Source organism: Streptomyces physcomitrii (genome assembly GCF_012273655.1).
Taxonomy (GTDB): Bacteria; Actinomycetota; Actinomycetes; order Streptomycetales; family Streptomycetaceae; genus Streptomyces; species Streptomyces physcomitrii.
In genome coordinates this window covers 227,871-285,541 of the sequence record NZ_JAAWWP010000001.1, presented here as the reverse complement: position 1 = coordinate 285,541, position 57,671 = coordinate 227,871, and the positions used below count along the sequence as shown (strand labels likewise).

Sequence of the window (57,671 nt, the reverse complement as noted above, 5' to 3'; positions counted from 1 at the left end):
ACCACCCCTGACGTGCGGGCCCGCGCCCCGGTCCGGCGGGCCGCTCATGCGAAGGGCGCACTGCTCATTCTGGCGGGGTGCCGTTAGAGTCATGAACGCATCCGTCCGCTTCCGGCCCCGCCCGCGCCGTGCTCCCCGCCGCCCTCGGGCGCGCAGCTCTTCTTCTCGAATTTCAGAAAGGTGCGCTTGATGACCGAGCATCATCTGCCGTCCGAACTCGAGGTCTCCCCCGAGGCGCCCGACCGCAACCTCGCGCTCGAACTGGTCCGCGTCACCGAGGCGGCGGCCATGGCAGCGGGCCGCTGGGTCGGCCGCGGCGACAAGAACGGCGCCGACGGCGCGGCGGTACGGGCCATGCGCACCCTCGTCTCCACCGTGTCGATGAACGGTGTCGTCGTCATCGGCGAGGGCGAGAAGGACGAGGCGCCGATGCTCTACAACGGCGAGCAGATCGGCGACGGCACCGGTGCGGAGGTCGACATCGCCGTCGACCCGATCGACGGCACCACTCTCACCGCCAAGGGCATGTCCAACGCCATCGCGGTCCTGGCCGCGGCCGACCGCGGCACCATGTTCGACCCCTCGGCGGTCTTCTACATGGACAAGCTGGTCACCGGGCCCGAGGCCGCCGACTTCGTCGACATCAACGCCCCGGTCGCCGCGAACATCCGCCGGGTCGCCAAGGCGAAGAACTCCACCCCCGAGGACGTCACGGTCGTCATTCTGGACCGCCCCCGCCACGAGGGCATCGTCCGGGAGATCCGGGAGGCCGGGGCGCGGATCAAGTTCATCTCCGACGGCGATGTGGCCGGTTCGGTGATGGCGGTGCGCGAGGGCACCGGCGTGGACATGCTGATGGGCATCGGCGGCACCCCCGAGGGGATCATCTCGGCCTGCGCGATCAAGTGCCTCGGCGGCACCCTGCAGGGCAAGCTCTGGCCCAAGGACGAGGCCGAGAAGCAGCGCGCCCTGGACGCCGGGCACGACCTCGACCGGGTGCTGACCACCGACGACCTGGTCTGGGGCGACAACGTCTTCTTCGTCGCCACCGGCATCACCGACGGCGAACTGCTGCGCGGCGTGCGCTACCGCGCGGAGACCGCCACCACCCAGTCCCTGGTGATGCGTTCGCGCTCGGGCACCATCCGCCAGATCGACTCCACGCACCGCCTGAAGAAGCTCCGCGCCTACAGCGCCATCGACTTCGACCGGGCCAAGTAGACCGCCGCGCGCGGCAGTCGGACCGCGCGGACCGGAGAGCCGGAAGCCGCCACGGGGCGCCCCTCACCAGGAGGGGCGCCCCGCGGCGTACACGGCGGGGCGTACGGCAGTCGTCGGCAGGGGTGCCCGCGGACGGGACGCATGCACGGCGACGCGTACGTAAGGCGGTGCGCACGCACACCGAAGGCAGACGCACGCCGAGACAGACGTACGCAGGGACAGACGCACGCCGAGACATACGTACGCGAAGTGGCCCGGCGGGCGCCGGAGTTCAGCCCCCGGCGGGAGTTCAGCCCGCGGCGGCTATGCGGCCGGTGGCGCGGGCCTTCTGGAGTTCGAGGTCGCGACGGCGGCGGCGGGCGAGGACCACGCGCCGCTCGGCGGCCGTCAACCCGCCCCAGACGCCGTACGGTTCGGGCTGGACGAGCGCGTGCTCGCGGCACTCGATCATCACCGGGCAGCGTGCGCAGACCCGCTTCGCGGCCTCCTCGCGGGAGAGCCGGGCGGCCGTGGGCTCCTTGGACGGGGCGAAGAAGAGGCCGGCCTCGTCACGGCGGCAGACCGCGTCCGAGTGCCAGGGCGCGTCCTGGTCGCGCTCGCGCACTGGCACCCGCTGGGGCCGAACGGCAGCGACCTGCAGGGGCTGATGCGGCGGTTGCGGCACGGTCTACTCCTGACGACAGCTTCGCGGCGAGTGACGATGCAGCAAGGAATACCCGCCCTCGCACGCCGCTAAGCACGCGCACAGGAACCACCGGCGAGGACCGCGCCTTTACGGCCAGGGTCCTCTACTTCCTTCCGGCGGGCGGGAGTTGGGGACATCCGCGGTCACCGGACCGCAGCCTCCGGGCCCCGGCGGAGAGGAGCCCGGCAAGCGGCCCGCGGGCCCGGCGAGCGGGACCACCGCACCCCCGGAAAGCCCAGGTCAGTGGCCGAAGTGGGAGCCGTGCCCCTTGCCGCGCAGCTTGCGCTGGAGGTTGCTGATGAGCTTGCCGCGCTTGGCCTTGGCGTCGATGTTCCCGAGGACGGCGAGGCCCTCGACGTAGACGACGGGCGCTTCCGGTTCGACGGAATCCAGGGTGTCGACCTCGAAGTTGCCGAGCACACCGCCGCCGCTGCCGCGCAGCGAGACGTTCTCCGGGACCCGCACCTCGACGCTGCCGAAGACCGAGACCGCCTTGATCACCACCTGCGGGTACTCGAAGACCGCCTGGCTCAGGTCGATCTCCACGCTGCCGAAGACCGCGTAGGCGTGGGTCCTGCGGCCGACCCGCCAGCGCCCCTTGCGCACCGAGGAGCTGAACACCGCGACCAGGTTCTCGTCCGGCTCCGCCGGGATGGTGCCGGGGACGGGCCGCCCGGGCACCGCCAGCTGCGGGCCCGCGCGGTGCGCGCCCGGCAGATCGCGCACCAGCGGCTCCAACTCGCCCTGGGTCTTGGCCCGGTAGACGGAGTCGATCCGCTCGGAGTGCTCCTCGGCGGTGAGCCGGCCCTCGGCCAGCGCCTCTCCGAGGATGTCGGCGATACGGTCACGGTCGGCGTCCGAGGCGCGCAGCGGCGGCTCCCCGGGCTCGGCGAACGGCGCCCGCGAGGGCATCTCCACCGACTGCCCCGAGGTCTGCTCCGAGGGCTGCCCCGACGGCTGGGGGCGCTTTTCGAGGTCCACGGATCCACCCTACCGAACGCGATAGATCGCGACTAGGGCATCCGGTCCCGCCGTGCCGCGCCTTCCCGCCCGGCCCGGCAGGGTCCCGGCCGCCGCCGGATCGGCCCCCTCCCGCCGGGCCGCTGAGCCTTACCTCACAGGAGCGGCGGCCCCGGCAGGTTCTACGCTGGAGGGCGCTGCCCATGGAGGCCAGCGATGTCTGCCGAGTGAGGAAAAGCCGCATCATGCCGGAGTTCGCGTACACCGATCTGCTGCCGACCGGGGAGGACACCACCCCCTACCGTCTGGTGACCGCGCAGGGCGTGAGCACCTTCGAGGCGGACGGGCGCACCTTCCTCAAGGTCGAGCCCGAGGCGCTGCGCACGCTCGCCGAAGAGGCGATCCACGACATCCAGCACTACCTCCGCCCGGCCCACCTCGCCCAGCTGCGCCGCATCATCGACGACCCGGAGGCCTCCTCGAACGACAAGTTCGTGGCCCTGGACCTGCTGAAGAACGCGAACATCGCGGCCGCGGGCGTCCTGCCGATGTGCCAGGACACCGGCACCGCGATCGTGATGGGCAAGCGCGGCCAGCAGGTCCTCACCGAGGGCGGCGACGAGGCGGCACTCTCCCGCGGCATCTACGACGCGTACCAGAACCTCAATCTGCGGTACTCGCAGATGGCCCCGCTGACCATGTGGGAGGAGAAGAACACCGGCTCCAACCTCCCCGCGCAGATCGAGCTGTACGCGACCGACGGCGGCGCCTACAAGTTCCTCTTCATGGCCAAGGGCGGCGGCAGCGCCAACAAGTCCTTCCTCTACCAGGAGACCAAGGCGGTCCTCAACGAGGCCTCCATGATGAAGTTCCTGGAGGAGAAGATCCGCTCGCTGGGCACGGCCGCCTGCCCGCCGTACCACCTCGCCATCGTGGTCGGCGGCACCTCCGCCGAGTACGCGCTGAAGACCGCCAAGTACGCCTCCGCGCACTACCTCGACGAGATCCCGGCCGAGGGCTCCGCGCTCGGCCACGGCTTCCGGGACAAGGACCTGGAGGAGAAGGTCTTCGAGCTGACGCAGAAGATCGGCATCGGCGCGCAGTTCGGCGGCAAGTACTTCTGCCACGACGTCCGGGTGGTCCGCCTGCCCCGGCACGGCGCCTCCTGCCCGGTCGCGATCGCGGTCTCCTGCTCCGCCGACCGGCAGGCCGTCGCGAAGATCACCGCCGAGGGCGTCTTCCTGGAGCAGCTGGAGACCGACCCGGCGCGCTTCCTGCCCGACACCACCGACGAGCACCTCTCGGCCGACGAGGACGACGTGGTCCGTGTCGACCTCGGCCGCCCCATGGAGGAGATCCTCGCCGAGCTGACCAAGTACCCCGTCAAGACCCGCCTCTCGCTGACCGGCCCGCTGGTGGTGGCCCGCGACATCTCGCACGCCAAGATCAAGGAGCGCCTGGACGCGGGCGAGGAGATGCCCCAGTACCTCAAGGACCACCCGGTCTACTACGCGGGCCCGGCCAAGACTCCCGAGGGCTACGCCTCCGGCTCCTTCGGCCCGACCACGGCCGGGCGGATGGACTCCTACGTGGCGCAGTTCCAGGCCGCCGGCGGCTCCAAGATCATGCTCGCCAAGGGCAACCGCTCCCGACAGGTCACCGAGGCCTGCGACACCCACGGCGGCTTCTACCTCGGCTCCATCGGCGGCCCGGCGGCGCGCCTCGCCCAGGACTGCATCAAGAAGGTCGAGGTCGTCGAGTACGAGGAACTCGGCATGGAGGCCGTCTGGAAGATCGAGGTCGAGGACTTCCCCGCCTTCATCGTCGTCGACGACAAGGGCAACGACTTCTTCCAGGCCCCGGCCGAGTCACCGACGATCCTGAGCATTCCGGTACGGCAGGGGGCCTGAGGCGGGGCGGGGTTCCGTGGCGAGGGAGGGCGGGGGCGGCGGATCTCAGGAATCGTCCGGATCCCCGCCCGTCCGGTCCATGAAATCGGACGCCGCGAACATCCCCGAAAAGGCGTCGGCCTTCGCGGGATCACGCACATCGACGCGGTAGATTCCGTCGTCCCGCAAGGTCACCAGGGCGGAACCCTCTCCCGCGTGCCGTTCACAAAACTCTTCCACGCGTGCCCGCTGTTCCGCGGAGAGGCTGTTCAGCGGCACCGGCTCCGCCCCGTCGACCAGGTACTCGCAGATCTCGTCCCGGTAGTGCGAAGCGAGCCTGCACCAGGACTCGTCGGCGAAGGCGATCTGCATATCGCAGCGAGTGGCGCGGTAGCCGTCTCCCGCGAAGGCACTGAAATCCTTGCGCCGCACCGAAGACACCGCATCGCGGTCGACTTGCCAGAGCACCTCGTCGTGGATCTCGTCCGCATGCGGAAATCCCGTGATCAGCAATCGCCGGTCCGTCGCCGTGAGGTGCGTGCGGTAGTTCCGCGGCCGCCGGGAGATGTCCAACTGCCAAGGCAGGGTGCGCGCCACACTTCCGGCGTCGCCCCAGAGCACCGGAAAGTCCGCTGTCTCGTTGGGCGGGTCCTCCGGGCGCCCGGGGACGCTCACCCCTCCCGCTCCCCCTCCGGTCAGCGCGGCCATGACCAGAGTGCCGACCACCCGGCCGGCGCCCCGCAGTACGCGACGACCGTGTCGTTCGGCTCCCTTCTTCGGCGTGAACACCGGTCCGGGTGGCCAGCCGGGCAACTCGCCCTGGATGTCCCGCCGCTGCGCATCCCTGAACCAGCGCATCCCACAGACGGCCACCGCCGCCCCGCTCGCGAAGACCACGGGGACGCGGCCGAGCACGTACTCGTCGGCGGACTCGGGCTGCCAGACGGGCATGACGGGTGCTCCTGCGGAAGGTTGCGGGGTGTTGGGGGGGGAGGGAACGGACCTCCCCTGGTGTGCGGCATGGCTCGTGGTCAGCACGGCGATGCCTTCTTCGAACACAGTGGCGTCAACGCAATCACGCGCTCACAGAGAGTGGGAAGCCTCTTGGGAATCTATTGACCCGTCAGTAGGTACGCGTAAGGGGAATACCCGCCACCCCGTCCGCCGCTCCCCCACCAGGAGGTACACCACACATGACCACGACGCACGGCACCCCCGCGCCCGGCTCCGAGGGCGAGTACCGCATCGAGCACGACTCCATGGGAGAGGTCCGGGTTCCCGCGGAGGCGAAATGGCGGGCGCAGACGCAGCGGGCGGTGGAGAACTTCCCGGTCTCGGGGCAGCGGATCGAGCGGGCGCACATCGAGGCGCTGGCGCAGATCAAGGCGGCCGCAGCGAAGGTGAACGCCGAACTCGGGGTCCTGGACAAGGACATCGCCGAGGCGGTGCGGGAGGCCGCGCGGGAGGTCGCCGAGGGGCGGTGGGACGCGCACTTCCCGGTCGACGTCTTCCAGACGGGGTCCGGCACCTCCTCGAACATGAACACCAACGAGGTGCTCGCCACCCTGGCGACCGAGCGGCTGGGGCGGGAGGTCCACCCCAACGACCATGTGAACGCCTCGCAGTCCTCCAACGACGTCTTCCCGTCCTCGATCCACATCGCGGCGACGGCGGCGGTGACCCGCGATCTGATCCCGGCCCTGGACCACCTGGCCGCCGCGCTCGGCCGCAAGGCGGAGGAGTTCGCGGATGTCGTGAAGTCGGGGCGTACGCATCTGATGGACGCCACGCCGGTGACGCTGGGGCAGGAGTTCGCGGGGTACGCGGCGCAGGTGCGGTACGGGATCGAGAGGCTTGAGGCCTCGCTGCCGCGGCTGGCCGAACTCCCGCTCGGCGGCACCGCGGTGGGCACCGGGATCAACACCCCGCCCGGCTTCCCGGCGGCCGTGATCGCCGAGGTGGCGCGGGCCACCGGGCTGCCGCTGACCGAGGCGCGGGACCACTTCGAGGCGCAGGGCGCGCGGGACGCGATCGTCGAGATCAGCGGGCAGCTGCGAACCGTCGCGGTCGGGTTCACCAAGATCGCCAACGATCTGCGCTGGATGGCCTCGGGCCCGCGCACCGGCCTCGCCGAGATCGCGCTGCCCGATCTCCAGCCGGGCTCCTCGATCATGCCGGGCAAGGTGAACCCGGTGATCCCGGAGGCCACCTTGATGGTCGCCGCGCAGGTCACCGGGAACGACGCGACCGTCGCGGCGGCCGGCGCGGCCGGGAACTTCGAGCTGAACGTGATGCTCCCGGTGATCGCCAAGAACGTACTGGAGTCGATCCGGCTGCTCGCGAACGTGGCGCGGTTGCTCGCCGACCGCACCGTGGACGGGATCACCGCCGACCGGGAGCGGGCCCGGGAGTACGCCGAGTCCTCGCCCTCGGTGGTGACCCCGCTCAACAAGTACCTCGGCTACGAGGAGGCGGCGAAGATCGCCAAGAAGTCGCTCGCGGAGCGGAAGACCATCCGCGAGGTGGTCCTGGAGTCCGGTTATGTGGAGCGCGGCGATCTCACCGTCGAGCAGCTGGACGAGGCGCTCGACGTGCTGCGGATGACCCGGCCGTAGGGGTGTGTCCACAGTCCTGCGCGGTCCCCGTCCGTCCGGGCGGGGACCCGCGTGGGCACAGGTGTGCGGGCCGGGATCCGCGGTGGCCGGAACTCGCCCGTAACCGGCGGTAGCCCGGGCCCCGGTGACCCGCGCCGCAGCGGTGTATGCCGCAGGCATCTAAAATCCGCTCATGACAGACCCAGACACGGCGGACAGAGCCCGCGAGGGCGGCGGAGGCGGCGGCGGACACTGGCCGCCCGGCGCCCAGATCCTGTGGCGCTACCGCGAGAACGCGGGCGAGCGCTTCCACATCTGCCGCCCGGTGACGGTCGTCGAGGACACCCCGGAACTGCTCGCCGTCTGGCTCGCCCCGGGCACCGAGTGCGTGAAGCCGGTGCTCGCCGACGGCACCCCGGTCCACCTGGAGCCGCTGGCCACCCGGTACACCAAGCCGCGGGCCGTGCAGCGCGACCGGTGGTTCGGGACCGGCGTGCTGAAACTCGCACGGCCGGGCGATCCGTGGTCCGTTTGGCTGTTCTGGGAGCAGGGCTGGCGCTTCAAGAACTGGTACGTCAATCTGGAGCAGCCGCGCGAGCGCTGGGCCGGCGGCGTGGATTCCGAGGACCACTTCCTCGACATCTGCGTGTACGAGGACCGCAGTTGGTCCTGGCGCGACGAGGACGAGTTCGCCGAGGCGCAGCGGGCCGGGCTGATGGACGCCGGTCAGGCGGGCCGGGTCCGGGAGGCGGGGAGGCGTGCGGTGGCGCACATCGCCGAGTGGGGTGCCCCGTTCGCCGACGGATGGCAGGACTGGCGGCCGGATCCGACGTGGACGATCCCCTCTCTGCCGGACAACTGGGACCGGACGCCCGCGCATGTGTCCTGATGAGACCCTTGATGCGCCCCCATGGTTGACCCGTAGGATCGTTCCCCCGCAAGGTCGCGTGGCTGCAACTCCGCCAGTGGGTGCGGGACCTGACAATCAGTCATCGAGGGGCGGCAGGACGTGAGCGAGGCTTACGAGGGATACGGCGACGGTGCGGCACCCGACCGTACGGGTCAGGCCGAGGCCTTCGACGCCATCGGCGCGCGCTACGACGACGCCTTCCCGCACAAGGAGGGCCAGCTCGCCTCCGGCGGCTGGCTGGCGGCTCAACTCCCCCCGGGCTCCCGGGTGCTGGACGTGGGCTGCGGAACCGGCCTGCCCACGGCCCGCGCGCTCGTGGCGGCGGGCCACACGGTGACCGGCGTCGACCTCTCCGAGGGCATGCTGGAACTCGCCCGCAAGAACGTCCCCGAGGGGCGGTTCCTGCGGCGGGATCTCGCGGCGCTGCGGACCGAAGGGCCCGACGGTCTCGGGGAGTTCGACGGCATCGCCTGCTACTTCACGCTGCTGATGCTGCCGCGCCCGGAGATCCCGTACGCCCTGCGGCAGTTCCACCGACTGCTCAGACCCGGTGGCCTGTTCGCGCTGTCCATGGTGGAAGCCGACCTGGACGACGCGGAAATTCCGTTCCTGGGGCACCCGATCCGGGTATCGGGATTCCTGCGGGACGAACTGCGCCGGGTGGTGCGCGAGGCGGGCTTCGAGATCGCGGGCGAGGAGACATTCGCGTACGCCCCGGCCAGTACCGGCGCTCACCCGGAACACCAGTTGTTCCTCAACTGCCGACGCGCCTGAGACCACCGCGCGCACGGCGCGCAGCCCCGGACGGACGGATTCGACACGCGTGACGGAGCATCCCACCTCCCACGAGGCCCGGCAGCAGCAGGCTGCCCGGCCGGGCACCCCCGCAGATCCGCGCGGGGCGCTGCTGCGTACCCCGGCGCAGGCCAGGTCCGGCGACCCCGTGACCCCGGCAGGCACCGGCAGTGATGAGCATTCGCAATCGTCGACGGCCGAGCCAGATGCGCCCCGCCCGCGACCGACCCCGGAGGGCGTGGAGATGCAGGCGGGCGACGAGGGCGCCGGGCCGACGACCCAGGCGGCGGCCTCCGCGCGCCCGGCGGCCGTGGCCATGCGGCGGGACGGGGACCGGCTGAGGTTCGTGGGCGCGGCGACCCGGCGGATCGCCCGGGGCATCGACCTCGACGAGATCGTGATGGGCCTGTGCCGGGCGACGGTGCCGACCTTCTCCGACGCCATCCTGGTCTATCTGCGCGACCCGCTGCCGGTCGGCGACGAGCGCCCGGCCGGGCCCGTGGTGCTGCGGCTGCGCCGCACCGACCGGATCCCGCTCGACCAGGACACCGAGGGCACCCCGCTGCCGCCGCTGCAGAGCGGGCCCGATCTGACGGTCACCGCCGAGCTGTGCGAGGTGCAGCCGGGCGGCGCGCTCGCCGAGGTGCTGCGCGGGGTGCGCCCGGTCTTCGCGGACGCGGCCACCGCCCGTACCGCGCTGCCCGAGCTGCTCGGCGACACCCTCAGCCTGCCGGACGGCAAGCGGGCCATCCTGGCGCCGCTGCGGGGGCGGCGCCGGGTGATCGGGGCCGCCATCTTCCTGCGCCGCCCGGACCGTTCGGCCTTCGAGACGGACGATCTGCTGGTCGCGGCGCAGCTGGCCACGCACAGCGCGCTCGGCATCGACAAGGCGGTCCTCTACGGCCGCGAGGCCTATATCGCCGACGAGTTGCAGCGCACCATGCTCCCGGAGACGCTGCCGCGCGCGATGGGCGTCCGGCTCGCCTCCCGCTACCTCCCGGCCGCGGAGACCGCCCGGGTCGGCGGCGACTGGTACGACGCGATCCCGCTGCCCGGCAGCCGGGTCGCCCTCGTCGTCGGCGACGTCATGGGGCACTCGATGACCTCCGCCGCGATCATGGGCCAGCTGCGGACCACCGCGCAGACCCTCGCGGGCCTGGACCTGCCGCCGCAGGAGGTCCTGCACCACCTCGACGAGCAGGCCCAGCGGCTCGGCACCGACCGCATGGCGACCTGCATGTACGCGGTCTACGACCCGGTATCGCACCGCATCACCATCGCCAACGCCGGCCACCCGCCGCCCGTGCTGCTGCACCTCGGCGGCCGGGCGGAGGTGCTGCGGGTGCCGCCGGGCGCCCCGATCGGCGTGGGCGGCGTCGACTTCGAGGCGGTGGAGCTGGACGCGCCCGCGGGCGCCACCCTGCTGCTCTACACCGACGGCCTGGTGGAGTCCCGGCTGCGGGACGTCTGGACCGGCATAGAGCAGCTGCGCGAACGCCTCGCCGCCACCGCGCAGTTGACCGGCCCGGACCACCCGCCGCCCCTGGAGGCCCTCTGCGACGAGGTGCTCGACATGCTCGGCCCGGGCGACCGGGACGACGACATCGCGCTGCTCGCCGCCCGCTTCGACGGCATCGCGCCGAGCGATGTCGCCTACTGGTTCCTGGAGCCGGAGGACGCCACGCCCAGCCGGGCGCGGCGGCTGGCCCGCAGCGCCCTCGCCCGCTGGGACCTGGAGGAGCTGACGGACTCGGTCGAGCTGCTCGTCAGCGAGGTGGTCACCAACGCGGTGCGCTACGCCTCGCGCCCGATCACCCTGCGGCTGCTGCGCACCGACGTGCTGCGCTGCGAGGTCGGCGACGACGTCCCCCAGCTGCCGAGGCTCCGCCAGGCCCGCGCCACCGACGAGGGCGGGCGCGGCCTGTACCTGGTCAACAAGCTGGCCCGGCGCTGGGGCGCCACCCGGCTGAGCACCGGCAAGGTGGTGTGGTTCGAGGTGCCCTGGCGGGGGTGAGCCGCCGCGTACCGGCAGGTACGTACGGGCGCCGTGTACGCAGGGATGGAGATCGAAGAGGGAGCCCCGGTCCTGGGACCGGGGCTCCCTCTCGTGTGCGGCCTCCCGGCGCTCAGCGCACCGTCAGCACCAGCTTGCCGGTGGTCCGGTTGGTCTCGCCGAGGGCGTGGGCCTTGGCGCCCTCGGCCAGCGGGTAGGTGCCGGCGATCTCGGCGCGCAGCCGGCCGGAGGCCGCCAGGGCCGCGATCGCCTGCATACCGGTGTGGTCGGCCTCGACCAGGAGGGTCTCGGCGCGGACCCCGAGCGACTCGGCCTCGGCCACCAGCCCCTCCCGGTCCACCGGCAGGATCGAGACCAGCAGTCCGCCCGGCCGCAGGGTGCGCAGGCTGCGGGAGCGGTACTCGCCGCCGATGGTGTCCAGGACGACGTCGGCCTCCCGTACCGCCTCGGCGAAGTCGGTGGTGCGGTAGTCGATCAGCTCGTCGGCGCCGAGTCCGCGCAGGAAGTCGTGCTTGCCCGCGCTGGCGGTGCCGATGACGTAGGCGCCGCGGGCCTTGGCGATCTGCACGGCGAGGTGGCCGACGCCGCCGGCCGCGGCGTGGATCAGCACCCGCTGCCCCGCTTCGAGCCCGGCGGTGTCGACCAGGGCCTGCCAGGCGGTCAGCGAGGCGAGCGGCAGCGCGCCCGCCTGGACGTGGTCGATCTCCGCGGGCTTGCGGGCGAAGGCGCGGGCGGGCCCGGTCACGTACTCGGCGTGCGAGCCGACGCCGTACGGATAGGGCAGCATCCCGAAGACCTCGTCGCCGGGCTTGAAGAGGGTGACGCCGACGCCGACCGCCTCGACGGTGCCGGAGACGTCCCAGCCGAGGACGAACGGCGGCGCGGGCAGGAAGGCCGGGTGGGCGCGGTGCTTCCAGTCCGTGGGGTTCAGGCCCGCGGCGTGCACGGCCACCTGGAGCTGGGAGGGGCCGGGGGCGGGGCGGGGCAGTTCGGCCAGTTCGAGGACCTCGGGGCCGCCGAGGGTGCGCTGGCGCAGGGCGAGCATCCGGGGGCCGGAGGGGGCGTCGGCCGAAGCGGCGGCCGAGGCGGTGCCGGTCGGCCCGCCGGGGGTGTGCTGATCGCGGTGCTGGGTCATAGGCCCAGGGTGCCGCCGGGTTCCGGGGCCGCGCCATGGCATGAATGCCATCAACCGATGGGTTCGTGCCATGCTGGACGGCATGACCTCCTCCTCGCCCACCGCCGCCGGGCCGACCGCCGGGTCCTCCGCCGAGCCCGCGCCCCGGCCGCGCACCGGCCCCTCCCCCGTCGACTCCTACCTCTGCCTCTCCGGGCCCCGGCCCGGCGCGCACCGGGTGGCCGTCCTCGCCATGGAGGGCGTCTACCCCTTCGAGCTGGGCATCGCGCACCGCGTCTTCGGCAGCGCCGACGGCCGCTACGAGGTGCGGACCTGCACGGTCGACGGGAACCCGGTGCGCACCGACGCCGACTTCACGGTCACCGCGGAGCACGGACCCGAGGCGCTGGAGTGGGCGGACACCGTGGTCATCCCGCCGTACACCGTCTCGCTGGCCGCCGCGGAGCTGTCCCCGCCGACCGCGCGGGCGCTGGAGCGGATCCCGGCGGGCACCCGGATCGCCTCGATCTGCACCGGCGCCTTCCTGCTCGCGGCGGCCGGGATCCTCGACGGCCGCCGGGCCACCACCCACTGGGCGCTGACCGAGCGCTTCCGGCAGCTCTTCCCGGCGGTGGACCTCGACCCGGATGTGCTCTTCATCGACGACGGCACCGTACTGACCAGCGCGGGCGCCGCCTCCGGGGTGGACGTCTGCCTCCACCTGGTCCGCCGGGACCACGGCAATGAGGTGGCGAACCAGGTCGCCCGGCGCTGCGTGGTGCCGCCGTACCGGGACGGCGGGCAGGCCCAGTACATCGAGCGGCCGCTGCCGGAGCCGACCGCGGCGGGCACCGCGGCCACCCGGGACTGGGCGCTGGACCACCTCCACCTGCCGCTGACCCTGGAGGAGCTGGCCGCGCACGCCCGGATGAGCCTGCGGACCTTCGCCCGCCGGTTCCGCGAGGAGACCGGGGTCAGCCCGGGCCGCTGGCTGACCCAGCAGCGCGTACTGCGGGCCCGGCACCTCCTGGAGTCCAGCGATCTGCCGGTGGACCGGATCGCGCACGAGGTCGGCTTCGCCACCGCCGCCTCGCTGCGCCAGCATCTGCACGCGGCCATCGGGGTGGCCCCGCTCGCGTACCGGCGGACCTTCCAGGCGGCGGGCAGATAGCCGTCCTTCCGAGGGACCCCTTCACGAAGGGGTCGAATTCAGGACAATGTCCAAATGTTGCCGGGGTCACCTGCGAGGAGTTGACTGGCAGCCGAGACGAAGCGACCCGACCCCCCAGCACCCGACGGGAGCACGCTCGTGACCTCGGCATCCCAGCACAAGGTTCCCCTGACGACGACCAACGCAGGTATCCCCGCGGAGAGCGACGAGAACTCGCTGACCGTCGGCCCCGACGGACCGATCCTGCTGCAGGACCACTACCTCATCGAGAAGATGGCCCAGTTCAACCGCGAACGGGTCCCCGAGCGGGTCGTGCACGCCAAGGGCAGCGGTGCCTACGGGCACTTCACCGTCACCAACGACGTCAGCCAGTTCACCAAGGCCGACCTCTTCCAGCCCGGCCGCACCACGCAGATGCTCGCCCGCTTCTCCACGGTGGCCGGTGAGATGGGCTCCCCCGACACCTGGCGCGACCCCCGCGGCTTCGCGCTGAAGTTCTACACCGAGCACGGCAACTACGACCTGGTCGGCAACAACACCCCGGTCTTCTTCGTCCGGGACACGATCAAGTTCCAGGACTTCATCCGCTCCCAGAAGCGCCACCCGCGCACCGGTCTGCGCAGCCACGACATGCAGTGGGACTTCTGGACCCTCTCCCCCGAATCGGCCCACCAGGTCACCTGGCTGATGGGCGACCGCGGCATCCCGAAGACCTACCGCCACATGAACGGCTACGGCTCGCACACCTATATGTGGATCAACGGCGGCGGCGAGAAGTTCTGGGTGAAGTACCACTTCAAGACCGACCAGGGCATCGACTTCCTGACCCAGGACGAGGCCGACGAGCTGGCCGGTACGGACGCGGACAAGCACCGCCGCGACCTCTACGAGTCCATCGAGGCCGGGAACCCGCCGAGCTGGACGCTGAAGGTGCAGATCATGCCCTTCGCGGACGCGCCGGACTACCGGTTCAACCCCTTCGACCTCACCAAGGTCTGGCCGCACAGCGACTACCCGCTGATCGAGGTCGGCCGGATGGTCCTCGACGAGAATCCCGAGGACTACTTCGTCCACATCGAGCAGGCCGCCTTCGAGCCCTCGAACCTGGTGCCCGGCATCGGCCCCTCCCCCGACAAGATGCTGCTCGGCCGGCTCTTCTCCTACCCGGACACCCACCGGTACCGGATCGGCCCCAACTACGCGCAGCTGCCGCCCAACCGGCCGCACGTACCCGTGCACTCCTACGCCAAGGACGGGCCGATGCGGTACGAGCCCGCCCGGGTCGGCGCCGTCTACGCGCCGAACTCCTACGGCGGCCCGGCCGCGGACCCCTCCGCCTACCCGCCGCCGAGCTGGGAGACCGAGGGCGAGCTGGTCCGCGAGGCGTACACCAAGCACCGCGAGGACGACGACTGGGGCCAGCCCGGCACCATGGTCCGCGAGGTCCTGGACGACGCCGCGCGCGAACGCCTGGTCGCGAACGTGGCGGGCCATCTGGCGGACGGGGTCTCGCCGCCGGTGCTGCAGCGCGCCTTCGAGTACTGGCGCAATGTGGACAAGCGGCTCGGCGAGCGCATCGAGGCGAAGTTCAACGGGGCGGCCTGAGCCGTACGGCCTGAGACCCGCCGCCCGGTTCAGTCCCCGTCGTCGCACCGGTCGCCCGGCTCAGTCCCCGTCGTCTTCGTACCGGTCGCCCCGTCCCCGGCCGTCCGGCCCCTCCGGGATGCCCCAGGTGGGCTCCGACGGCGGGGTCGGGTCGACCGTGGGCGGGGCCGTCGGGCCCTCGGTGGGCGGGGTGTAGGTCGGCTCCCCCGAGGGCTCCTCGCTGGTCGGCGGCGCCTCGGTGGTCGGGTCCTCGGGCTGCTCGGTGGCGGGCTCGCTCGGGCCCTGGCTCCCCGAGGGGTCCGGCTCCTCGCTGGGCGGGGCGATCCCGGCGCCCATCTCGGTGTCCAGGTCGAAGGCGCTGGGCGCGCCCATCGCGTCGAAGGTGTACCCGGCCCAGATCTGCGCCGGGAAGCCGCCGCCGTTGACCCGGCCGCCGCCCGCGGCCCCGCTCAGCGTCACCTGGGCTCCGCGGCGGACCTTCTCCCCGGAGTCCGTCGTACGGTCCTTGGCCGCCTCGCCGAAGAGGCCGACCGAGGTCACCAGATCCGGGGTGTAACCGGTGAACCAGGCGGACTTGTTGTCGTCGGAGGTACCGGTCTTGCCCGCCACGTCCTGCACCGGGTTGCGCACCGCGGCGCCCGTGCCGTCGTCCACCACGCCCTGGAGCACCGAGGTCACCGAGTCGGCCACCCCGCGCTCGACGACCTGCTCGCCGACCGGGTCCGGGAAGTCGACGCTGTGGTCCAGGTGGTCGGCCTTCTTGATCAGCGAGGGGGTGACCTTCTTGCCGTGGTTGTCGAGGGTGGCGTACGCCCCGGCCATCTGGAGCGGGCTCGCGCCCATGGTGCCGAGGGTCTGCGAGGGCACCGCCTCCTCGTCCTCGGTGTCCATGCCGAGCTTGTCCGCGGTGGAGAGCACCTTCTCCATCCCGACGTCCACGCCCATCTGCGCGAAGACGGAGTTCACCGACTTGTTCATGGCGCGCTGCACGCTGACCGGACCGTAGGACTGGTCGTCCTCGTTCTCCGGGGCGAAGGGGATGTCGCTGCCGACGACCGGCCGCTTGCTGGTGCCGTCGTAGACGGTGTCGGCGGTGATCGGCTGCCCGTCCTGGGTGTCGGAGCCCTCGGCGAGCGCCGCGGTGAAGATCACCGGCTTGAAGGTGGAGGCGGGCTGGTAGTCCTCGCGGGTGGCGTTGTTGGTGTAGTGCTTCACATAGTCCTCGCCGCCGTACATGGCGAGCACCCGGCCGTTCTTCGGGTCGACGGAGACGGCCCCGGCCTGTACGTCGGCGTCCACGGCGCGGGACTTCGGCGAGAGCCGGGAGGTCAGCTCGGCCTTGACCGCCTTCTCCAGCTGGCGCTGCTTCTTCTCGTCGATGTTGAGGGTGATGTTCCAGCCGCCCGCGTCGACCAGCGCGGCGGCGGCGTCCTTCGGCACCCCGTCCGAGACCAGCTGCTCCTGGAGCTGGGCGTTGGCCGCCTTCACCAGATAGCCGCGCTGCCCCGCGAGCCCGGGCGCCCCCTTGGGCTCGTCCGGCACGTCGAACTTCTGCCGCGCCCGCGCCCCGGTGTCCAGCCAGTGCTCGTCGACCATGTTGTCCAGTACGTACGCCCAGCGCTCCTTGACGTGGGTCTTGCCGGCCTCGGAGGCGGCGGCCCAGTCGTAGGCGCTGGGGGCCTGGAGCAGGGCGGCGAGGTAGGCGCCCTGGGTGACGTTCAGCTCGCGGGCGTCGACGCCGTAGTAGGCCTGGGCGGCGGCCTGGATGCCGTAGGCGCCGCGGCCGAAGTAGCTGGTGTTGAGGTACCCGGCGAGGATCTCGTCCTTGGACTTGTTGCGGTCCACCTTGAGCGAGATGACCATCTCCTTCAGCTTGCGGCTGACGGTCTGCTCCTGGCTCAGGTAGTAGTTCTTCACGTACTGCTGGGTGATGGTCGAGCCGCCCTGCTTGCCCTCGCCGCGCAGGGTGTTGAGCAGCCCGCGGGTGGTGCCCTTCAGGTCGACGCCCTGGTCCCGGTAGAAGGACTTGTTCTCGGCGGCGACGAAGGCGTGCTGGACGTCCTTGGGGACCTCGGAGAGCTCGACGAGTTCGCGGTTGACGGCGCCCTCGCGGGCGAAGGTCTTGCCGTTGCTGTACTTGTAGACGTTGCTCTGCGCCTTGGCCGCGGGATTGCCCTCCGCGGGGACGTCCACCACGAGGTAGAGCACGGTGAAGGCGCCCATGCCGAGCAGGCAGAGGCCGAAGAAGGTGCCGAAGACCTTCCTCCAGGACAGGAAGCGGCCTATGCCGCCCGACCGCGCCTGCCCGGATTCCGCTCGTGCCATGGGTCGCCCCGTTTCCCTTCGTGACCGCTGCGCCGGCCCTCGTCTCCTCGTGCCCGGTTCCTACCCCGTTCCCCGGGCCGTCCGGTCCGGTCGGCTACGAAAGCTAACACCGCACCTCGGACATACGGCCCCCGAACGGACCATTCAGGGCGTGACAATCAGCACCACACCCAAAGGAACCGACGAGCGAAAGCGGCCGAAGGTTGCCGCCCGGAAATAAGTGATATCACTTAGCTAGATTTCTGCTAGGGTCGGCGCACGGCCCGGATCCGCCGCCCGACCAGGCGCGACGGCGACCGGGACCACCTCCGCGCCCTGCCGTACGCGGTGACGTACGCAACGGCGCACCCGCCATGACCGGACGGCCGGACGACGAGCCGTCCCGACGACGAGCCGTCGCGACATCGAGAGAAACGGGGACCCGCCATGCCCGCACCCGAGCCCACACCCGGCTCCACACCGGAGCCCCCGGCGCACACCGCCCGCACCGCCCCCGGGGCGTCCGGCGCCCCGGACGCCCCCGACGTACCGGAGATGCCGAGCCCGCAGGTCCGCGAGAGCGCCGCGCACAGCATCGCCGGGGGCCTCGCCCTGCTCCTCGGGCTGCTCGGCCTCGCGGCGGGGGTCGTGGCGATCGCGATCGGCGCGGTACTCACCGCCACCGGCGCCAAGGTCGCCCTGATCCTCCTCGGGATCGTGGTGATCCTCGCCGCCTTCTTCGCCATGGGCGGGCTGAACATGGTGGCGCCGGGCGAGGCCCGGGTCGTCCAGCTCTTCGGCCGCTACCAGGGCACCATCCGCAAGGACGGGCTGCGCTGGGTGAACCCGCTGACCTCGCGCGTCAAGATCTCCACCCGGGTCCGCAACCACGAGACCGCGGTCCTCAAGGTCAACGACGCCTACGGCAACCCGATCGAGCTGGCCGCCGTGGTCGTCTGGCGGGTGGAGGACACCGCCCAGGCCACCTTCGAGGTGGACGACTTCCTGGAGTTCGTCTCCACCCAGACCGAGGCCGCGGTGCGCCACATCGCCATCGAGTACCCCTACGACGCCCACGACGAGGAGTCGCTCTCGCTGCGCGGCAACGCCGAGGAGATCACCGAGAAGCTCGCCGTCGAACTCCACGCACGGGTGGAGGCCGCGGGTGTACAGATCATCGAGTCCCGCTTCACGCACCTCGCCTACGCCCCCGAGATCGCCTCCGCGATGCTCCAGCGCCAGCAGGCCGGGGCCGTGGTCGCCGCCCGCCGCCAGATCGTGGACGGTGCCGTCGGCATGGTCGAGGCCGCCCTCGCCCGCATCTCCGAGCACGACATCGTCGCCCTCGACGAGGAGCGCAAGGCCGCCATGGTCTCCAACCTGATGGTCGTCCTGTGCGGCGACCGCGCGGCCCAGCCGGTCCTCAACACGGGCACCCTGTACCAGTGAGCCCCGAGGCCGGCCAGGACCCGCCCAGGCGCCCGCCGCAGCAGCGCAAGCAGGTGCTGCTGCGGCTCGACCCGCAGGTCTACGAGGCCCTGGCCCGCTGGGCCGGCGAGGAACTGCGCAGCGCCAACGCCCAGATCGAGTTCCTCCTGCGCCGAGCCCTCGCCGACTCCGGCCGCCTGCCGGGCACCGCGGGGCCGATCCGGGGGCGGGGGCGGCCACGGAAGGCGGACGGCGGGAGCCCCGAGCGGGGCACCGGCACCGCGGACGGGCAGCCGGAGGCGGACGGCAGCAGCGACTGAGAGGGGCGGCGGATCAGCCGCCCCTCTCCCGCACCCTCCCGCGATCCCGCTCCCCGACCAGCTATGCACCCCATCTATACACACCATGTATACCCCGTGTGTATAGTCCTCCCCATGTCCATCGGTCACACCTTGCTCGGACTCCTGGAGTCCGGCCCCCGCCACGGCTACGACCTCAAGCGGGCCTTCGACGAGAAGTTCGGTCACGACAAGCCGCTGCACTACGGGCAGGTCTACTCGACCATGTCCCGGCTCCTGAAGAACGGCCTCGTCGAGGTCGACGGGGTGGAGTCGGGGGAGGGTCCCGAGCGCAAGCGGTACGCGATCACCGATGCCGGGGTCACCGACGTGCAGCAGTGGCTGGCCACGCCGGAGAAGCCCGAGCCGTATCTGCAGTCGACGCTCTACACCAAGGTCGTCCTCGCGCTGCTCACCCGGCGCGACGCCGCCGAGCTGCTCGACAGCCAGCGCGCGGCGCACCTGCGGATGATGCGCACCCTCACCGAGCGCAAGCGCGGCGGCGATCTCGCCGACCAACTCATCTGCGACCACGCCCTGTTCCACCTCGAAGCCGACCTGCGCTGGCTCGAACTGACCGCCGCCCGCCTGGAGAAGCTCGCCCTGGAGGTGCGCTGATGAACCGCCAAGTCCCGCCCGGAGAAGCCCCGTTGCTGCACGCCCAGGAACTCCGCAAGCAGTACGGGGCGACCACCGCCCTGGACGGCGCGGAGTTCTCGATCCGGCCCGGTGAGGTGGTCGCGGTCATGGGGCCCTCCGGCTCCGGCAAGTCGACCCTGCTGCACTGCCTCGCCGGGATCGTGACGCCGGACTCCGGCTCGCTCACGTACGACGGGCGCCAGATGGCGGCCATGTCGGACCGGGAGCGCAGCGCGCTGCGGCGTACCGAGTTCGGATTCGTGTTCCAGTTCGGGCAGTTGGTGCCGGAGCTGAGCTGTGTGGAGAACGTCGCGCTGCCGCTGCGGCTGGCGGGCACCGGGCGCCGGGCCGCCGAGCGGGAGGCGAACGGCTGGCTGGAACGCCTGGAGGTGGCGGAGCTGGCGGGCAAGCGGCCCGGCGAGATCTCCGGCGGCCAGGGCCAGCGGGTCGCGGTCGCCCGGTCCCTGGTGACCAGGCCGCGGGTGCTCTTCGCGGACGAGCCGACCGGCGCCCTGGACTCCCTCAACGGCGAGCGGGTGATGGAACTGCTCACCGAGGCCGCCCGTTCGGCGCGCGCCGCGGTCGTCCTGGTCACCCACGAGGCCCGGGTCGCCGCCTACTCGGACCGCGAGATCGTCGTCCGCGACGGCCGCTCCCGCGACATGGCGCACGCCGCATGAGCGCCGCGCCTGCCTCCGCGCCGCCCGCGGCCCCGCCGGGGCCGACCGGCCCGGACGCCCGCCAGGGCTGGCTCCGCGACCTCGCGATGGGCGCGCGCTTCGCCGTCACCGGCGGGCGCGAGAGCTGGGTGCGCACCCTGCTGACCGGCGTCGGCGTCGGCATCGGGGTGACCCTGCTGCTGCTCACCACGGCCATCCCGAACGCGCTGGCCGAGCGGAGCACCCGTACCGACGCCCGCAACGACTACATCGCCGCCAAGACCGAGGGTCCCGCGCCGAACACCCTGCTGCTCGCCAGTACGGACACCACCTTCCGGCACCAGGACGTCCGCGGCCGGCTCGTGGAGCCCGAAGGCCCGAAGGCGCCGCTGCCGCCGGGGGTGCGCGCCTTCCCGGTGCCCGGGGAGATGCTCGTCTCCCCCGCGCTCAAGGAACTGCTCGACTCCGGCGGGAGCGAGCGGCTGCGGGAGCGGCTGCCCTACCGGATCGGCGGCACCATCGGCGACGAGGGGCTCGCGGGCCCCCATGAACTCGCCTACTACGCGGGCGCCACCGGGCTCGAGGACCGCCTCGGCAACGGCCCCGTGCAGCGCCTCGACCGCTTCGGGACCGAGGAGCAGGAGCCGGAGGAGCTCGGCCCGGCGCTGACCCTGCTGATCCTGATCATCTTCGTGGTGCTGCTCATGCCGGTCGGCGTCTTCATCGCGGCGGCCGTGCGCTTCGGCGGGGAGCGGCGCGACCGCAGGCTCGCCGCGCTGCGCCTGATGGGCGCGGACGGCCGCACCACCCGTCTGATCGCCTCCGGGGAGGCCGTCGCGGGCGCCGTCCTCGGCCTGGTCCTCGGCACCGTCTTCTTCCTGATCGCCCGTCAACTCGCTTCTCAGATCACCCTGTTCGACCTCAGCTTCTTTCCGCAGGACCTCACCCCGCACCCCGCGCTGGCGGCCCTGGTCGTACTCGCCGTCCCGGGTGCGGCGATCGCGGTGACCCTGCTCGCGCTCCGCGGCGTGGTCATCGAACCGCTCGGCGTGGTGCGGACCGCCAAACCCCCGCGGCGGCGGCTGTGGTGGCGGCTGCTCCTGCCGGTGGCCGGGCTCGCGCTGCTGCTGCCGATGTCCGGAGAGGCGGGCGGGGACGGCGACTTCAACGAGTGGGTGGTCGTGACCGGCACGGTGCTGCTCCTGGTCGGCGTGACCGCCCTGCTGCCCTGGCTGGTCGAGGCTCTGGTGCTGCGGCTCGGCGGTGGCGCGCTCTCCTGGCAACTTGCCGTCCGCAGGCTTCAGTTGAGCAGTGGTACGGCCGCCCGCATGGTGAACGGCATCGCCGTGGCGGTGGCCGGGGCGATCGCCCTGCAGATGATGTTCACCAGCCTGGAGGGCGACTACGTACAGGACTCGGGGCAGGACACCACCCGGGCCCAGGTCCGGATCGACGTCGACAACAGCGCGTCCGCACGGGAGTTGGAGCGGGCGCTGCGCGCGGGTGGCGGGGTGGCGGACTCGCTGGCCTTCGACACCGCGACCATCGCCGCGAAGCCCCGGGAGCCGGATACCGCCACCGACATCAGCGTCGGCAGCTGCGCGGCCCTGCGCCAGCTCGCCGAACTCCCCTCCTGCCACGAGGGGGACGCCTTCCTGCTCCCCGGCGGCGACTACAGCGAGGACACCGCCGAGGTCGCCCGCCCGGGCCGCACGGTCTACCTCTCGCCCTCCTACGAGGGCTCCCCGGGCGCCGAGGCCGCCTGGCGGCTGCCCGCGAGGCTGCCGACGGCGAAGGGGCTCAAGGACCCGCTGGGCATGGAGACTTCGGGTGTGCTCGTCACCCCCTCGGCGTTCTCCGAGTCCGCCCGCAAGGGGCTGACCGCCCAGGTGTACGTGCGGCTCGACAAGAGCACCCCGGACGCGGTCGACCGGGTGCGCACCTCGGCGGCCCGCGTCGATCCGCTGGCCAACGAGCTGACCCTGGTCTCCGAGAACGAGGACAGGCAGTTCGCGGCGATCCGCACCGGACTCCTGGTGGGCGCCTCCTGCGTCCTGATGCTCATCGGGGCGAGCCTGCTCATCTCGCAGCTCGAACAGCTGCGGGAGCGGCGGAAGTTGCTCTCCTCGCTGGTGGCCTTCGGCACCCGGCGCCGCACCCTGAGCCTGTCGGTGCTCTGGCAGACGGCGCTGCCGGTGGCCCTCGGGGTCGTGCTGGCCTCGGCGGTCGGCATCACCCTCGGCGCGGTGCTCCTGAAGATGGTGAGTGCGCCCGTCCGGGTCGACTGGACGGGGGTGGCCTCGATGGCGGGCATCGCCACCGCGGTGGTCCTAGCGGTGACCGCGCTCAGCATGCCCGCGCTGCTGCGGCTGATGCGGCCGGAGGGCCTGCGCACCGAGTAGCCCGGCAGCGGCAACCCCCGCGTACGTGTCCGCGTACGCCCCGCACCTCGGCCCGTACCGCGCCCCCGGTACGGGCCGAGCCATGTCCCGGAGGGCGGGGGCTGGTGGCGTGTCCCGGCGGGCAGGGACAGGTCGCCTCGCGCCGGGCTCAGTCCAGTACCCGCACCGGCAACTCCCGTACCGCCTCGCGTACTTCGGCGGCCAGTTCGGCGTACTCCGCGCCGCGGGCGGCGCCGGTGCGCATCGCGAAGGCTATCCGCCGGGTGGGGGCGGGGTCCGCGAAGCGGCTGGTGCGCAGGCGGTCGCTGCGGGCGGTCTCCACCTCCACCGCGGTGTGCGGGAGCAGGGTGGAGCCGAGGCCGCCCGCGACCAGCTGGACCAGGGTGGACAGTCCGGCCGCGGCGGTGGTGACGGGGGTGTCGGCGCGCCCCGCCTCATGGCAGAGGTCCAGGGCCTGGTCGCGCAGGCAGTGGCCCTCGCCGAGCAGGATCAGGTCGAGCTCGCGCAGCGCGGAGCGCGGCACCGCCGCCCGCTCGCCCAGCTCGTGCCCGGCCGGGGTGACAAGGACGAAGTCCTCGTCGAAGAGCGGCAGTTCTGTGATTCCCGGCACAGCCAGGGGCACCGCGAGCAGCAGCAGGTCCAGGCGCCCGGTATGCAGTCCGTCGACCAGGGAGGAGGTCTGCTCCTCGAAGACCCTGAGGTCCAGGTCCGGATAGCGCTCCCCGGCCAGCCGCAGCACCGTGGGCAGCAGATACGGGGCCACCGTGGGGATCACCCCGAGGCGTACCGAGCCGGTGAAGGGGGCGCGTACCGCGTCGGCCTCCTGGAGCAGTGCCGCGACCTCGATGAGCACCGTCTTGGCCCGCACCGCGAGCCGCTCACCTGCGGGGGAGAGCAGGACCTTGCGGGTGGTGCGCTCCAGGAGCTGGACGCCGAGCACCTCCTCCAGGGCGGAGACGGCGCCGGAGAGCGCGGGCTGGCTCATGCCGATCGCGGTCGCCGCGTCCCGGAAGTGCAGATGGTCGGCGACGGCGGCGAAGGCGCGCAGCTGCGCCAGGGTGGGCTGGCGGGTGCGTCCGGCCGCCGCCGCGGTGCGCGGTCCTTTACGCGGCGTTTTTCCCAGGGAAACCAATAAGTACCTCCGATCAACACGAGTCAGTCTAGCTATTTCACTAATCAATACTCACTGTGCCAACATCAAGATCCGTCCAACCCGCAAGGACCCCTCACGAGGGGGTTTCTTTTTGACTAGGAGCGCGCGTGCTCACTGTCGGTGACCAGTTCCCCGCCTACGACCTGACCGCCTGTGTGTCGCTGGAGAGCGGCAAGGAGTTCGAGCAGATCCACCACAAGAGCTACGAGGGCAAGTGGCGCGTGGTGTTCTTCTGGCCGAAGGACTTCACCTTCGTCTGCCCCACCGAGATCGCCGCCTTCGGCAAGCTGAACGACGAGTTCGCCGACCGCGACGCCCAGATCCTCGGCGTCTCCGGCGACTCGGAGTTCGTCCACCACGCCTGGCGCAAGGACCACGACGACCTGCGCGACCTGCCCTTCCCGATGCTGGCCGACTCCCGGCACGAGCTGATGCAGGGCGCCGGCGTCGAGGGCGAGGACGGCTTCGCCCAGCGCGCCGTCTTCATCGTCGACCCGAACAACGAGATCCAGTTCACGATGGTGACCGCGGGCTCCGTCGGCCGTAACCCCAAGGAGGTCCTGCGGGTCCTCGACGCCCTGCAGACCGACGAGCTGTGCCCCTGCAACTGGAGCAAGGGCGAGGACACCCTCGACCCCGTCCAGCTCCTCTCCGCGTGAACGAACTGAGCTGATCTCCCCATGTCACTCGACGAACTGAAGTCCGCGGTCCCGGACTACGCCAAGGACCTCCGCCTGAACCTCGGTTCGGTGATCGGCAACTCCGCGCTCCCCGCGCAGCAGTTGTGGGGCACCGTGCTCGCGGTCGCCATCGCCTCGCGCTCGACGACCGTCCTGCGCGAGCTGGAGCCCGAGGCGAAGGCGCAGCTGAGCCCGGAGGCGTACACGGCGGCCAAGTCCGCCGCCGCGGTGATGGCGATGAACAACGTCTTCTACCGCACCCGCCACCTGCTCTCCGACCCGGAGTACGGCACGCTGCGCGCGGGCCTGCGGATGAACGTCATCGGCAACCCGGGCGTCGAGAAGGTCGACTTCGAGCTGTGGTCCCTCGCGGTCTCCGCGGTCAACGGCTGCGGCCAGTGCCTCGACTCGCACGAGCAGGTGCTCCGCAAGGCCGGTGTCGACCGCGAGACCATCCAGGAGGCCTTCAAGATCGCCTCGGTCGTGCAGGCCGTCGCCGTCACCCTGGACGCGGAGCAGGCCCTCGCGGACTGAACCCCGTCGGCGGGACGAACTCCGTCGACCGGATGAACCCCGTTGAGCGGCCCGCCACTTGGGGCTGATGCCTCTCGCACGGGCCGCTCGCTCACCGGCCAAGTCCTCGGCCCCTTCCGGACGTTGCTCCGGAAGGGGCCGAGGGTTTTGTGCCGCGTGGCTTCCTTGTCGTTCTGCGCGCTGTTCTTGTGGGCGCTGCTCTTCCAGGCGCCGTTCCCCTAAGCGCCGTTCTTCCAGGCGCCGTTCTTCCAGGCGCCGTTCTTCCAGGCGCCGTTCTTCCAGGCGCCGTTCTTCCAGGCGCCGTTCTTCCAGGCGCCGTTCTTCCAGGCGCCGTTCTTCTAGGCGCCGTTCCTCTGGGCGCTGCGTACTGCGTCCCGTTACGCAGACTGCGCGGGCTCCGTGCCGAAGGCCCGCAGAAAGGTCCCGGCGGCGGTGTCGACGACCTCGCGCACCTCGGCCCGCGGGACCTTCCGGGTGCCGAGGCGGGAGCGGGCCTCCAGGGGCCCGGTGAGCAGGGCGCCGAACTGCTCGGCGGCGAGGGCGGGCCGGCCGCCGAGGTCGAGCCGCCCGGCGAGGGCGAGCCGGGCGAGGCGCGCGGCCAGGGCGTCGTCGACGCGGTCGGCCGCCCGGTCCCGGACGATGCCGAGCAGGTCCGGCATGGTGGTGATCTGCGCGTGCAGCAGCCGCCGCAGCGCCACGGACCGCTCGTCGCAGTAGCACTCGGCCAGCGCCCGCCCGGTCCGGGTCAGCATCGCGGTCAGCTCGCCGTCCTCCCGGAGCAGCTCCACCGCGGCGAGATTGCGCGCCAGCGCCTGGTCGGCCAGGGCGCCGACCACCTCGCGGAAGAGGCGCTCCTTGTCACCGAAGTGGTTGTAGACCGTGTGCTTCGCGACCCCCGCGCCCGCGGCGATCGCGTCCACCCCGGCCGCGTGGTAGCCGTCCCGGGCGAAGACCGTGAACGCGGCGTCCAGAATCGCCTGCCGCTTGTCGATCCGGCCCCGCGTCCGCTCTGTCCTTGCTCCGCTCACCGGGCAACGATATCCAATGGACTCGTACGTACGTTAAAGTGCACTCACCAGTGCAGTTATGCAGACGCGTACCACCCTGCGGAGGAGTGCCGATGATCGTCAACCTGCAGCGGTTCAGCTTCAAGCCCGGCGTGAGCGAGGAGGAGAAGGCGGAGGTGCTGGCCGCGATGCGGCGTACCGGATCGGTGGAGTCGGTGGCGTACTCGGCCGTCGGCCAGGATCTCGGCGACCCCGCGGACGGCTTCACCCACGCCTATCTGGCGGCGGTCCCCGATCTGGACGCCCTGGAGCGGTACATGCACGACCCGGTGCATCTGGCGGGCGACGAGATCATCCTGCCGCGGCTGGCCAGGCAGTCGGCGGTACGGCTGGCCGACGATCCGGACCCGGAGCTGCGTGAAGCGGTCTTCGCGGTCTATGACCGGAAGGTCCGCCGGTACCCGGCCTGGGGACGCCAGGTGGAGGCACTCTTCGGGGGCCACCCCCGGGAGGCGTCGCCCGCAGCCGCCCGCGACTGAAGGAGTCCGCGTCCGGATCACACCCCCTTCACAGGCTCTTGACCCGATCCACCCGGCTCCGTCCCCGATGGTGGACGGGGCCGGAGCCGTGGCTATCGTGACGGGGCCATGGCGGGCCGAAGCCGCCCTGGCCGACGGGGGAGCAGAGGGGGACTCTGGTGCGTGCGGACGGGGGCACCGGCCGGTCCGGGCAGGGCGGCGGGACCGGGGAGGGGCGGCTGGTCGCGGGGCGGTACCTGCTCCTCGAACGGGTCGGCAGCGGCGGCATGGGCACCGTCTGGCGGGCCTCGGACGAGGTGCTGGGCCGCCATGTCGCCCTCAAGAAGCTGCACGTACCGCCGCATCTCTCGGACGACGAGCGCGAGACCCTGTACGAACGCACCCGGCGGGAGGCCCGCAGCGCGGCGCGGATCACGCATCCGGGCGTGGTCGTCGTGCACGACGTGGTCGACGACGGCGGGCTGCCGTGCCTCGTGATGGAGTACGTGCCCTCCCGCACGCTCGCCCAAGTGCTGCGCGAGGACGGCCCGTTGAGCCCACGGGAGGCGGCCAGGACCGGGCACCGGATGGTCGTGGCGCTGCGGGCCGCGCATGCCGCCGGGGTGCTGCACCGGGACGTCAAACCGGCCAATGTGCTGCTCGGGGAGGCGGGCCGGGTGGTCCTCACCGACTTCGGCATCGCGGTCTCCTCCGACACCTCCACCCTGACCCGGACCGGTGAACTCGTCGGCTCCGTGGGCTACTTGGCACCCGAACGCGTCAAGGGCCGGACACCGGGCCCCGCTTCGGACCTGTGGTCGCTGGGCGCCACCCTCTACGAGGCGCTGGAGGGGGCGGCGCCCTTCCGCCGGAACTCCGCCATGGAGACGGTGTACGCGATAGCGGCCGATCCGCTCGTACCGCCGCGCCACGCAGGGCCGTTGGCCCCGCTGATCGAGGCCCTGCTGCGGAAGGAACCGGAGGAGCGCCCCGACGCGGCGACCGTGGAGGAGCTGCTGCGGGAGGGGGCGGCCACGGCGGCACAGGAGCGGGGAGTCGGGCACGCGGGACGCACGGGGAGCACGGGGAGCAACGGGCAGGCAGGGCGCACCGGTTACGCCGGGCAGGCCGAGTACGCCGAGTACCCCGGGCACGCCGGGCACGCCGGGCACGCCGGGGACTCTCGCGGTCGCGTCGTGTCGCCCGACCACACTCCCACCCACCGCCGCGACCGCGGTGGCCACACCGAACTCGACGACCGTCAGCGGCAGTTGGGCGCCCCCGGAATCAGCAGCCCGCAGCCCGCCCGGCGCCGGAGCCGCCGCCGGGTCGCCCTCTGGGCGGCCGCTGCCGCGGTGGTCCTCGCGGGAGCCGGGGCCACGGCGCTGACCCTGCGCGGTTCCGGCGAGGGGACGGGGGCCTCGGACGACCCGGGGGCGTCGGCGCCCGCGGAGACCGCGCCGCAGGAGCCGGGCGAAGGCTCGGGGAAGCCGTCCGGAACGGCCGGGCCCTCCCCCTCGGGCGGGGCGAGCGCGCCCGCGAAACCGCCGCCCGCCGGTTACCACCTCGCCGAGGAGACGGGCATCGGCCTCTCGGTACCGGTGCCCGACGGCTGGCGGCGCAAGACCCTGGAGGACGGCGCCATCGCCTTCATCGACCCGGCGGGCCTGGTCCGGCTCCAGGTCGGCGCGCTGGACTTCGCGAGCACCGATCCGCTGCGGCACTGGAAGGACGACGAGGCCAAGTCGGTCCGGGAGGGCAAGCTGCCGGGCTACCGGCAGCTGCGGATGCAGAGCACCAGCTACCGCGAACGGCCCGCCGCCGTCTGGGAGTTCACCTTCGAGGGCAAGGCCAGGCAGTTCCGCGCCATCGACCTCGGCTTCGGCAGGCCGGGCGAGAAGGAGTACGCGCTCTACCTCTCGGCACCCAGCTCCGACTGGGCCCGCTACCGCAAGGTCTTCGACACGGCGAGCGCGGGCCTGCGCCTCGCCGACGAGAAGCCGGGCGGCTGAGCAGACCGGCTGAGGCAGAGCGGGCGAGGCGGACCGGTCGAGGCGGACCGGTCGAGGCAGACCGGGCGAGGCGGACCGGTCGGGGAGTGCGGCTGGGGCCGGGCGGTTCAGCCGGTTGCCCCTACTTGCTACTTGCTGCTTGCTCCTTGCTCCTTGCTGCTTGAGTTCGCTCCCCCTCACTCCCCCGCCCCGCACGGCTCCGCGTACGGCACCTGCGGCAGCCGGGCCCGCCACGCGGCGCGGTCCAGGCTGCCCCGGGTGCGGGCGCAGACCTGGCGCAGCGCCCCGGCCACGTCCAGGGGCCAGAGGCGGGCGGTGAGGTCGTCGCCGCCGCTGGCCAGGGTGCGGCCGTCGGGGCTGAAGACGACGGTGCTGACGGAGCGGGTGTGGCCGGTGAGCGGCTGGCCCCAGGTGGTGGCGCCGATGGCGGTGACCCGCCAGAGCCGTACGGTCGTATCGCCGCCCGCGGTGGCGAGGCGGTGGCCGTCGGGGCTGAAGGCGAGGGCGTTGATCTGGCTGCCGTGGCCGGTGCGCGGGCGCCCGGTGGCCGCGGCGTGCTCCGGGTCGGCGGTCTTCCACAGCCGCAGGGTGCGGTCCTCGCCGCCGCTCGCGAGCAGCGCGCCGTCCGGGCTGAACGCCACTGCCCGTACGCCTTCCTGATGGCCCGTCAGCTTACGCAGTGGGCGCGGGTCCCGGGTGCCGCGCAGTCCCCAGAGGCGTACGGCGCTGCGCTGGTGGGCGGTGGCCAGGGTGCGGCCGTCGGGGGCGAAGGCGAGGGCGTTGATGTGGCCCTCGCGCGGGGCGGCGGCCCGGCCGAGGGGCTTCGGGCGGGCCCGGTCGGCGAGCGACCAGAGGCGGAGCGCCCCGTCCCGGCCGCCGCCCGCGAGGGTGTGGCCGCGCGGGGCGAAGGCCACCGCCCGGATGCCGTCCCGGTGGCCGGTGAGCGGCGGGCCGAGGGGGCGGGCGCGGGCCGGGTCGGCGGTGTCCCACAGCCGTACGGTGTCGTCCTCGCCCGCGCTGGCGAGCGTGCGGCCGTCCGGGGCGAAGGCGACCGAGGTGACCCGGTCCCGGTGGCCGCGCAGCAGCCCGAGGAGCCGCGGCCGGAGCGGATCGTGGACGTCCCAGAGCCGGATCAGCGCGTCGTCGGTGCTGGCGACGGCGAGGACCCGGCCGTCCGGGCGGTAGGCGGCGCTGGTCAACGGGTTGGTGAAACCGGTGAGTTGGCCGGGCGGGCGGTGCCAGAGCAGCAGGTCGCCCTGGTATCCGGCGCTGACCAGGGTGCGGGCGTCGCCGGGGCGGAACTGCACCGACCAGATCCCGGAGCGGTGCCCGGTCATCGGCGCGTCCAGCGGGAGCGGATGGCCGGGGTCGAGCACCGTCCACAGCCGTACGGCGTTGTCCTCTCCCCCGGCGGCGAGGGTGCTCCCGTCCGGGCTGAAGGCCACCGACCAGACGGGCGCGCCGGGTTCGTCGAGGACCGGCCCGCGGCGGGGGTGTCCGGGGTCGGCGAGGTTCCAGAGGCGGGCGGTGCCGTCGAAGCCGCCGCTGGCCAGGGTGGCGCCGTCCGGGCTGAAGGCCAGCGACCAGACGGGCTCCCCGTGGCCGGTGAGCGCCGCCCCGCGCTGCCGGGCCCGCCGCGGATCGCTCAGGTCCCAGAGGCGGATCCGGCCGTCGTAGCCGCCGCTGGCGAGGGTGGCGCCGTCGGGCGCGAAGGCGAGGGCGCGGGCGCCGCCGCGGTGGGCGGGCAGCGGCGGGCCGAGGGGCCGGGGGCGGGCCGGTTGGGCGAGGTCCCACAGGCGGACGGTGCCGTCGTCGCTCGCGGTGGCGAGGGTGCGGCCGTCCGGGGCGAGGCGGAGCATGGCGACCGGGGCCCGGTGGGCGGCGAGCGGGCGGCCGAGGGTCCGCGGGCGGCGGGGCTCGCTCAGGTCGAGCAGCCGTACCGTCCCGTCGTGCAGGGCGACGGCCAACAGGCCGCCTCGGGAAGCGAATTGGACGTCCTCGACACGGTCCGGGAAGGGGCCGAGCGGGGCCCGCAGCGGGCGGGCGCGCAGCGGGTCGGCGGTGTCCCAGAGGCGGACGGTGCGGTCGTGGCCGCCGCTGGCGAGCAGCCGTCCGCCGGGGGCGAAGGAGGCCGCCGAGACCACGCCGTCGTGGCCGGGCAGGGCGCTGGACAGGCTCGCGCCCGCGTCGCCGAGCAGCCGGGTGTCCAGGTCGGGGGTGTCGGCCATGGCGTGCGCGGCGGCGTCGAGGCGGGCGGCCCCGGCGCGGTGTTCGCCGCGCAGGTTGTCGGCGGCGGTGGCGATCTGGTGGAAGATCGCGGTGTCCCGCTCGGCGTGCGCGGCGGAGCGCTCCCGGAAGGCGACGGCGGCGGCGCACCCGGCGAGCAGGGTGAGGGCGCAGAGCACGGCCGTCAGCGCCTGCCGCCGGCGCCGTCCGCGCTGCCGCCTGCGCTGCGAGGCGGTGAGGAACTCCAGCTCTTCTGCGGTGAGTTCGGCCGCCCGGTCGGCGGCCGGGAAGGCCTCCTCGACGGCGGTGAGCCTGCTGCCGAGGTAGAGCGCGGACGGCTCGCGGTCCAGGGCGCGCCAGTCGCGGGCGGCGCGGCTCAGCCGCCGGTGCAGGCGCAGCCGGTCGCGTTCGGCGTCGATCCAGCCGCGCAGCCGGGGCCAGGCGGTGAGCAGCGCCTCGTGCGCGAGGTCCACCACCGTCTCGTCCCGGGTGAGCAGCCGGGCCGCGACGAGCCGGTCCACCACGGTGGCGGTCTCCTCCGGCGCCTGCCCGGCCCCGTCCGCCGCCAACTCCGCGTGCGGCAGCGGCCGTCGGGTGTCCGGACCGCCCTCGCCGGGGCTGACCAGACGCAGCAGTACGCGCCGGGCCCGGGCCGCCTCCCGCGGGCCGAACCCGGCGTAGGCGTCCTCGGCGGTCTTGGCGAGGGCGCCGTGCAGTCCGCCCGCGGCCTCGTAGGCGGTCTCGGTGAGCAGGTTCCCGCGCCGGTGCCGCCAGGTCTCCAGGAGGGCGTGCGACATCAGCGGCAGGGCGCCGGGTTCGCCCGCCACCTCGGCCACCACCCGTGCGGTCAGGGCGCGTTGGACCTGGAGCCCGCGGGCCGCGGCGGGGCGCACCACGGCCTGCTGGAGTTCCTCCGCGCTCATCGGCCCGAGCAGCAGGGTGGCCCGCCGCAGCGCCTCGGCCAGCTCCGCGTGCCGGGCGCAGTGGGCGAGGAAGTCGGCGCGCAGGGCGAGCACGACGCGCAGCCCGCTCCCCGGGTCGCGGGCGGCGAGCAGCAGGCGGAGGAAGTCCTCGCGTTCGGCGGGGTCGGCGCAGAGGGTGAACAGCTCCTCGAACTGGTCGACCAGGACGACGGTTTCGCCCCGTGGTTCATCCGGCGGTCCATCGGGCGGTCCGTCCGTCCCCGCCGCCGCCGGGGCGAGCCGTTCCCGGTGCTCGGCCGCCGGGTGGGCGCCCGGGGTGAGGATGACCACCCGGGCCGGGCGCGGGCCCGTCCCCTCCGGTGCGCGCAGGGCGGGGATCAACCCGGCCCGCAGCAGGGAGGACTTGCCGCTGCCGGAGGCGCCGAGCAGGGCGCAGATCCTAAACCGCCGGGTGAGCGCGAGGAGTTCGCCGATCAGCTGCTCGCGGCCGAAGAAGAGCCCGGCGTCCTCGGGTTCGTAGCGGGCAAGTCCGCGGTAGGGGGCGGGAGTTCCGTCCTCCTCGGGGCGCGGTTGCTCCTCGATCCGCTCCTTGGCCGCCTGCCAGCGCCGCTCCCACTCCGCGGGGTCGCCCGCGCAGGCCCGTACGAAGGCGAGGGTGACCCGCAGGGTGGGGAAGGCGCCGCCGCGGGCGGCCTGGTGGAGGGCGCCGAGCGAGACGCCCGCCTCGCGCTGCATCCGCCGGTAGGTGGGCGAGCCCGCCGCCTCGCGGAGCGCCCGCAGCGCCGCCGCGAACTCCGCGACGGGCGCGGTGGTTTCGGCCGGTTCCGGTGTGCCCGCCATGTCCGCCCCCCGTCGCCCTGCGTCCCCGTCCGCCACCGCGGCGCTCGCCCCCTTGCGAGGAGCGGCCACGGTAGGGAGCGGTGCGGGCCGCACGCAACTGCCGCGAGCCGGGCGGGACTTCGCGAACCCCCCTGCGGGACAGCCCGGTTGCCCGGTCCGGCACCCCGTTTTTCTTGTTCATCCCACCGCCGCCGGGCTGCTGAACAGCGGCGCCGTGCGCTTGGCTGCACATGGCAGCCCCGGCCGGGCGGTACGGGCCGTGGCGCGCCGCCCCACCCCCGCGCCGGATCTTCACCGGCCGCGACCGAATCTTCCACGGGGGGAGACTCGGATCCCGGGGCGCGCCGCACCCACCGCCCGCCCCCACGCCGGGGCGCCCGACCGAAGTCCCCTCACGAAGGAGTGTCCGTGCGCCCCTCACGACTGCGGCTCGCCGCCCTCGGCGCCTCGGCGGCCTGTCTGCTGACCCTCACCGCCACCCTCTCCGGACCGGCCTCGGCCACCGGCACCGGCGGCCCGGCCGCCGCCCCGGCAGCACCGGACAGCGCCGCCGAACGCTACGACTGGGGCACCCCGGTGGCGGCCGGCACCGACGAGTTCGACTACGGCTCCGAGGACGCCCCGGCCCGCCCGGACGACGCCAAGTGGAGCCTGCCCGGCGCGGACGGCGAGTGCTGGGACGGCCACGCGGGCAACGGCCGCCGCTGCTCGGACAATTCACGGGTGGTCGGCGGGCTGCTGCGCCAGAGCGGCGCCGAGAACGGCGACTCGGGCTGGATGGGCTCCAAGTTCGGCCAGCGCTACGGCCGTTGGGAAGCACGCGTGCGCTCCGAGGCGACCGGCGAGGACAACGGCCGCCAGTACCACCCGCTGCTCATCCTGTGGCCGGACTCCGACCGCTGGCCCGAGGACGGCGAGTACGACTACCTGGAGAACACCGCCCCCGGCGAGGACTGCTCGGAGGCCTTCATCCACTACCCGCACAATCCGGATGCCGCGGTCCAGCAGGAGCACGCCGAGAAGTGCGGCGTCGACCTCACGCAGTGGCACAACATCGCGGTCGAGTGGACGCCCGACCACGTCAAGGGCTTCGTGGACGGCGAGGAGTGGTTCAGCTTCTCCGGCGGCGCCAACGACGTCCGCGACTGCATCCAGTGCGCACCCTCCATGCACCAGACCATCCAGCTCGACAACTTCTTCGGCGACTCGATGCAGAGCGCCGTCTACGAGGTGGACTGGACCCGCGCGTACTCCATCGACGGGGTGAGCGAGCCCGCCGAGAAGCGCTGAGGCACCGCTCCAGGGCCCGGGTACGGCCCCTTCCCCGCCGCCGGGGAAGGGGCCGTACCCATGCGCGCGCGGGTTCCGGCGGTACGGCTCAGCGCGCCGCCGAGAAGGCGCCCCGGGCGAGGCGGTGCAGCAGGGCCGCCATCGCCTCGCGGCCCGGCAGCGAGCCCGGCCGGCCGAGGTGCGGGGTGGAGTTGAGCAGGCCGAAGACGGCGTGCACCGAGGCGCGGGCCGAGGGTTCGGCCAGCGCCGGGTAGACCGCGCGGACGGCGCCGACCCACAGCTCGACGTACTGCCGCTGGAACTGGCGGACCAGCTTGCGGTCGCTGTCGCGCAGCCGGTCCAGCTCGCGGTCCTGGAGGGTGATCAGGGCGCGGTCGTCGAGGGCGAAGTCGATATGGCCCTCCAGGAGGGAGTCGAGGAGCTGCTCGGCGGAGCCCGCGGCCTCCTCGACCCGGCGGCGGCCGCCGCGCAGCAGGCGCTCGCTGATGCCGACCAGCAGCTCGGCCAGCATGGCGTCCTTGCCGGGGAAGTGCCGGTAGAGTCCGGGCCCGCTGATGCCCACCGCGGCGCCTATCTCGTCGACGCCGACCCCGTGGAAACCGCGCTCGGCGAAGAGGCGGGCGGCCTCGCCGAGGATCTGCTCGCGGCGGGTCGGGGCGTCCACTCTGCTGGTCATGCCGGCAATTCTAGACAGAGTCGTTAGCGCTCGTTAACCTTTGGGGCATACGTTAACGCTCACTAACTGGCGGGCCGCGAACCGGCGCCGCCGGGGAGCTGCGAGCAAGGAGGCTCGAACGATGCAGCAGGCACCGGTGCTCACCAGCGCCGCCGACCCGGCCTCGGAGGCCTGGCGAGCCAATGAGGCCGCGCACCAGGCGCTCGGCGAGGAGCTGCGCTCCCGGCTGGACGCCGCGCGCCTGGGCGGCGGCGAGCGGGCCAGGGCCCGGCATGTGGCGCGCGGGAAACTGCTGCCCCGCGACCGGGTGGACACCCTGCTCGACGAGGGCTCCCCCTTCCTGGAGCTGGCGCCGCTCGCGGCCGAGGGGATGTACGAGGGCGGGGCCCCGGCGGCCGGGGTGATCGCGGGCATCGGCCGGGTCTCGGGCCGCGAGTGCGTGGTCGTCGCCAACGACGCCACCGTCAAGGGCGGCACGTACTACCCGATGACCGTCAAGAAGCACCTGCGCGCCCAGGAGGTGGCCCTGGAGAACCGGCTGCCCTGCGTCTACCTGGTCGACTCCGGCGGCGCCTTCCTGCCCATGCAGGACGAGGTCTTCCCGGACCGCGAGCACTTCGGGCGGATCTTCTACAACCAGGCGCGGATGTCCGGCGCGGGCATCCCGCAGATCGCGGCGGTGCTCGGCTCCTGCACCGCGGGCGGGGCGTACGTCCCGGCGATGAGCGACGAGGCCGTGATCGTGCGCGGCCAGGGCACCATCTTCCTCGGCGGCCCGCCCCTGGTGAAGGCCGCCACCGGCGAGGTGGTCACCGCCGAGGAGCTGGGCGGCGGCGAGGTCCACTCCCGCGTCTCCGGGGTGACCGACCACCTCGCCGAGGACGACGCGCACGCCCTGCGGATCGTGCGGAACATCGTGGCCACCCTGCCCGACCGGGGCCCGCTGCCCTGGTCGGTGCGCCCGGTGGTGGAGCCCAAGGTCGACCCGCACGGGCTCTACGGCGCCGTCCCGGTCGACTCCCGCACCCCCTACGACGTGCGCGAGGTGATCGCCCGCCTGGTCGACGGCTCGCAGTTCTCCGAGTTCAAGTCCGAGTACGGCCAGACCCTGGTCACCGGCTTCGCCCGGCTGCACGGCCACCCGGTCGGCATCGTCGCCAACAACGGCATCCTCTTCGCCGAGTCCGCCCAGAAGGGCGCGCACTTCATCGAGCTGTGCGACCAGCGCGGCATCCCGCTGCTCTTCCTGCAGAACATCTCCGGCTTCATGGTCGGCAAGGACTACGAGGCGGGCGGCATCGCCAAGCACGGCGCCAAGATGGTCACGGCGGTGGCCTGCACCCGGGTGCCCAAGCTGACCGTGGTCATCGGCGGCTCCTACGGCGCGGGCAACTACTCGATGTGCGGCCGGGCGTACTCCCCCCGCTTCCTGTGGATGTGGCCCGGCGCGAAGATCTCCGTGATGGGCGGCGAGCAGGCCGCCTCGGTGCTCGCCACCGTCAAGCGGGACCAGCTGGAGGCGCGCGGCGAGTCCTGGCCCGCCGAGGACGAGGAGGCCTTCAAGGCCCCGGTCCGGCAGCAGTACGAGAGCCAGGGCAACGCCTACTACGCCACCGCCCGGCTCTGGGACGACGGCGTGATCGACCCGCTGGAGACCCGGCGGGTCCTCGGCCTCGCGCTCACCGCCTGCGCCAACGCCCCGCTGCCCGCCAAGGACCCGAAGGCGCCCGGGTACGGCGTCTTCCGGATGTGAGCGCCATGACGACCGACACCGTGTCCGCGAGGGACAGCAAGGGCGAGGAGCCGGGGCAGATGGGCGGGAAGGCCGAGATGCGGGAGAGCAGCACAGCCGGGGCGGGCGGGCGGATGTTCGACACCGTCCTGGTGGCCAACCGGGGCGAGATCGCGGTCCGGGTGATCCGCACCCTGCGGGCGCTCGGCGTCCGCTCGGTGGCCGTCTTCAGCGACGCCGACGCCGAGGCGCGGCATGTACGCGAGGCGGACACCGCGGTACGGCTCGGTCCGGCACCGGCCGCCGAGAGCTATCTGTCCGCCGAGCGGCTGATCGAGGCGGCTCGGCGCAGCGGGGCCCAGGCCGTGCACCCGGGGTACGGATTCCTCGCGGAGAACGCCGCCTTCGCGCGGGCCTGCGAGGAGGCGGGGCTCGTCTTCATCGGCCCCTCCGCCGAGGCGATCGCGCTGATGGGCGACAAGATCCGGGCCAAGGAGACGGTCCGCGCGGCGGGCGTGCCGGTGGTCCCCGGCTCCTCGGGCAGCGGGCTGAGCGATGAGCAACTGGCCGCCGCGGCACGGGAGATCGGCACCCCGGTGCTGCTCAAGCCCTCCGCGGGCGGCGGCGGCAAGGGCATGCGCCTGGTGCGCGAGGAGGCGCTGCTCGCCGAGGAGATCGCCGCCGCCCGCCGCGAGGCCCGGGCCTCCTTCGGCGACGACACGCTGCTGGTGGAGCGCTGGATCGACCGCCCCCGGCACATCGAGATCCAGGTCCTCGCCGACGGCCACGGGGGCGTGGTCCACCTCGGCGAGCGGGAGTGCTCGCTCCAGCGCCGCCACCAGAAGATCATCGAGGAGGCGCCCTCGGTCCTGCTCGACGAGGCGACCCGGGCGGCGATGGGCGAGGCCGCGGTGCAGGCCGCGCGCTCCTGCGGCTACCGGGGCGCGGGCACCGTGGAGTTCATCGTGCCCGGCGGCGACCCCGGCGCGTACTACTTCATGGAGATGAACACCCGCCTCCAGGTGGAGCATCCGGTCACCGAGCTGGTCACCGGGCTCGACCTGGTGGAGTGGCAGCTGCGGGTGGCGGCCGGGGAGCGGCTGCCCTTCGCCCAGGAGGAGATCACCCTCACCGGGCACGCCGTCGAGGCGCGGATCTGCGCCGAGGACCCGGGCCGCGGCTTCCTGCCCTCCGGCGGGGTGGTGCTCGCCCTCGCCGAACCGGAGGGCGAGGGGGTGCGCACCGACTCGGGGCTGAGCCTCGGCACCGAGGTCTCCAGCCTCTACGACCCGATGCTCTCCAAGGTCATCGCCTACGGCCCCGACCGGGCCACCGCGCTGCGCAGGCTGCGGGGCGCGCTCGCCGGGACGGTCACCCTGGGCGTGGGGACCAACGCCGGGTTCCTGCGCCGGCTGCTCGCCCATCCGGCGGTGGTGGCCGGGGAGCTGGACACCGGCCTGGTGGAGCGCGAGGCCGACTCGCTGATCCCGTCCGAGGTCCCCGAGGAGGTGTACGAGGCCGCCGCGGCGGTGCGGGTGCGGCAGCCCCGGCCGGACGCGGGCGGCTGGCTCGACCCCTTCTCCGCAGGCGGCGGCTGGCGCCTCGGCGGGCGGCACGTCCCGGTCACCCACCAGCTGCGGGTGCCCGGCCTGGACCCGGTGGCGTATGTGGCGCGCGGCGAGGCCACCGTCGAGGAGGACGCGGTCTTCGTCACCCTGGACGGCGTCCGGCACCGCTTCACCCGCGCCGGGGACTGGCTCGGCCGGGAGGGCGACGCCTGGCAGGTGTGCGACCACGATCCGGTCGCCGCCTCGCTGCGGGGCGCCGCGCACGCGGGCGCCGACTCGCTGACCGCGCCGATGCCGGGCACCGTCACCGTGGTCAAGGTCGCCGTCGGGGAGGAGGTGGCCGCGGGCCAGAGCCTGCTGGTGGTCGAGGCGATGAAGATGGAGCACGTCGTCTCCGCCCCGCACGCGGGCACCGTCACCGAACTCGACGTCAGCCCGGGCACCGCGGTCGCCATGGACCAGGTGCTCGCGGTGGTCGAACCGGCCGCCGCCGAGGACACCGGGACCGGACTGCCCGCGCAGCCCGCACCGGACGCGCAGAGCGCACCGGACGCGAAGGACGCGAAGGACGCGAAGGACGCGAAGGAGCCGACGACATGACCGAGTCCCCTACGACGGGCGGTGCCGGTGCGGCCGGTGCCCCCGACGCCGCGACCGGTGCCGCCGCGGCCGGAGCCCTCGCGACCGGGCCCCGGGCCCTGCCCATGCGGTTCCCGGACAGCCGGCTGCCCGCCCGGGTCCGTATCCACGAGGTCGGCGCGCGCGACGGCCTGCAGAACGAGAAGGGCGTCGTACCGACCGAGGTGAAGGCCGAGTTCGTGCGGCGGCTCGCCGAGGCCGGGCTCGGCACCATCGAGGCGACCAGCTTCGTGCATCCGAAGTGGGTGCCCCAACTCGCCGACGCCGAGCAGCTGTTCCCCCAGCTCACCGATCTGCGGGTGCATCTGCCGGTCCTTGTGCCGAACGCCCGGGGCATGGAGCGGGCGCTCGCGCTCGGCGCCCGGCGGATCGCGGTCTTCGCCAGCGCCACCGAGTCCTTCGCCAAGGCCAACCTCAACCGCACCGTGGACGAGGCCCTGGCCATGTTCGAACCGGTGGTCGCCCGCGCCCGGCAGGAGGGCGTGCACGTACGCGGCTATCTGTCGATGTGCTTCGGCGACCCCTGGGAGGGCGCGGTCCCCCTGGAGCAGGTGGTGCGGGTCTGCACCGCGCTGCGGGACATGGGCTGCGAGGAGCTGAGCCTCGGCGACACCATCGGCGTGGCCACCCCCGGCCATGTCCGCGCCCTGCTCGGCGCGCTGCACGAGGCCGCCGTGCCCACCGAGGCGCTCGGCGTGCACTTCCACGACACCTACGGCCAGGCCCTCAGCAACACCCTGGCCGCCCTGGAGCTCGGCGTCACCACGGTGGACGCCTCGGCGGGCGGGCTCGGGGGCTGCCCGTACGCCAAGAGCGCCACCGGGAACCTCGCCACCGAGGACCTGGTCTGGATGCTCGACGGCCTCGGCATCGACACCGGGGTCGACCTGGACCGCCTCACCGCCACAAGCGCCTGGATGGCCCAGCAGCTCGGCCGCCCGAGCCCCTCTCGTACCGTTCGCGCCCTCTCCCACAAGGAGTCCTGAAAGCCATGTCGATCGACCATCGCCTGTCCGCCGAGCACGAGGAACTGCGGCGCACTGTCGAGGAGTTCGCCCACGACGTCATCGCGCCGAAGATCGGCGACTACTACGAGCGGCACGAGTTCCCCTACGAGATCATCCGCGAGATGGGCCGGATGGGCCTGTTCGGGCTGCCCTTCCCCGAGGAGTACGGCGGCATGGGCGGCGACTACCTCGCGCTCGGCCTCGCCCTGGAGGAGCTGGCCCGGGTGGACTCCTCGGTGGCGATCACCCTGGAGGCCGGGGTCTCGCTCGGCGCGATGCCGCTGTACCTCTTCGGCAGCGAGGAGCAGAAGCGCACCTGGCTGCCGAAGCTGTGCGCGGGCGAGATGCTCGGCGCCTTCGGCCTGACCGAGCCGGACGGCGGCTCCGACGCGGGCGGCACCCGCACCACCGCCCGCCTGGACGAGTCCACCGGCGAGTGGGTCATCAACGGCACCAAGTGCTTCATCACCAACTCCGGCACCGACATCACCGGACTGGTCACGGTCACCGCCGTCACCGGCCGCAAGCCGGACGGCAAGCCGCTGATCTCCGCCATCCTGGTGCCCTCCGGCACCCCGGGCTTCACGGTGGCGGCCCCGTACTCGAAGGTCGGCTGGAACGCCTCGGACACCCGGGAGCTGTCCTTCGCCGATGTGCGGGTGCCCCGGGAGAACCTGGTCGGCGAGGAGGGCCGGGGCTACGCGCAGTTCCTGCGCATCCTCGACGAGGGCCGGATCGCCATCGCGGCGCTGGCCACCGGTCTCGCCCAGGGCTGTGTGGACGAGTCGGTGAAGTACGCCAAGGAGCGGGTCGCCTTCGGGCGGGTGATCGGCGACTTCCAGGCCGTGCAGTTCAAGATCGCCGACATGGAGATGAAGGCGCACACCTCCCGGCTGGCCTGGCGGGACGCGGCCTCGCGACTGGTGCAGGGCGAGCCCTTCAAGAAGGAGGCCGCGCTCGCGAAGCTGTACTCCTCCACCATCGCGGTGGACAACGCCCGGGAGGCCACCCAGATCCACGGCGGGTACGGCTTCATGAACGAGTACCCGGTCGCCCGGATGTGGCGGGACTCCAAGATCCTGGAGATCGGCGAGGGCACCAGCGAGATCCAGCGGATGCTGGTGGCCCGCGAACTCGGCCTGGGCTGAGGGCAGTCGCCCCCGCGCCGCCCGGCGGTCCTCAGCCCCCCGGGCGGCGCAGGGAGGCGAGCAGCAGACCGACGAGTTCCTCGACGAGCTCGTCCAGGCTCGCGTCGACCCAGCCCGCCGCCCAGTCGTGCAGCAGGCCGTTGACGCTGCCGATGAAGGCGGCCGCCGCGAGGCTGTAGTCCCGGTCGGCCGCCTCGCCGCGCGCCCGCGCCGCCTCGGCCTCGGCGCGGATCAGCTCGATCCAGCGGGCGCGGCGGCTGAGCCGCTGCTCGTCCATGCGCGGGCTGATGCCGACGATCTCGGTGAAGGTGATCCGGATCCGGCGCGGGTCCGAGGTGACGCTCGCGGCATAGGCGCGGAAGACGGCCGCATAGCGCTCGGCGGCGGGCTGCCCCGCGCTGCCGGCGAGCGCCTCGGTCACCGCCGCCTCGGCCCAGTCGTTGACCAGCAGGTGCAGGGCGGCGAGGACGTCCTCCAGGGTGCGGAACTCCTCGTAGAACTGCCGGGTGGACAGACCGGCGGCCTCGCAGAGGGCGGCGACGGTGGTCGCCCGGTAGCCGGGGCCCGCGCCGAAGAGCTCCAGGGCCGCGCCGAGAAATCTCTCCCGGCGCTCGGCACCCCGCTCACTGGCCGTCTTGCCTGCGTAACGGCCGGTGGGCTGCCTGACTCTGCCCTTCACCCGCACCTCCTCCTTCGCACGGCGGCCATCTTCTCCTGTCCGGGGGCTTGAAGAAGCCCGCGCCCGTCATTACTTTCGAGTAGCCAGATCTGAACAGAGCCGTTTTCAGAATCCGGCACCGCCGCCTTCCCCTGCGATCCGCACCCCGGCGCGCCCGGTCGAGGCCTTCGCACGCCTCCACCCGCCTCGCACGCCTTGTCATGCCTGCCTCAATCCCCCTTCCCGATCTCCGGTCGTCCCCGGTCAACTCGGCGCCGCCCGGGCCCACTTGATCCTCCCGGCAGAAGGAGAGAGCCATGGAAGAAGAGTCCTCCGGGACATCCCCGGTCAGCCGCAGGCGCCTGATGCAGGTCGCGGGCGGGGCACTGGCGGCCGGTACGGCGCTGGGCGCGAGCCCGGCCTACGGCGCCGGGTCCCCGAAGGCGGACGCAGACGTGATCGTGGTCGGCGGCGGGCTCGCCGGACTGGTCGCCACCGCCGAACTGACCGCCGCCGGACGCAAGGTGATCCTCCTCGACCAGGAGCCGGAGGCGAGCCTCGGCGGCCAGGCGTACTGGTCCTTCGGCGGCCTCTTCCTGATCGACTCGCACGAGCAGCGGCTGTGCGGGATCAAGGACTCGCTGGAGCTGGCCCGGCAGGACTGGCTCGGCACCGCGGGCTTCGACCGGGGCGTCGAGGACCGCCTCGGCGAGGACCACTGGGGCCGCCGATGGGCCGACGCCTACCTGGAGTTCGCCGCCGGGGAGAAGCGGTCCTGGCTGTACGGGATGGGCATGCGCTGGGTGCCGATCGTCGGCTGGGCCGAGCGCGGCGGGCAGCTCGCGGACGGCCCCGGCAACTCGGTGCCCCGCTTCCACGTCACCCTCGGCACCGGCCCCGGCGTGATGGAACCCTTCGAGAAGCGGGTGCGGGAGGCGGCGAAGAAGGGCCTGGTCACCTTCCGCTTCCGGCACCAGGTGGACGAGCTGCTGCTCAGTTCCGGCGCGGTGACCGGCGTCCGCGGCTCGGTGCTGGAACCGAGCAACGCCCCGCGCGGGACGGCCAGTTCACGGACCAAGGTCGGCGAGTTCACGCTGAACGCCCCGCAGGTGCTGGTCACCTCCGGCGGCATCGGCGGCAATCTGGACCTGGTCCGCGCGAACTGGCCGAGCCGCCTCGGCTCCCCGCCGCGCACCATGGTCACCGGCGTCCCCGCCCATGTCGACGGCCGCATGCTGGAGATCGCCGAACGCGCGGGCGGCCGCCTGGTCAACCGCGACCGGATGTGGCACTACACCGAGGGCCTCAAGAACTACGAGCCGATCTGGGCGAACCACGGCATCCGCATCCTGCCCGCCCCCTCCTCGCTCTGGTTCGACGCCAAGGGCCGCCGCTTCCCGGCCCCCGCGATCCCCGGCTACGACACCCTCGGCACCCTGAAGATGATCAAGGACACCGGCTACGACTACTCCTGGTTCGTCCTCAACGAGCGCATCGTCAAGAAGGAGTTCACCCTCTCCGGCTCGGAGCAGAACCCGGAGCTGACCCGCAAGGACCTGGTCGCCTACCTCGCCAACCGGGCGCTCGGCCAGACCCCGGAGCCGGTGCGGAAGTTCCTCGACCGGGGCGAGGACTTCGTCGTCGCGGACACCCTGCGCGAACTGGTCGCCGGGATGAACGAGCTGACCGGCCAGAACCTCGTGGACCACGACGCGCTGCTGCGGCAGATCACCGCCCGCGACCGCGAGGTGGACAACCGCTTCGGCAAGGACACCCAGGTGATGGGCATCCGCAACTCCCTGGCCTATGTGGGCGACGACCTCTCCCGCACCGTAGGCCTGCACCGGATCCTCGACCCGGCGGCGGGACCGCTGATCGCCGTCCGGCTGAACCTGCTCAGCCGCAAGACCCTCGGCGGCCTCCAGACCGACCTCTCCGGCCGGGTGCTCGACGCCGACGGAGCGCCGGTGCCGGGCCTCTACGCGGCCGGGGAGGTCTCCGGCTTCGGCGGCGGCGGGGTGCACGGCTACCGCTCCCTGGAGGGCACCTTCCTCGGCGGCTGCCTCTTCTCCGGCCGCCAGGCGGGCCGCGCGGCGGCGGCCGAGAGCGCCTGACCGCACCCGAGGTCCGCCTGAACCGCCCCTGGTCCAGGCGGACTCGGGCAACTGCCGCCGGGGCGGGCCGACTTGGCGAACCGTCCTTCGGCCGGGCGGCGCAGGGCCGCCGCGTCCGGTGCGCGGACGCCGGTCGCGGGCCTGCTCCGGGGGGCCGGGCGGGCGGCCGGGCGGCAGACGCGCGGGGCGCGGGCGGGCGGTGTGCGCCGTCGCACACCCGGGCCGGGGCCTCTCGACAGGGCGGGAAGTTAGGTTAGCCTAAGCCCGTTCCCTCCCGGAGCGGTTTTCGGCCGCGCCTCCTGAAAGCAGTTCAGCCATGCCTTCTTCACGCCCCTCCTTCCTGTCCGCCGGCGGCCCGGCCTCGCGGCGCAGCGTGCTCGCCGCCGGGGGTGCCCTCGGCCTCGGCGCCCTGCTGACCGCCTGCGGGGACGGCGACGCGGACCAGGAGGGCAAGGGCGGCTCGGACGGCGGGGGCGCCTGGTCGTTCCAGGACGACCGCGGCAAGAAGATCCGGAAGGACTCCGCGCCGAAGAACATCGTCGCCTTCACCGGTGTCGCCGCCGCGCTGTTCGACTACGGCATCGAGGTCAAGGGCGTCTTCGGCCCGACGAGGACCAAGGACGGCAAGCCCGATGTGCAGGCCGGCGACCTCGACATCGACAAGGTCACCGTCCTCGGCAACGAGTGGGGCCAGTTCAGCGTAGAGAAGTACGCGAGCCTCGAACCGGATCTGCTGGTCTCCGGGGTGCTCGACGCCAAGGGCACCCTCTGGTACGTACCCGAGGAGTCCAAGGACAAGATCCTCCCGCTGGCCGACAGCGTCGGCATCAGCATGTACGACCGCGAGCTCCCCCAGCCGCTGGCCCGGATGCTGGCCCTGGCCGCCTCGCTCGGCGCGGAGGTGAAGGCCAAGAAGGTCACCGACGCCAAGAAGCGCTTCGAGGACGCGGCGGAGCGGCTGCGCAAGGCCGCGAAGTCCCGCCCGGAGATCAAGGTCCTGGTCGGCTCCGCGAGCCAGGAGATCTTCTATGTCTCCGGCTCGAACCTCTCCCCCGACCTGGAGTTCTTCAAGTCCCTCGGGGTGAAGCTGGTCGAGCCGCCGGAGTCCGCCAAGAAGGAGAGCGGCGGCTGGTTCGAGAACCTGAGCTGGGAGAACGTCGACAAGTACCCGGCCGACGTGATCATGATGGACAACCGCACCTCGGCCCTCCAGCCCGCGAGCCTGACCAAGCCGACCTGGAAGCAGCTGCCCGCCGTCAAGGCGGACCAGGTCATCCCGCGCGTCACCGAGCCGGTCTACTCGTACGCGAAGACCGCCCCGATCCTGGAGGACCTCGCCGAGGCCATCGAGAAGGCCGAGAAGGTCAGCTGACCGACCGCCCGGGACGCGGTGCGGCGCCTCCCGGGCCCCCGCCCCGCCCCAGGCCGCCCCGCAGGACCGAGGAGCCAGCGCGATGACCACCACCGCCGAGACCCCCGTACGCGCCTTCGACTTCTTCGCGGTACGGGTGGTGCGCACCCGGGAACTCAGCGCCGGGATGCGGCGCGTGACCTTCGGCGGCCGGGAGCTGACCGGCCTGGACTCCGGTGGCCGCGACCAGAGCGCCTCGCTGTTCCTGCCGCACCCGGGGCAGCGGGTCCCGGTGCTCCCGGCGGACCTGGGCGAGTCGACCTGGTTCGCCGCCTGGCGTGAACTCCCGGAATCCGTACGGGCGGTGATGCGCTCGTACACCCTGCGCGCCCAGCGGCCCGGGCCGGACGGCGGGGAGGTGGACATCGACTTCGCGCTGCACGGTGACGGCGGGCCCGCCTCGCGCTGGGCGGCGCGCGCCGAGCCCGGCGACCGGGCGCTGCTCCTCGGCCCGCGCCGCGCCGACAACCTGGGCGTGCGCTTCCGGCCGCCCGGGGACGCCGACCTGGTGGTGCTCTACGCGGACGAGACGGCGCTGCCCGCCGCCGCGGCCATCCTGGAGTCGCTGCCCGCCGGCACCCGGGTGCGGGCCTGGCTGGAGGTCGCCCGGGAGGCGGACCGGCTGCCCCTCGACCACGGCCCCGAGGCCGAACTCACCTGGCTGGTACGGGAGTCGGGCGCACCGTCGGCGGCCGAGGCGGTGGCCGCCGGGCTGCCCGACTGCGCGGCCCCGTACGCCTGGATCGCGGGCGAGTCCGGCAGCGTGAAGGCGCTGCGGCGGCAGCTGGTGCGCGGCTTCGGCATCGACCGGCGGCGGGTGGCCTTCGTCGGCTACTGGCGCCGCGGCCTCAGCGAGGAGCAGCTGCGGGAGGCCGCCGAGTGAGGGCGGGGCGGCCCCTCCCGCCCCGTCCGGCACACCGGACCGCCCGCCCCACTGGCCACACGACTTAGGTTAGGCTAACCTGACTTTGTTGCTAGGCCGCTCCTCTCCCGCCGGAGAGCGCGGCTCAGGACGGCCACGACCGAGACGCCCCGGAGTACGGTCCTCCGGGGCGTCTCGGTCGTGTGCGGGCGGCGGCCGCGGGGTCCGGACTCAGCTGCTGGGCCAGGGCACCTGCGGGGACTTGTAGTAGTCGATGCCCAGCTCGTCCCAGCGCGGGCCCTCGGCGGCCAGGCGCTGCCGGTACGCCTCCCAGTCGTGGCTCTCGGCGGAGGACCAGCCCAGCTCGGCGATGCCGGGCAGCCGCGGGAAGGCCATGTACTCCAGGTGGTCCGAGGTGGACAGGGTCTCGGTCCACAGCGGCGCCTCGACCCCGGCGACCGCCTCGGCGGGCAGCCCTTCGAGGTAGCTGCCCGGGTCCCAGTCGTAGGAGCGCCGGACCTCGACCAGGCCCGCCCAGGACAGGCCGAGCGGGGTGTCCTCGGTGTACTTCATGTCGAGGTAGGCCCGGTCGGCCGGGGAGAGCACCACCTTGGCGCCGTTCTTCGCCGCGTCCACCACCTGCTGCCGCTCCTGCGCCCCGGTGGCGTCGTAGCCCCAGTACTGGAGGGTGGCACCCTTCGCCGGGGTCGCGCCCGCCAGCTGGTGCCAGCCGTAGACCTTCTTGCCGTACTTGGCGACCACCGGCTGCACCTTGTCCATGAAGGCCGTGTAGTCCTCGTGGCTGGTGGAGTGCGCCTCGTCGCCGCCGATGTGGATCGTGTCGCCGGGGGTCAGCTCGGCGATCTCCCGGATCACGTCGTCCACGAAGTCGTACGTCACGTCCTTGCCGGCGCACAGCGAGCTGAAGCCGACCTCGGTGCCGGTGTACAGCGGGGGCGCGACGCCGTCGCAGTTCAGCTCGGCGTAGGAGGCGAGGGCGGCGTTGGTGTGGCCCGGCATGTCGATCTCCGGGATCACCTGCAGCTGCCGGGAGGCCGCGTAGGCGACCAGGTCCCGGTACTGGTCCTTGGTGTAGTGGCCGCCCTCGCCGCCGCCGACCTGGGTGGAGCCGCCGTACTCGGCGAGCCGGGGCCAGGAGTCGACGGCGATCCGCCAGCCCTGGTCGTCGGAGAGGTGCAGATGCAGCTTGTTGATCTTGTACATGGCGGCCTGGTCGATATAGCGCTTGACCTGGTCCACGGTGAAGAAGTGCCGGGAGACGTCGAGCATCACGGCCCGGTGCGCGTAGCGCGGCACGTCCTCGATGGTGCCGCCCGCGACCAGCCAGGGCCCGCGCTGGGCGGTGCGCCGCTCGACGGCGGTGGGCAGCAGCTGGCGCAGGGTCTGCACGCCGTGGAAGAGCCCGGCGGACTTGCGGGCGGTGATGGTCACGGCGGAGCGGCCACTGGTCAACCGGTAGCCCTCGTCGCCGAGTTCGCGTGCGCCGGGGCTCAGCTCCAGGCGGATGCCGTCGCCGCCCCCGCGCCCGGTCAGCGGCAGGTCCAGGCCGGTGGCGGGCCGCAGCAGCCCGGCGAGGTAGCCGCCGACGCCCTGGGCGCCCTTGCCGCCGGTGACCCGGATCCGGGTGTCGCCGGTCAGCCGGTAGGGCGCGCCGCCCGCCTCGACCGAGGAGGGCGCGGGGATCACCTGGTCGAGGCCGCGCGGCTGCCCGGCCGGGGACGGCGCCCCCGGGGAGGCGGCGCCGACGGAGCCGAAGGCGGCCGCCGAGACGAGGAGGAGCGCGCCGAGGACGCGGCGCGTGCGGGCGGGGGTTCTGGGGTGCTGTCTCACAAACGGTCCCTTCGGCAGGAGCCCCTGGAGGTGGGGAACAGCGCACGGGGACTATCGGTATCGCGCACCCCCCAAGTGGTCAAGACCACTCACACGGGATGCGGCGGCGGGAACCCGCCCGACGAGGGGATTCCGGGCACCGGCACCCGGCTCATCGGGCGCCTGGAACCCGGGGCGCCTCCCGCACCCGTCACCGGAATGCCGGATTCCGCCGAGGTCCGGGCCTGACACGTGCCCGATATCGGGCAGGATTCTTGCGAAAGGCCCGCCACTCCCCCAGGATCGTCCCGTGCACGAGGACCTTGTCGATCACCTGACCCGCAGCACGCCGCTCAGCCGCGGCGAGGCCCTGCGCGTGGTCCAGGACGTCCTCGCGTACTTCGACGAGACGGCCGAGGACTTCGTCCGCCGCCGCCACCGCGAGCTGCGGGGCCAGGGCCTCGTCAACGCGGCGATCTTCGAACGGATCGAGGCGGACCTGGCCTACCGCGCGGTCGCGCCGCCCCAGCTCACGCTGAGACAGCTGCGCCGCATCGTCTACGGCTGACCGGACCGCCACCCGGACCGTGCCCTGCCGGGCACCGGCCGCCCTCCGTACCACCCGCCGCGTACCGCCCACCGCGTACGCAACCGAACCGCAAGGGGAGCCCGAGAACATGTGCGGAATTGTGGGATACATCGGCAAGCGCGATGTCGCGCCGCTGCTGCTCGAAGGACTGCAGCGCCTGGAGTACCGCGGCTACGACTCCGCCGGTGTCGTCGTCACCGGACCCAAGACCGCGGGCCTGAAGATGATCAAGGCCAAGGGCCGGGTACGTGATCTGGAGGCCCGCATCCCCAAGCGGTTCGCGGGCACCACCGGAATCGCCCACACCCGCTGGGCCACCCACGGCGCCCCCTCCGACGAGAACGCCCACCCGCACCTGGACGCCGAGGGCAAGGTCGCCGTCGTCCACAACGGCATCATCGACAACGCGGGCGACCTGCGCGCCAAGCTGACCGCCGAGGGCGTGGAGTTCCAGTCCGAGACCGACACCGAGGTGCTCACCCACCTCATCGCCCGCTCCTCGGCCGCCGAGTTGGAGGACCGGGTCCGCGAGGCGCTGCGCCTGGTCGAGGGCACCTACGGCATCGCCGTGCTGCACGCCGACTTCGCCGACCGCATCGTGGTCGCCCGCAACGGCTCCCCGGTGGTCCTCGGCATCGGCGAGAAGGAGATGTTCGTCGCCTCCGACGTCGCCGCCCTGGTCACCCACACCCGCCAGATCGTCACCCTGGACGACGGCGAGATGGCCACCCTGAAGGCCGACGACTTCCGCACCTACACCACCGAGGGCACCCGCACCACGGCCTCGCCGACCACCGTGGAGTGGGAGGCCGAGTCCTACGACATGGGCGGCCACGACACGTACATGCACAAGGAGATCCACGAGCAGGCCGAGGCCGTGGACCGGGTGCTGCGCGGGCGGATCGACGACCGCTTCTCCACGGTGCGCCTCGGCGGCCTCAACCTGGACGCCCGCGAGGCGCGCGCGGTGCGCCGGGTCAAGATCCTCGGCTGCGGTACCTCCTACCACGCGGGCCTGATCGGCGCCCAGATGATCGAGGAGCTGGCCCGCATCCCCGCCGACGCCGAGCCCGCCTCGGAGTTCCGCTACCGCAACCCGGTGGTCGACCCCGACACCCTCTACGTCGCCGTCTCCCAGTCCGGCGAGACCTATGACGTGCTCGCCGCGGTGCAGGAGCTCAAGCGCAAGGGCGCCCGGGTGCTCGGCGTGGTCAACGTGGTGGGCTCGGCGATCGCCCGCGAGGCGGACGGCGGCGTGTACGTGCACGCGGGCCCCGAGGTCTGCGTGGTCTCCACCAAGTGCTTCACCAACACCACCGTCGCCTTCGCGCTGCTCGCCCTGCACCTCGGCCGCACCCGCGACCTCTCGGTGGCCGACGGCAAGCGGATCATCGAGGGACTGCGCCGACTGCCCGCGCAGATCGCCGAGATGCTGGAGCAGGAGGACGAGATCAAGGCGCTGGCCGAGGAGTTCGCCGAGGCCCGCTCGATGATGTTCATCGGCCGGGTGCGCGGCTACCCGGTCGCGCGCGAGGCCTCGCTGAAGCTGAAGGAGGTCTCGTACATCCACGCCGAGGCCTATCCCGCCTCGGAGTTGAAGCACGGACCGCTCGCGCTGATCGAGCCGGCCCTGCCGACCGTGGCGATCGTCCCCGACGACGACCTCCTGGAGAAGAACCGCGCCGCCCTGGAGGAGATCAAGGCCCGCAGCGGGCGCATCCTCGCGGTCGCGCACCAGAAGCAGGAGAAGGCCGACAGCACGGTGGTCGTACCGAAGAACGAGGACGAGCTCGACCCGATCCTGATGGGCATCCCGCTCCAGCTCCTCGCCTACCACACGGCGCTCGCCCTGGGCCGGGACATCGACAAGCCGCGCAACCTCGCGAAGTCGGTGACGGTGGAGTAGGACCCGCGCGGCCCGGGGGCGGCCCCGGGCTCAGGGGATGGTGATGACGGGCCGCTGCGCACGCCGTGCGAGGCGGCCCGCCACCGAACCGAAGAGGCGGCCGACCAGTCCGTGCGTGGAGCCGACGACGATGGCGTCCGCCTCGTACTCCTTGCCGACCTCCTCCAGTTCGTGGCAGATGTCGCCGCCGCGCTCGACCAGGATCCACGGGACCTCGGAGAGGTACTCCGCGCAGGCCAGCTCCAGACCGAGCACCTCGGTGCGGTGGTCCGGGACGTCCACGAAGACGGGGGGCTCGCAGCCCGCCCAGACCGTGGTGGGCAGCCGGTTGGCCACATGGACGATGATCAGCCCGGAGCCCGAGCGGTACGCCATCCCGATCGCGTAGGCGAGGGCGCGCTCACTGGAGGTCGAGCCGTCGAAGCCGACGACGACTCCGTGCTGGAAGGCGGGATCGCAGGCATGGCGTGGTTCCGCTGTCGGCAGGGGCTCACCGGAGTGGTCGGCGAGCTGCCGCTTGCGGTCCGCTGGTTCAAAGGATTCGTGACCGGCCATCGGAGTCTCGGCTTACAAGGTCCTCAGTCGGGAGCGGCTGACGGGGGCTGACTGTGAAGGTGCGCGGGTACAAGGAGTCGGGGCCCGTACGCGGAGCGTACGGACGGGGACGGACGAGCGCCGAACTGCTGTGTCCGGGAATCGTCTTCCCTGGCCCATACCCCCAAGGGTACGGCTGCACTCCTCTCCGGCGAGGTCCGTCTGGACCCGTATACGGCGTTTTCGGGAGCATGCACGAGGCCGCGCCGGAAGGCAATGGTGGCTGGGGTGTACAGGCGATTTCCCTCGGCCTCCCCTCCGCTTCACCCGTGGTCCATGCACCCACCCGTACCCCGCCCGGGGCCCGGCACTCCCGGGTCGCGGCGGGCGGGCGGCACCCGTCGCTTTCGTGACGACCCGGCCTCCGCCGCCGGTGGAGGAGCGGTGTCGGCGGCGGGTCCTTGGTGAAGATCCGCGCGGCGGGCGGCGGCGCAGTGGGGGCGCATGGAAGCGTGAGCCTCCACCGAAAGATTCGCGCCGTGCCACACCGTGCTTCTCGGTTGCGCCCCGGCTGTTTTGAGCCAACTTCCCTGGAGGCTCCGAAAGTTGGCCCGGCCGGCCGGCAATACCCTTCCGACCGGCCGGAATGGCGGCTCTTGGGGCTTGACGCGGCCCTCGGGCCCCCCACGGCCGCCCGATTGATACCGGGCATACTTCGCCTCGCAACCCGCATTCGGGGCACTTTTCGAACGAACGCTTCACGCCAGGCGGCGATGTCGACATTGCTGCGGGTGCTGAACTGGTCACGCTGCTACCGAGGGACGCAGTAGATTCGATCATGACTGTATTACGGCGGGGGACTCGTGCAGGACCGAGGGGAAACGTGCAGGAGCGAAGCAACCGAGGAGCCGCGACCACCGAGGGGGGCTTAGCGTCATGAGCCACGACTCCACCGCTGCGCCCGATTCCACGGCCAGGAAGCTGTCCGGAAGGCGCCGCCGCGAAATAGTCGCCGTACTGCTGTTCAGCGGCGGCCCCATCTTCGAGAGTTCCATACCGCTGTCGGTGTTCGGCATCGACCGCCAGGACGCGGGCGTGCCCCGCTACCGGCTGCTGGTGTGCGCGGGCGAGGACGGCGCGCTGCGCACCACCGGCGGCCTGGAACTGACCGCGCCCTACGGCCTCGACGCGATCTCGCGCGCCGGGACCGTGGTGGTGCCGGCCTGGCGCTCGATCACCGCGCCGCCGCCCGAGGAGGCCCTCGAGGCGCTGCGCCGGGCGCACGAGGAGGGCGCGCGCATCGTCGGTCTGTGCACCGGCGCCTTCGTGCTCGCCGCCGCCGGACTGCTCGACGGCAGGCCCGCCACCACCCACTGGATGTACGCGCCGACGCTTGCCAAGCGCTACCCGTCGGTCCACGTCGACCCGCGCGAGCTGTTCGTGGACGACGGCGACGTGCTGACCTCCGCGGGCACGGCCGCCGGCATCGACCTGTGCCTGCACATCGTGCGCACCGACCACGGCAACGAGGCGGCGGGCGCCCTGGCCCGCAGGCTGGTCGTCCCGCCCCGCCGCAGCGGCGGCCAGGAGCGCTACCTCGACCGCTCGCTGCCGGAGGAGATCGGCGCGGACCCGCTGGCCGAGGTGGTCGCCTGGGCCCTGGAGCATCTGCACGAGCAGTTCGACGTGGAGACGCTCGCCGCCCGCGCGTACATGAGCCGCCGCACCTTCGACCGCCGCTTCCGGTCGCTGACCGGCAGCGCGCCCCTGCAGTGGCTGATCACCCAGCGGGTGCTCCAGGCCCAGCGGCTCCTGGAGACCTCCGACTACTCGGTGGACGAGGTGGCGGGCCGCTGCGGCTTCCGCTCCCCCGTCGCGCTGCGCGGCCACTTCCGCCGCCAGCTCGGCTCCTCCCCCGCCGCCTACCGGGCCGCCTACCGCGCCCGCAGGCCGGGAGGCGAGCGCCCCGCCGAGGTGGCCCCCATGGCGCTGCCGGAACCGCCCGTCCCCGCGCAGACCAGGCGCACCGCGGCGGCCAGCTCGCTGGGCCCCAGCGCCTCGATGCCGATGGACGCGCGGCCGCCGGAGTCGTACGCCCCGGGAAGCATGGGGCGCCCGAGCCTGCCGGGGCCGCGGAGCGCGCCGTAGGGTGAGCGCATGAACGATCGCATGGTGTGGATCGACTGCGAGATGACCGGTCTCTCGCTGGCGAACGACGCGCTCATCGAGGTGGCCGCACTGGTCACCGATTCGGAGCTGAACGTACTCGGCGAGGGAGTGGACATCGTGATCCGCCCGCCGGACGCGGCGCTCGAGACCATGCCCGAGGTGGTGCGCTCCATGCACACCGCCTCGGGCCTGCTCGAGGAACTCGCCGCGGGGACCACTCTCGCCGAGGCGGAGGACCAGGTCCTCACCTACGTACGGGAACACGTCAAGGAACCGCGCAAGGCCCCGCTCTGCGGAAACACCGTCGGGACCGACCGCGGCTTCCTGCTCCGGGACATGCCGGCCCTGGAGGGCTGGCTGCACTACCGGATCGTGGACGTCTCCTCCGTCAAGGAGCTGTCCCGGCGCTGGTACCCGCGGGCCTACTTCAACAGCCCGGAGAAGAACGGCAACCACCGCGCGCTGGCCGACATCCGGGAGTCCATCGCCGAACTCCGCTACTACCGCGAGGCGATCTTCGTCCCGCAGCCCGGCCCCGACTCGGAGACCGCCCGCACCATCGCCGCCCGGCACGTGCTGCCCAAGGAGGACGGCGGCGAGAAGAGCGGGCAGCCGGAAGCCTCCGCCTGAGGGTCCTCCGGCCCGGCGGAAAGGCGGGCGCGAGCACCCGCCGGGACCCTGTACACTTTTTCTCGGCCGGTAGGGGACTCCCCAGGGAGCACCAAGCCGGTCGTGGTGGGTGTAGCTCAGCTGGTAGAGCACCTGGTTGTGGTCCAGGAAGTCGCGGGTTCAAGTCCCGTCACTCACCCTCGAACGATCAAGGCCCGGTCCGGGAAACGGACCGGGTCTTTTTCGTGCGCGGGTTCTCGGGTGCTCGGGGTGCGGGCTTCGGGATGTGGGATGTGGAGTGCCGGGGGGCGCGGGCCGCCGGGCTGCGCTCCGGTTCGTCGGGCGCGCGCGGGCGCGAGCGCCACGCCCGGTGCGGACAAGCCGTGCGCCCGCGCCCCCTTCTCGACCACGATGATCCCGTCTCCGCCCCACCGCCGGTCCCCCGCACCGGCCGCACCCCGAGATGGGAGCCGGACCATGTCCGACAGCCCCGACTCCGTCGCCGTCACTCCCCTCGGCGCCGAACTCCTGGTCATCTCCGTCCCCCACCAGGGCCCCACCCACGTGCTGTCCGACCTCCCCCGCGCGGCGGCCGTACGGCTGCTGCGCGGCGTCGCGAACGGGATGGAGGGCGGGCCCCGGCTCGGCGACTCCGGGGCCCCGGCGTGCTGGGAACCGCCGCGCGAGGAGGAGGTACCGGGACGGGGAGCCCTCATCCGCGCGCTGACCGCCCCCCGGCACAAGGGCCCGCGCTACTCCCCGGACTCGGCCGCCTACCTGGTCGACGAACTCTGCGAGGATGTACGCCGGGTGACCGCCGCCGTGCAGCGCAGCGTCCTCGAACACGCGGAGCGGTCCCAACTGGCCGTGTCCGCCCACGCGTTGATCGACCTCATCGATCCTGACGCGGAGCCGCCGGGGGAACACCGGGGGCCGTCGCCGCTGAGTGGCGGAGAGGGCGGGGAGGGCAGGGAGGACGGGGAGGCCAGGGAGGCAGGGGCCTGAGGCTCAGGGCACCAAGACGGCTGGGGCCCTCCGCAGCCGCCCGCCGTCGCTGCCGCCGCTGCCGCTGCCGCTGCCGCCGCTCAGGAGTCGCACCCTGTACCGTCCCCGTCGCGGTCCAGGTGGGCCGCGTAGCCCGGTTCCCCGCGGTGGACGGGGGCGGCGCCCGCGGCCCGGGCGGCGGTGCAGTTCTCGTAGTAGACGCTGCCGGTGCCGCCGCCTCCCGTACCGCCGCCGCTCCCCCGGGCCTGCGAACTCCCGCCGCCCGACGTGCTGTTGGCGTCGCTGTTCCCGGAGTCCCGTGTCGCGCGCGGACGTTCGGTGACCGTGGCGGTGGCCGTCGCCGTGCGGGTGACGGTGACCCGGGGCTCCGGTTCCGCGCTCGCGGTGGCCGTGACCGTGGTGGTCACGGACGGGGCCGGGGCACTGGCGGCGGGCTTCGCCCGGTCGGTGGTGGAGGCGGCGTCCTGGGTCGAGCTGATACCGAAGCCGACGCCGAGGAAGAGGAGCAGGGCCCCGCCGCCCCAGACCCGCTTCATCCTGCCGAGCGGCCGCTGCGGAGGCACCGGCGGCGGTACGTACGGACCGAACGGCGACGGCGGCCTGTTGTCAGGAAAGTTCATGATCCCCCCTGGGATGTCGTACGCAGGGGCACATCATGGAGCATGTGGAGTAAATGTGGAGGGGGAATGCAGGAAACGTGACCCCGCGCGGGGAGGGAGGCGGGAGCGGAGACCCGGAGAGACCGAGACGGAGACGGAGATGTAGACGTGGACGGAGACGGGGACGGGGACGGAGAAGCGAAGGCCCGGTCACCGGAGTCAGGGAGTGGGTGACCGGGCCTTCGCCGTACCCGCGGGGGGGCGCACGGAGGGGGTTGTCTCACGAGGGGCGCTCCCGCGCGGGAGCCGGGGTGCGGTTCAGCGGACCGGGGGCATCTCGGTCTGCTTCGAGTCCAGGCCGGGGCGCTTGCCCACCCAGGAGCCGCGGGTGAAGTCGGGCATCTGCACCGGACGGCCCTTGTTCTCCAGGGACTTGACGCTCAGCGGGACCGCCGAGCACCAGGCGGCGGAGTCGTAGACGTCGAAGTCGGGGACGAGCCCGGCGCGCATCGACTGCACGATGCGCCACTGCATGACGTAGTCCATGCCGCCGTGGCCGCCGTTCTCCGCCTCGTCGGCCAACTCGCGCCACAGCCAGTGCTCGTGCTCCTCGCGGTAGGGGGCGAAGCCGCGCCAGACGTCGTCGCTGTGGTCCGGCTCGAAGTAGACGCGGGCGCCGGTCGGGTCGTCGCCCGCGTAGTCCTCGAAGAGACCGCGGCTGCCCGCGAGGGTGTTGATCCTGCTGTACGGGCGCGGGGAGCTGACGTCGTGCTCGGCGCGGATGGTGCGGCCGTTCGCCGTCTGGATCATGCAGGTGGTGAGGTCGCCCTCGATATAGGTCTCCTTCCATGAGGGGTGCCCCTTGGGGACGAACCGCTCGCGGTAGTCGGCGAGGCCCTTGGGCGCGCTCGCGGTGGCGGTGAGGGTGGCCATCCGGTCGCCGCGGTTGATGTCCATGGCCGCCGCGATCGGGGCGAGTCCGTGCATCGGGTAGAAGGAGGCGCGGCTGCGGGTGTGCCACAGGCGGCGCCAGGAGTCCGTGTAGTACGTGTCGTCGAAGAGCAGGGCGCGCAGGTCGTGCAGGTATCCGCCGTGGCCGTTGGTCAGCTCCCCGAAGACCCCCTCGTGCGCCATCCGCAGCATCGCCAGCTCGTTGCGGCCGTAGCAGCAGTTCTCCGCGAGGATCAGGTGCCTGCGGGTGCGCTCGGAGGTGTCGACCAGGTCCCACAGCTCCTTGAGCTCCGGGGCGATGGGCAGTTCGACCGCGGCGTGCTTGCCCGCGAGCAGCGCCGCCCGGCCCTGCTCGTAGTGGAACTCCCACGGGGTGGCGATGTAGACGAGGTCGATGTCCTCGCGCTTGAGGAGTTCCTTGTACGAGTCCCTGGAGCCGCCGAATTCCAGGGGGCGCGGCTTGCCGGCCTTCTCCAGGGCGTCGGCGCTCTTCTTGGCGCGGTCGGGCCGGATGTCGCAGACCGCGGCGACCGTACAGCCGGGGATGACCGACCAGCCCGTGGTCATCGGACCGCCGCGGTTGCCGAGGCCGATGATGCCGACGCGCACGGTGTCGCGGGCCTCGTAGGGCACGTTGATCATCGACTTCTGCCCGGGCCTGCGGCCGGGGGCGGCGGCCTCGGACGTCCCGGCACGGGCGGAGCCCATCCCGGCCGCGAGCGCGCCGGTGGCGAGGGCTCCGCCGAGGACCAAGCGGCGTGGGACTGCGGGGATTTCAGGCATGGGCGATCCGTTCCTTGTGAGGGGGTGAACAAGGCTCGCTAGCACTCAAGAGGGTTGCGGCACCACCCGGATGATGTCAATAGACGCTCAAAACAAGCTCATTTCAAACAGAAAACGTCATGCGGGTGACGAGGTGGCCGGCGGCGGGCAGAGTGCGGAGAGGTGGGACGGCACCGGTCGGCACGCGTCGCGGGGCCGTTGTCAGTGGCGGCTGCCAGACTCGCGCGCATGAGCTGGACACCGGATACGGAGGCGCTGCGCGGACGCGTGGCGGTAGTGGCAGGGGCGACACGGGGCGCGGGAAGGGGAATCGCGGCGGCGCTCGGCGAGGCGGGGGCGACCGTCCTCTGCACGGGCCGCAGCAGCAGGGCGGGCACGCTGCGCTCGGACTACGGCGGGCGGCCCGAGACCGTCGAGGACACCGCCGAACTCGTCACCGAACTGGGCGGCACCGGGGTCGCCGTCCCCGTCGACCATCTGGACTCCGCCCAGGTGGCGGCGCTGGCCGAGCGCATCCGCCGGGATCACGGGCGGCTCGACGTCCTGGTCAACGACATCTGGGGCGGCGAGACGCTCACCGGCGGCCCCGACAACTGGAACACCCCGCTGTGGGAGCTCGACCTCGACCCGGGGCTGCGCCTGCTGCGGCTCGCGGTCGACACCCATCTGATCACCTCGCACCATCTGCTGCCGCTGCTCGTCGAGCGCCCCGGCGGCCTCGTCGTGGAGATGACCGACGGCACCACCGCGCACAACGCCGAGCGATACCGCCTCTCCGTCTTCTACGACCTCGCCAAGACCTCGGTGAACCGGCTGGCCTTCTCCCAGGGCCACGAACTCGCGGCGCACGGCGGCACCGCGGTGGCGCTCACCCCCGGCTGGCTGCGCTCGGAGATGATGCTGGAGCACTTCCGCACCACCGAGGAGACCTGGCGCGACTCGCTGCGCCCCGGCCCGGACGGCGAACCCC

The 57,671-nt window shown here is 72.8% G+C and carries 45 protein-coding genes and 1 tRNA gene (1 of these 46 only partly in view); 32 read left to right on the top strand and 14 right to left on the bottom strand.

Features of this window, described 5'->3' with window-relative positions:
* Positions 1-189: 189 nt before the first annotated feature.
* The gene (gene glpX / locus HFV08_RS01230; RefSeq protein ID WP_040248883.1) at positions 190-1,221 is read left to right on the top strand and encodes a class II fructose-bisphosphatase; all 1,032 of its coding nucleotides are present in this window, start codon (positions 190-192) and stop codon (positions 1,219-1,221) included.
* A gap of 289 nt (positions 1,222-1,510) precedes the next feature.
* Here glpX and HFV08_RS01225 read toward each other — a convergent pair whose 3' ends face one another.
* Positions 1,511-1,885 (bottom strand): WhiB family transcriptional regulator, encoded by a 375-nt coding sequence (locus tag HFV08_RS01225; RefSeq protein ID WP_040248886.1) that lies wholly within the window; start codon positions 1,883-1,885, stop codon positions 1,511-1,513.
* 261 nt (positions 1,886-2,146) lie between these two features.
* Positions 2,147-2,887, bottom strand: a complete 741-nt coding sequence (locus tag HFV08_RS01220; RefSeq protein WP_168534903.1) for a DUF1707 SHOCT-like domain-containing protein — start codon at positions 2,885-2,887, stop codon at positions 2,147-2,149.
* Positions 2,888-3,111: 224 nt separating this feature from the next.
* Here HFV08_RS01220 and HFV08_RS01215 point away from each other — a divergent pair, with 224 nt between their 5' ends.
* Entirely contained in the window at positions 3,112-4,776 is a 1,665-nt protein-coding gene (locus tag HFV08_RS01215; protein WP_168534901.1) for a fumarate hydratase, read from the top strand.
* 45 nt (positions 4,777-4,821) lie between these two features.
* Here the strand turns inward: HFV08_RS01215 and HFV08_RS01210 are convergent, their stop codons facing one another.
* Complete coding sequence (locus HFV08_RS01210) at positions 4,822-5,706, bottom strand: hypothetical protein (protein WP_168534899.1); 885 nt, start codon at positions 5,704-5,706, stop codon at positions 4,822-4,824.
* Positions 5,707-5,948: 242 nt separating this feature from the next.
* On the opposite strand from HFV08_RS01210, the gene HFV08_RS01205 reads away from it, so the two are divergent.
* The 4 genes from HFV08_RS01205 to HFV08_RS01190 all read left to right on the top strand — a co-directional run bounded on the left by HFV08_RS01205 (position 5,949) and on the right by HFV08_RS01190 (position 11,068).
* Positions 5,949-7,370 (top strand): class II fumarate hydratase, encoded by a 1,422-nt coding sequence (locus HFV08_RS01205; protein WP_168534897.1) that lies wholly within the window; start codon positions 5,949-5,951, stop codon positions 7,368-7,370.
* A 172-nt stretch (positions 7,371-7,542) separates the two neighbouring features.
* Positions 7,543-8,238 carry a cytidylyl-2-hydroxypropylphosphonate hydrolase gene (gene fomD, locus HFV08_RS01200; RefSeq protein WP_168534895.1) on the top strand — a complete coding sequence of 232 codons (696 nt, stop codon included), beginning with the start codon at positions 7,543-7,545 and terminating at the stop codon, positions 8,236-8,238.
* A 120-nt stretch (positions 8,239-8,358) separates the two neighbouring features.
* Positions 8,359-9,033: a class I SAM-dependent DNA methyltransferase gene (locus tag HFV08_RS01195; protein ID WP_168534893.1), complete on the top strand. Its 675-nt coding sequence runs from the start codon at positions 8,359-8,361 to the stop codon at positions 9,031-9,033.
* Between the two features lie 49 nt (positions 9,034-9,082).
* Positions 9,083-11,068, top strand: a complete 1,986-nt coding sequence (locus HFV08_RS01190) for an ATP-binding SpoIIE family protein phosphatase (protein ID WP_079152724.1) — start codon at positions 9,083-9,085, stop codon at positions 11,066-11,068.
* Positions 11,069-11,180: 112 nt separating this feature from the next.
* Here the strand turns inward: HFV08_RS01190 and HFV08_RS01185 are convergent, their stop codons facing one another.
* A complete protein-coding gene (locus HFV08_RS01185) occupies positions 11,181-12,113 on the bottom strand; it encodes an NADP-dependent oxidoreductase (RefSeq protein WP_168535631.1) in 933 nt (310 codons plus the stop codon).
* 322 nt (positions 12,114-12,435) lie between these two features.
* Here HFV08_RS01185 and HFV08_RS01180 point away from each other — a divergent pair, with 322 nt between their 5' ends.
* Entirely contained in the window at positions 12,436-13,353 is a 918-nt protein-coding gene (locus HFV08_RS01180; RefSeq protein WP_246341451.1) for a GlxA family transcriptional regulator, read from the top strand.
* Positions 13,354-13,491: 138 nt separating this feature from the next.
* Positions 13,492-14,958 (top strand): catalase, encoded by a 1,467-nt coding sequence (locus HFV08_RS01175; RefSeq protein WP_312885265.1) that lies wholly within the window; start codon positions 13,492-13,494, stop codon positions 14,956-14,958.
* 60 nt (positions 14,959-15,018) lie between these two features.
* Here the strand turns inward: HFV08_RS01175 and HFV08_RS01170 are convergent, their stop codons facing one another.
* Positions 15,019-17,283 carry a transglycosylase domain-containing protein gene (locus HFV08_RS01170; RefSeq protein ID WP_168534889.1) on the bottom strand — a complete coding sequence of 755 codons (2,265 nt, stop codon included), beginning with the start codon at positions 17,281-17,283 and terminating at the stop codon, positions 15,019-15,021.
* A 534-nt stretch (positions 17,284-17,817) separates the two neighbouring features.
* Between HFV08_RS01170 and HFV08_RS01165 the strand changes: the two genes are divergently transcribed.
* From HFV08_RS01165 to HFV08_RS01145, 5 genes are all read left to right on the top strand, one after another.
* Positions 17,818-18,711 carry an SPFH domain-containing protein gene (locus HFV08_RS01165; protein ID WP_246341450.1) on the top strand — a complete coding sequence of 298 codons (894 nt, stop codon included), beginning with the start codon at positions 17,818-17,820 and terminating at the stop codon, positions 18,709-18,711.
* The gene (locus HFV08_RS01160) at positions 18,657-19,010 is read left to right on the top strand and encodes a type II toxin-antitoxin system antitoxin (protein WP_376770539.1); all 354 of its coding nucleotides are present in this window, start codon (positions 18,657-18,659) and stop codon (positions 19,008-19,010) included. The genes HFV08_RS01165 and HFV08_RS01160 overlap by 55 nt, the downstream gene beginning before the upstream one ends.
* A 114-nt stretch (positions 19,011-19,124) precedes the next feature.
* Positions 19,125-19,646, top strand: a complete 522-nt coding sequence (locus HFV08_RS01155) for a PadR family transcriptional regulator (protein ID WP_168534885.1) — start codon at positions 19,125-19,127, stop codon at positions 19,644-19,646.
* The gene (locus HFV08_RS01150; RefSeq protein ID WP_168534883.1) at positions 19,646-20,347 is read left to right on the top strand and encodes an ABC transporter ATP-binding protein; all 702 of its coding nucleotides are present in this window, start codon (positions 19,646-19,648) and stop codon (positions 20,345-20,347) included. Before HFV08_RS01155 ends, HFV08_RS01150 begins: the two co-directional genes overlap by 1 nt.
* Positions 20,344-22,728, top strand: coding sequence for an ABC transporter permease (locus HFV08_RS01145; RefSeq protein ID WP_246341420.1), 2,385 nt, complete (start codon positions 20,344-20,346; stop codon positions 22,726-22,728). Before HFV08_RS01150 ends, HFV08_RS01145 begins: the two co-directional genes overlap by 4 nt.
* Positions 22,729-22,876: 148 nt before the next feature.
* Here HFV08_RS01145 and HFV08_RS01140 read toward each other — a convergent pair whose 3' ends face one another.
* On the bottom strand, positions 22,877-23,851 hold the full coding sequence (locus tag HFV08_RS01140; protein ID WP_168535627.1) for a LysR substrate-binding domain-containing protein: 975 nt from the start codon (positions 23,849-23,851) through the stop codon (positions 22,877-22,879).
* Between the two features lie 137 nt (positions 23,852-23,988).
* Here HFV08_RS01140 and HFV08_RS01135 point away from each other — a divergent pair, with 137 nt between their 5' ends.
* Complete coding sequence (locus HFV08_RS01135) at positions 23,989-24,540, top strand: peroxiredoxin (protein ID WP_168534881.1); 552 nt, start codon at positions 23,989-23,991, stop codon at positions 24,538-24,540.
* A 21-nt stretch (positions 24,541-24,561) separates the two neighbouring features.
* Entirely contained in the window at positions 24,562-25,095 is a 534-nt protein-coding gene (locus tag HFV08_RS01130) for an alkyl hydroperoxide reductase (protein ID WP_168534879.1), read from the top strand.
* A 377-nt stretch (positions 25,096-25,472) separates the two neighbouring features.
* On the opposite strand, the gene HFV08_RS01125 is transcribed toward HFV08_RS01130, so the two are convergent.
* A complete protein-coding gene (locus HFV08_RS01125) occupies positions 25,473-26,123 on the bottom strand; it encodes a TetR/AcrR family transcriptional regulator (protein WP_312885263.1) in 651 nt (216 codons plus the stop codon).
* Between the two features lie 92 nt (positions 26,124-26,215).
* Between HFV08_RS01125 and HFV08_RS01120 the strand changes: the two genes are divergently transcribed.
* On the top strand, positions 26,216-26,641 hold the full coding sequence (locus HFV08_RS01120) for a Dabb family protein (RefSeq protein WP_168534877.1): 426 nt from the start codon (positions 26,216-26,218) through the stop codon (positions 26,639-26,641).
* Between the two features lie 158 nt (positions 26,642-26,799).
* Positions 26,800-28,632 carry a serine/threonine-protein kinase gene (locus HFV08_RS01115; RefSeq protein ID WP_312885261.1) on the top strand — a complete coding sequence of 611 codons (1,833 nt, stop codon included), beginning with the start codon at positions 26,800-26,802 and terminating at the stop codon, positions 28,630-28,632.
* Between the two features lie 176 nt (positions 28,633-28,808).
* Here the strand turns inward: HFV08_RS01115 and HFV08_RS01110 are convergent, their stop codons facing one another.
* Positions 28,809-32,621, bottom strand: coding sequence for a WD40 repeat domain-containing protein (locus HFV08_RS01110; RefSeq protein ID WP_168534875.1), 3,813 nt, complete (start codon positions 32,619-32,621; stop codon positions 28,809-28,811).
* A 408-nt stretch (positions 32,622-33,029) separates the two neighbouring features.
* Between HFV08_RS01110 and HFV08_RS32250 the strand changes: the two genes are divergently transcribed.
* A complete protein-coding gene (locus HFV08_RS32250) occupies positions 33,030-33,911 on the top strand; it encodes a glycoside hydrolase family 16 protein (RefSeq protein WP_168534873.1) in 882 nt (293 codons plus the stop codon).
* Positions 33,912-33,999: 88 nt separating this feature from the next.
* On the opposite strand, the gene HFV08_RS01100 is transcribed toward HFV08_RS32250, so the two are convergent.
* A complete protein-coding gene (locus HFV08_RS01100) occupies positions 34,000-34,587 on the bottom strand; it encodes an SACE_7040 family transcriptional regulator (RefSeq protein WP_168534871.1) in 588 nt (195 codons plus the stop codon).
* 121 nt (positions 34,588-34,708) lie between these two features.
* Here HFV08_RS01100 and HFV08_RS01095 point away from each other — a divergent pair, with 121 nt between their 5' ends.
* The 4 genes from HFV08_RS01095 (at position 34,709) to HFV08_RS01080 (ending at position 40,681) form a co-directional block, all read left to right on the top strand.
* Positions 34,709-36,340 carry a carboxyl transferase domain-containing protein gene (locus tag HFV08_RS01095; RefSeq protein ID WP_168534869.1) on the top strand — a complete coding sequence of 544 codons (1,632 nt, stop codon included), beginning with the start codon at positions 34,709-34,711 and terminating at the stop codon, positions 36,338-36,340.
* 113 nt (positions 36,341-36,453) lie between these two features.
* On the top strand, positions 36,454-38,487 hold the full coding sequence (locus HFV08_RS01090) for an acetyl/propionyl/methylcrotonyl-CoA carboxylase subunit alpha (protein ID WP_168535617.1): 2,034 nt from the start codon (positions 36,454-36,456) through the stop codon (positions 38,485-38,487).
* Positions 38,488-38,591: 104 nt separating this feature from the next.
* Positions 38,592-39,512 carry a hydroxymethylglutaryl-CoA lyase gene (locus HFV08_RS01085; RefSeq protein ID WP_168535621.1) on the top strand — a complete coding sequence of 307 codons (921 nt, stop codon included), beginning with the start codon at positions 38,592-38,594 and terminating at the stop codon, positions 39,510-39,512.
* 11 nt (positions 39,513-39,523) lie between these two features.
* A complete protein-coding gene (locus tag HFV08_RS01080) occupies positions 39,524-40,681 on the top strand; it encodes an acyl-CoA dehydrogenase family protein (RefSeq protein ID WP_168535619.1) in 1,158 nt (385 codons plus the stop codon).
* Between the two features lie 31 nt (positions 40,682-40,712).
* Here the strand turns inward: HFV08_RS01080 and HFV08_RS01075 are convergent, their stop codons facing one another.
* Complete coding sequence (locus HFV08_RS01075) at positions 40,713-41,360, bottom strand: TetR/AcrR family transcriptional regulator (RefSeq protein ID WP_168534867.1); 648 nt, start codon at positions 41,358-41,360, stop codon at positions 40,713-40,715.
* A gap of 296 nt (positions 41,361-41,656) precedes the next feature.
* On the opposite strand from HFV08_RS01075, the gene HFV08_RS01070 reads away from it, so the two are divergent.
* From HFV08_RS01070 to HFV08_RS01060, 3 genes are all read left to right on the top strand, one after another.
* Complete coding sequence (locus tag HFV08_RS01070) at positions 41,657-43,453, top strand: FAD-binding dehydrogenase (RefSeq protein WP_168534865.1); 1,797 nt, start codon at positions 41,657-41,659, stop codon at positions 43,451-43,453.
* 316 nt (positions 43,454-43,769) lie between these two features.
* On the top strand, positions 43,770-44,825 hold the full coding sequence (locus tag HFV08_RS01065) for an ABC transporter substrate-binding protein (protein WP_168534863.1): 1,056 nt from the start codon (positions 43,770-43,772) through the stop codon (positions 44,823-44,825).
* Between the two features lie 82 nt (positions 44,826-44,907).
* Entirely contained in the window at positions 44,908-45,747 is an 840-nt protein-coding gene (locus tag HFV08_RS01060; RefSeq protein WP_168534861.1) for a siderophore-interacting protein, read from the top strand.
* 210 nt (positions 45,748-45,957) lie between these two features.
* On the opposite strand, the gene HFV08_RS01055 is transcribed toward HFV08_RS01060, so the two are convergent.
* The gene (locus HFV08_RS01055) at positions 45,958-47,577 is read right to left on the bottom strand and encodes a beta-N-acetylhexosaminidase (RefSeq protein WP_168534859.1); all 1,620 of its coding nucleotides are present in this window, start codon (positions 47,575-47,577) and stop codon (positions 45,958-45,960) included.
* A 289-nt stretch (positions 47,578-47,866) separates the two neighbouring features.
* Here HFV08_RS01055 and HFV08_RS01050 point away from each other — a divergent pair, with 289 nt between their 5' ends.
* Complete coding sequence (locus tag HFV08_RS01050; protein ID WP_168534857.1) at positions 47,867-48,124, top strand: hypothetical protein; 258 nt, start codon at positions 47,867-47,869, stop codon at positions 48,122-48,124.
* A gap of 109 nt (positions 48,125-48,233) precedes the next feature.
* Positions 48,234-50,051: a glutamine--fructose-6-phosphate transaminase (isomerizing) gene (gene glmS, locus HFV08_RS01045; RefSeq protein WP_168534855.1), complete on the top strand. Its 1,818-nt coding sequence runs from the start codon at positions 48,234-48,236 to the stop codon at positions 50,049-50,051.
* 30 nt (positions 50,052-50,081) lie between these two features.
* Here glmS and HFV08_RS01040 read toward each other — a convergent pair whose 3' ends face one another.
* Complete coding sequence (locus HFV08_RS01040; protein ID WP_040248964.1) at positions 50,082-50,606, bottom strand: universal stress protein; 525 nt, start codon at positions 50,604-50,606, stop codon at positions 50,082-50,084.
* A gap of 915 nt (positions 50,607-51,521) precedes the next feature.
* On the opposite strand from HFV08_RS01040, the gene HFV08_RS01035 reads away from it, so the two are divergent.
* From HFV08_RS01035 to HFV08_RS01020, 4 genes are all read left to right on the top strand, one after another.
* Complete coding sequence (locus HFV08_RS01035) at positions 51,522-52,733, top strand: helix-turn-helix domain-containing protein (RefSeq protein WP_168534848.1); 1,212 nt, start codon at positions 51,522-51,524, stop codon at positions 52,731-52,733.
* A 9-nt stretch (positions 52,734-52,742) separates the two neighbouring features.
* The gene (orn, locus tag HFV08_RS01030) at positions 52,743-53,384 is read left to right on the top strand and encodes an oligoribonuclease (protein ID WP_168534846.1); all 642 of its coding nucleotides are present in this window, start codon (positions 52,743-52,745) and stop codon (positions 53,382-53,384) included.
* A gap of 105 nt (positions 53,385-53,489) precedes the next feature.
* Positions 53,490-53,562: transfer RNA gene (locus tag HFV08_RS01025), tRNA-His, on the top strand.
* 278 nt (positions 53,563-53,840) lie between these two features.
* Positions 53,841-54,368 carry a hypothetical protein gene (locus HFV08_RS01020; protein WP_168534844.1) on the top strand — a complete coding sequence of 176 codons (528 nt, stop codon included), beginning with the start codon at positions 53,841-53,843 and terminating at the stop codon, positions 54,366-54,368.
* Positions 54,369-54,448: 80 nt separating this feature from the next.
* Here HFV08_RS01020 and HFV08_RS01015 read toward each other — a convergent pair whose 3' ends face one another.
* Positions 54,449-54,988, bottom strand: a complete 540-nt coding sequence (locus HFV08_RS01015) for an excalibur calcium-binding domain-containing protein (protein WP_246341419.1) — start codon at positions 54,986-54,988, stop codon at positions 54,449-54,451.
* 297 nt (positions 54,989-55,285) lie between these two features.
* On the bottom strand, positions 55,286-56,701 hold the full coding sequence (locus HFV08_RS01010) for a Gfo/Idh/MocA family protein (protein ID WP_168534842.1): 1,416 nt from the start codon (positions 56,699-56,701) through the stop codon (positions 55,286-55,288).
* A 228-nt stretch (positions 56,702-56,929) separates the two neighbouring features.
* Here HFV08_RS01010 and HFV08_RS01005 point away from each other — a divergent pair, with 228 nt between their 5' ends.
* On the top strand, positions 56,930-57,671 hold the 5' portion of the coding sequence (locus tag HFV08_RS01005) for an SDR family oxidoreductase (protein WP_168534840.1). It continues 236 nt past the right edge of the window; 742 of the gene's 978 nt are visible here — the first part of the coding sequence; the start codon lies at positions 56,930-56,932; the stop codon falls past the right edge of the window.

What these genes read in the sequence shown, in the direction of transcription:
- fomD (WP_168534895.1), top strand. Translation starts at nt 7,543, where the DNA reads ATGACAGACCCAGACACGGCGGACAGAGCCCGCGAGGGCGGCGGAGGC.
- HFV08_RS01010 (WP_168534842.1), bottom strand. Translation starts at nt 56,701, where the DNA reads ATGCCTGAAATCCCCGCAGTCCCACGCCGCTTGGTCCTCGGCGGAGCC.
- HFV08_RS01020 (WP_168534844.1), top strand. Translation starts at nt 53,841, where the DNA reads ATGTCCGACAGCCCCGACTCCGTCGCCGTCACTCCCCTCGGCGCCGAA.
- HFV08_RS01210 (WP_168534899.1), bottom strand. Translation starts at nt 5,706, where the DNA reads ATGCCCGTCTGGCAGCCCGAGTCCGCCGACGAGTACGTGCTCGGCCGC.
- glmS (WP_168534855.1), top strand. Translation starts at nt 48,234, where the DNA reads ATGTGCGGAATTGTGGGATACATCGGCAAGCGCGATGTCGCGCCGCTG.
- HFV08_RS01015 (WP_246341419.1), bottom strand. Translation starts at nt 54,988, where the DNA reads ATGAACTTTCCTGACAACAGGCCGCCGTCGCCGTTCGGTCCGTACGTA.
- HFV08_RS01180 (WP_246341451.1), top strand. Translation starts at nt 12,436, where the DNA reads ATGGAGGGCGTCTACCCCTTCGAGCTGGGCATCGCGCACCGCGTCTTC.
- HFV08_RS01170 (WP_168534889.1), bottom strand. Translation starts at nt 17,283, where the DNA reads ATGGCACGAGCGGAATCCGGGCAGGCGCGGTCGGGCGGCATAGGCCGC.
- HFV08_RS01095 (WP_168534869.1), top strand. Translation starts at nt 34,709, where the DNA reads ATGCAGCAGGCACCGGTGCTCACCAGCGCCGCCGACCCGGCCTCGGAG.
- HFV08_RS01060 (WP_168534861.1), top strand. Translation starts at nt 44,908, where the DNA reads ATGACCACCACCGCCGAGACCCCCGTACGCGCCTTCGACTTCTTCGCG.
- HFV08_RS01120 (WP_168534877.1), top strand. Translation starts at nt 26,216, where the DNA reads ATGATCGTCAACCTGCAGCGGTTCAGCTTCAAGCCCGGCGTGAGCGAG.
- HFV08_RS01130 (WP_168534879.1), top strand. Translation starts at nt 24,562, where the DNA reads ATGTCACTCGACGAACTGAAGTCCGCGGTCCCGGACTACGCCAAGGAC.
- HFV08_RS01090 (WP_168535617.1), top strand. Translation starts at nt 36,454, where the DNA reads ATGTTCGACACCGTCCTGGTGGCCAACCGGGGCGAGATCGCGGTCCGG.
- glpX (WP_040248883.1), top strand. Translation starts at nt 190, where the DNA reads ATGACCGAGCATCATCTGCCGTCCGAACTCGAGGTCTCCCCCGAGGCG.
- HFV08_RS01035 (WP_168534848.1), top strand. Translation starts at nt 51,522, where the DNA reads ATGAGCCACGACTCCACCGCTGCGCCCGATTCCACGGCCAGGAAGCTG.
- HFV08_RS01065 (WP_168534863.1), top strand. Translation starts at nt 43,770, where the DNA reads ATGCCTTCTTCACGCCCCTCCTTCCTGTCCGCCGGCGGCCCGGCCTCG.
- HFV08_RS01215 (WP_168534901.1), top strand. Translation starts at nt 3,112, where the DNA reads ATGCCGGAGTTCGCGTACACCGATCTGCTGCCGACCGGGGAGGACACC.
- HFV08_RS01070 (WP_168534865.1), top strand. Translation starts at nt 41,657, where the DNA reads ATGGAAGAAGAGTCCTCCGGGACATCCCCGGTCAGCCGCAGGCGCCTG.
- HFV08_RS01150 (WP_168534883.1), top strand. Translation starts at nt 19,646, where the DNA reads ATGAACCGCCAAGTCCCGCCCGGAGAAGCCCCGTTGCTGCACGCCCAG.
- HFV08_RS01110 (WP_168534875.1), bottom strand. Translation starts at nt 32,621, where the DNA reads ATGGCGGGCACACCGGAACCGGCCGAAACCACCGCGCCCGTCGCGGAG.
- HFV08_RS01205 (WP_168534897.1), top strand. Translation starts at nt 5,949, where the DNA reads ATGACCACGACGCACGGCACCCCCGCGCCCGGCTCCGAGGGCGAGTAC.
- HFV08_RS01100 (WP_168534871.1), bottom strand. Translation starts at nt 34,587, where the DNA reads ATGACCAGCAGAGTGGACGCCCCGACCCGCCGCGAGCAGATCCTCGGC.
- HFV08_RS01155 (WP_168534885.1), top strand. Translation starts at nt 19,125, where the DNA reads ATGTCCATCGGTCACACCTTGCTCGGACTCCTGGAGTCCGGCCCCCGC.
- HFV08_RS01040 (WP_040248964.1), bottom strand. Translation starts at nt 50,606, where the DNA reads ATGGCCGGTCACGAATCCTTTGAACCAGCGGACCGCAAGCGGCAGCTC.
- HFV08_RS01085 (WP_168535621.1), top strand. Translation starts at nt 38,592, where the DNA reads ATGCGGTTCCCGGACAGCCGGCTGCCCGCCCGGGTCCGTATCCACGAG.
- HFV08_RS01145 (WP_246341420.1), top strand. Translation starts at nt 20,344, where the DNA reads ATGAGCGCCGCGCCTGCCTCCGCGCCGCCCGCGGCCCCGCCGGGGCCG.
- HFV08_RS01165 (WP_246341450.1), top strand. Translation starts at nt 17,818, where the DNA reads ATGCCGAGCCCGCAGGTCCGCGAGAGCGCCGCGCACAGCATCGCCGGG.
- HFV08_RS01185 (WP_168535631.1), bottom strand. Translation starts at nt 12,113, where the DNA reads ATGCTCGCCCTGCGCCAGCGCACCCTCGGCGGCCCCGAGGTCCTCGAA.
- orn (WP_168534846.1), top strand. Translation starts at nt 52,743, where the DNA reads ATGAACGATCGCATGGTGTGGATCGACTGCGAGATGACCGGTCTCTCG.